62 protein-coding genes (1 of these 62 cut by a window edge) are annotated in these 54,325 nt (G+C 69.9%); 21 read left to right on the top strand and 41 right to left on the bottom strand.

The features are described from left to right. The 3 genes from secD to BM396_RS14780 form a co-directional block, all read right to left on the bottom strand. Positions 1–371, bottom strand: partial view of a protein translocase subunit SecD gene (secD, locus tag BM396_RS14790; protein WP_043350919.1) — the 5' portion only. It extends 1,234 nt beyond the left edge of the window; only the first 371 of its 1,605 coding nucleotides appear in the window; it begins with the start codon at positions 369–371; its stop codon lies beyond the left edge, outside the window. 57 nt (positions 372–428) lie between these two features. Further along, positions 429–761: a preprotein translocase subunit YajC gene (gene yajC / locus BM396_RS14785; RefSeq protein WP_012319243.1), complete on the bottom strand. Its 333-nt coding sequence runs from the start codon at positions 759–761 to the stop codon at positions 429–431. 131 nt (positions 762–892) lie between these two features. Further along, a complete protein-coding gene (locus BM396_RS14780; protein ID WP_043384955.1) occupies positions 893–1,774 on the bottom strand; it encodes an alpha/beta fold hydrolase in 882 nt (293 codons plus the stop codon). Positions 1,775–1,897: 123 nt separating this feature from the next. Between BM396_RS14780 and BM396_RS14775 the strand changes: the two genes are divergently transcribed. Continuing rightward, entirely contained in the window at positions 1,898–2,290 is a 393-nt protein-coding gene (locus BM396_RS14775) for a YidB family protein (protein WP_043350915.1), read from the top strand. Positions 2,291–2,301: 11 nt separating this feature from the next. Here BM396_RS14775 and BM396_RS14770 read toward each other — a convergent pair whose 3' ends face one another. Continuing rightward, positions 2,302–2,562 carry a hypothetical protein gene (locus BM396_RS14770; protein ID WP_043384952.1) on the bottom strand — a complete coding sequence of 87 codons (261 nt, stop codon included), beginning with the start codon at positions 2,560–2,562 and terminating at the stop codon, positions 2,302–2,304. Positions 2,563–2,726: 164 nt separating this feature from the next. Here BM396_RS14770 and BM396_RS14765 point away from each other — a divergent pair, with 164 nt between their 5' ends. Next, positions 2,727–3,068: a YidB family protein gene (locus tag BM396_RS14765; RefSeq protein WP_043350910.1), complete on the top strand. Its 342-nt coding sequence runs from the start codon at positions 2,727–2,729 to the stop codon at positions 3,066–3,068. A 118-nt stretch (positions 3,069–3,186) separates the two neighbouring features. Here the strand turns inward: BM396_RS14765 and BM396_RS14760 are convergent, their stop codons facing one another. Beyond that, a complete protein-coding gene (locus BM396_RS14760) occupies positions 3,187–4,698 on the bottom strand; it encodes a peptidoglycan DD-metalloendopeptidase family protein (RefSeq protein WP_043385035.1) in 1,512 nt (503 codons plus the stop codon). Between the two features lie 202 nt (positions 4,699–4,900). On the opposite strand from BM396_RS14760, the gene BM396_RS14755 reads away from it, so the two are divergent. Further along, complete coding sequence (locus tag BM396_RS14755; RefSeq protein WP_043384948.1) at positions 4,901–5,455, top strand: GNAT family N-acetyltransferase; 555 nt, start codon at positions 4,901–4,903, stop codon at positions 5,453–5,455. Positions 5,456–5,498: 43 nt separating this feature from the next. Here BM396_RS14755 and BM396_RS14750 read toward each other — a convergent pair whose 3' ends face one another. From BM396_RS14750 to BM396_RS14725, 6 genes are all read right to left on the bottom strand, one after another. Next, complete coding sequence (locus BM396_RS14750) at positions 5,499–5,777, bottom strand: hypothetical protein (protein WP_043350907.1); 279 nt, start codon at positions 5,775–5,777, stop codon at positions 5,499–5,501. Positions 5,778–6,043: 266 nt separating this feature from the next. Next, the gene (locus BM396_RS14745; protein ID WP_043350904.1) at positions 6,044–7,321 is read right to left on the bottom strand and encodes a porin; all 1,278 of its coding nucleotides are present in this window, start codon (positions 7,319–7,321) and stop codon (positions 6,044–6,046) included. Positions 7,322–7,543: 222 nt separating this feature from the next. Further along, positions 7,544–8,392: a 23S rRNA (adenine(2030)-N(6))-methyltransferase RlmJ gene (rlmJ, locus tag BM396_RS14740; protein ID WP_043384946.1), complete on the bottom strand. Its 849-nt coding sequence runs from the start codon at positions 8,390–8,392 to the stop codon at positions 7,544–7,546. A gap of 66 nt (positions 8,393–8,458) precedes the next feature. Continuing rightward, positions 8,459–9,121 carry a ribonuclease T2 family protein gene (locus BM396_RS14735; RefSeq protein ID WP_043350900.1) on the bottom strand — a complete coding sequence of 221 codons (663 nt, stop codon included), beginning with the start codon at positions 9,119–9,121 and terminating at the stop codon, positions 8,459–8,461. Positions 9,122–9,123: 2 nt separating this feature from the next. Continuing rightward, on the bottom strand, positions 9,124–9,585 hold the full coding sequence (locus tag BM396_RS14730) for a hypothetical protein (protein WP_043350928.1): 462 nt from the start codon (positions 9,583–9,585) through the stop codon (positions 9,124–9,126). Between the two features lie 196 nt (positions 9,586–9,781). Then, positions 9,782–10,768, bottom strand: a complete 987-nt coding sequence (locus BM396_RS14725; RefSeq protein ID WP_043384942.1) for an extensin-like domain-containing protein — start codon at positions 10,766–10,768, stop codon at positions 9,782–9,784. A gap of 111 nt (positions 10,769–10,879) precedes the next feature. Here BM396_RS14725 and BM396_RS14720 point away from each other — a divergent pair, with 111 nt between their 5' ends. Both BM396_RS14720 and BM396_RS14715 read left to right on the top strand, forming a co-directional pair. Beyond that, positions 10,880–12,112 carry an amidase gene (locus BM396_RS14720; RefSeq protein ID WP_043384939.1) on the top strand — a complete coding sequence of 411 codons (1,233 nt, stop codon included), beginning with the start codon at positions 10,880–10,882 and terminating at the stop codon, positions 12,110–12,112. Positions 12,113–12,486: 374 nt separating this feature from the next. Continuing rightward, positions 12,487–12,717 (top strand): DUF6894 family protein, encoded by a 231-nt coding sequence (locus BM396_RS14715; protein ID WP_043350926.1) that lies wholly within the window; start codon positions 12,487–12,489, stop codon positions 12,715–12,717. Positions 12,718–13,271: 554 nt separating this feature from the next. Here the strand turns inward: BM396_RS14715 and BM396_RS14710 are convergent. Next, the gene (locus tag BM396_RS14710) at positions 13,272–14,417 is read right to left on the bottom strand and encodes an AI-2E family transporter (RefSeq protein WP_043385032.1); all 1,146 of its coding nucleotides are present in this window, start codon (positions 14,415–14,417) and stop codon (positions 13,272–13,274) included. A 507-nt stretch (positions 14,418–14,924) separates the two neighbouring features. Next, on the bottom strand, positions 14,925–15,392 hold the full coding sequence (locus tag BM396_RS14705; protein ID WP_043384936.1) for a molybdenum cofactor biosynthesis protein MoaE: 468 nt from the start codon (positions 15,390–15,392) through the stop codon (positions 14,925–14,927). Positions 15,393–15,551: 159 nt separating this feature from the next. Here BM396_RS14705 and BM396_RS14700 point away from each other — a divergent pair, with 159 nt between their 5' ends. Further along, positions 15,552–16,571 carry a gamma carbonic anhydrase family protein gene (locus tag BM396_RS14700; RefSeq protein WP_043385030.1) on the top strand — a complete coding sequence of 340 codons (1,020 nt, stop codon included), beginning with the start codon at positions 15,552–15,554 and terminating at the stop codon, positions 16,569–16,571. Positions 16,572–16,582: 11 nt separating this feature from the next. On the opposite strand, the gene BM396_RS14695 is transcribed toward BM396_RS14700, so the two are convergent. The 10 genes from BM396_RS14695 to BM396_RS14650 all read right to left on the bottom strand — a co-directional run bounded on the left by BM396_RS14695 (position 16,583) and on the right by BM396_RS14650 (position 25,880). Beyond that, a complete protein-coding gene (locus tag BM396_RS14695; protein ID WP_043385028.1) occupies positions 16,583–17,311 on the bottom strand; it encodes an amino acid ABC transporter ATP-binding protein in 729 nt (242 codons plus the stop codon). A 152-nt stretch (positions 17,312–17,463) separates the two neighbouring features. Then, a complete protein-coding gene (locus BM396_RS14690) occupies positions 17,464–18,156 on the bottom strand; it encodes an amino acid ABC transporter permease (protein WP_043384934.1) in 693 nt (230 codons plus the stop codon). A 56-nt stretch (positions 18,157–18,212) separates the two neighbouring features. Then, a complete protein-coding gene (locus tag BM396_RS14685; RefSeq protein ID WP_043348617.1) occupies positions 18,213–18,935 on the bottom strand; it encodes an amino acid ABC transporter permease in 723 nt (240 codons plus the stop codon). 89 nt (positions 18,936–19,024) lie between these two features. Continuing rightward, positions 19,025–19,948, bottom strand: a complete 924-nt coding sequence (locus BM396_RS14680; RefSeq protein WP_043384931.1) for an amino acid ABC transporter substrate-binding protein — start codon at positions 19,946–19,948, stop codon at positions 19,025–19,027. A 391-nt stretch (positions 19,949–20,339) separates the two neighbouring features. Further along, the gene (locus BM396_RS14675; RefSeq protein ID WP_043348612.1) at positions 20,340–21,461 is read right to left on the bottom strand and encodes a branched-chain amino acid ABC transporter substrate-binding protein; all 1,122 of its coding nucleotides are present in this window, start codon (positions 21,459–21,461) and stop codon (positions 20,340–20,342) included. A 49-nt stretch (positions 21,462–21,510) separates the two neighbouring features. Then, positions 21,511–21,879, bottom strand: coding sequence for a DUF6867 family protein (locus tag BM396_RS14670; protein ID WP_043348619.1), 369 nt, complete (start codon positions 21,877–21,879; stop codon positions 21,511–21,513). Between the two features lie 5 nt (positions 21,880–21,884). After that, positions 21,885–22,682 (bottom strand): ABC transporter ATP-binding protein, encoded by a 798-nt coding sequence (locus BM396_RS14665; protein ID WP_043348611.1) that lies wholly within the window; start codon positions 22,680–22,682, stop codon positions 21,885–21,887. Further along, on the bottom strand, positions 22,679–23,569 hold the full coding sequence (locus BM396_RS14660) for an ABC transporter ATP-binding protein (RefSeq protein WP_043384928.1): 891 nt from the start codon (positions 23,567–23,569) through the stop codon (positions 22,679–22,681). Before BM396_RS14660 ends, BM396_RS14665 begins: the two co-directional genes overlap by 4 nt. Further along, positions 23,569–24,963, bottom strand: coding sequence for a high-affinity branched-chain amino acid ABC transporter permease LivM (livM, locus tag BM396_RS14655; protein ID WP_043384925.1), 1,395 nt, complete (start codon positions 24,961–24,963; stop codon positions 23,569–23,571). The genes BM396_RS14660 and livM overlap by 1 nt, the downstream gene beginning before the upstream one ends. Further along, the gene (locus BM396_RS14650) at positions 24,963–25,880 is read right to left on the bottom strand and encodes a branched-chain amino acid ABC transporter permease (RefSeq protein ID WP_020094234.1); all 918 of its coding nucleotides are present in this window, start codon (positions 25,878–25,880) and stop codon (positions 24,963–24,965) included. The genes livM and BM396_RS14650 overlap by 1 nt, the downstream gene beginning before the upstream one ends. 244 nt (positions 25,881–26,124) lie before the next feature. Here BM396_RS14650 and BM396_RS14645 point away from each other — a divergent pair, with 244 nt between their 5' ends. The 5 genes from BM396_RS14645 (at position 26,125) to BM396_RS14625 (ending at position 31,105) form a co-directional block, all read left to right on the top strand. Further along, positions 26,125–27,405: a dicarboxylate/amino acid:cation symporter gene (locus BM396_RS14645; protein ID WP_043356732.1), complete on the top strand. Its 1,281-nt coding sequence runs from the start codon at positions 26,125–26,127 to the stop codon at positions 27,403–27,405. A gap of 255 nt (positions 27,406–27,660) precedes the next feature. Further along, positions 27,661–28,569 (top strand): amino acid ABC transporter substrate-binding protein, encoded by a 909-nt coding sequence (locus BM396_RS14640; protein WP_043384922.1) that lies wholly within the window; start codon positions 27,661–27,663, stop codon positions 28,567–28,569. A 100-nt stretch (positions 28,570–28,669) separates the two neighbouring features. Next, positions 28,670–29,344, top strand: a complete 675-nt coding sequence (locus BM396_RS14635; protein WP_043384919.1) for a DUF1007 family protein — start codon at positions 28,670–28,672, stop codon at positions 29,342–29,344. Further along, on the top strand, positions 29,335–30,327 hold the full coding sequence (locus BM396_RS14630) for a nickel/cobalt transporter (protein WP_043384916.1): 993 nt from the start codon (positions 29,335–29,337) through the stop codon (positions 30,325–30,327). The genes BM396_RS14635 and BM396_RS14630 overlap by 10 nt, the downstream gene beginning before the upstream one ends. Positions 30,328–30,388: 61 nt before the next feature. Further along, positions 30,389–31,105: a hypothetical protein gene (locus BM396_RS14625; protein ID WP_043384913.1), complete on the top strand. Its 717-nt coding sequence runs from the start codon at positions 30,389–30,391 to the stop codon at positions 31,103–31,105. On the opposite strand, the gene BM396_RS14620 is transcribed toward BM396_RS14625, so the two are convergent. After that, positions 31,106–31,693, bottom strand: a complete 588-nt coding sequence (locus tag BM396_RS14620; RefSeq protein ID WP_043384910.1) for a histidine phosphatase family protein — start codon at positions 31,691–31,693, stop codon at positions 31,106–31,108. A 44-nt stretch (positions 31,694–31,737) separates the two neighbouring features. Beyond that, positions 31,738–32,133: a VOC family protein gene (locus BM396_RS14615; protein ID WP_043384907.1), complete on the bottom strand. Its 396-nt coding sequence runs from the start codon at positions 32,131–32,133 to the stop codon at positions 31,738–31,740. Positions 32,134–32,561: 428 nt separating this feature from the next. Here BM396_RS14615 and BM396_RS14610 point away from each other — a divergent pair, with 428 nt between their 5' ends. Continuing rightward, positions 32,562–34,253: a methyl-accepting chemotaxis protein gene (locus BM396_RS14610; protein ID WP_043384904.1), complete on the top strand. Its 1,692-nt coding sequence runs from the start codon at positions 32,562–32,564 to the stop codon at positions 34,251–34,253. 7 nt (positions 34,254–34,260) lie between these two features. Here the strand turns inward: BM396_RS14610 and recF are convergent, their stop codons facing one another. Together recF and dnaN are read right to left on the bottom strand one after the other, a co-directional pair. After that, positions 34,261–35,415: a DNA replication/repair protein RecF gene (gene recF, locus BM396_RS14605; protein ID WP_051045120.1), complete on the bottom strand. Its 1,155-nt coding sequence runs from the start codon at positions 35,413–35,415 to the stop codon at positions 34,261–34,263. Between the two features lie 209 nt (positions 35,416–35,624). Continuing rightward, entirely contained in the window at positions 35,625–36,746 is a 1,122-nt protein-coding gene (gene dnaN / locus BM396_RS14600) for a DNA polymerase III subunit beta (RefSeq protein ID WP_043384901.1), read from the bottom strand. 225 nt (positions 36,747–36,971) lie between these two features. On the opposite strand from dnaN, the gene BM396_RS14595 reads away from it, so the two are divergent. Further along, positions 36,972–38,276, top strand: a complete 1,305-nt coding sequence (locus BM396_RS14595; protein WP_051044800.1) for an MFS transporter — start codon at positions 36,972–36,974, stop codon at positions 38,274–38,276. A gap of 51 nt (positions 38,277–38,327) precedes the next feature. Here the strand turns inward: BM396_RS14595 and BM396_RS14590 are convergent, their stop codons facing one another. After that, on the bottom strand, positions 38,328–38,564 hold the full coding sequence (locus tag BM396_RS14590; RefSeq protein WP_043384899.1) for a hypothetical protein: 237 nt from the start codon (positions 38,562–38,564) through the stop codon (positions 38,328–38,330). Between the two features lie 200 nt (positions 38,565–38,764). Continuing rightward, entirely contained in the window at positions 38,765–39,964 is a 1,200-nt protein-coding gene (locus BM396_RS14585) for a hypothetical protein (protein WP_043384895.1), read from the bottom strand. Positions 39,965–40,317: 353 nt separating this feature from the next. Between BM396_RS14585 and flgB the strand changes: the two genes are divergently transcribed. The 8 genes from flgB (at position 40,318) to recA (ending at position 48,113) form a co-directional block, all read left to right on the top strand. Continuing rightward, on the top strand, positions 40,318–40,719 hold the full coding sequence (gene flgB, locus BM396_RS14580; RefSeq protein ID WP_043351493.1) for a flagellar basal body rod protein FlgB: 402 nt from the start codon (positions 40,318–40,320) through the stop codon (positions 40,717–40,719). 65 nt (positions 40,720–40,784) lie between these two features. Beyond that, positions 40,785–41,192, top strand: coding sequence for a flagellar basal body rod protein FlgC (flgC, locus tag BM396_RS14575; protein WP_043351491.1), 408 nt, complete (start codon positions 40,785–40,787; stop codon positions 41,190–41,192). 32 nt (positions 41,193–41,224) lie between these two features. Further along, complete coding sequence (fliE, locus tag BM396_RS14570) at positions 41,225–41,539, top strand: flagellar hook-basal body complex protein FliE (RefSeq protein WP_043351496.1); 315 nt, start codon at positions 41,225–41,227, stop codon at positions 41,537–41,539. 60 nt (positions 41,540–41,599) lie between these two features. Beyond that, complete coding sequence (gene fliQ, locus BM396_RS14565) at positions 41,600–41,866, top strand: flagellar biosynthesis protein FliQ (protein ID WP_043351489.1); 267 nt, start codon at positions 41,600–41,602, stop codon at positions 41,864–41,866. Positions 41,867–41,917: 51 nt separating this feature from the next. Continuing rightward, positions 41,918–42,679: a flagellar biosynthetic protein FliR gene (fliR, locus tag BM396_RS14560; protein ID WP_043351488.1), complete on the top strand. Its 762-nt coding sequence runs from the start codon at positions 41,918–41,920 to the stop codon at positions 42,677–42,679. Between the two features lie 53 nt (positions 42,680–42,732). Continuing rightward, entirely contained in the window at positions 42,733–43,800 is a 1,068-nt protein-coding gene (flhB, locus tag BM396_RS14555) for a flagellar biosynthesis protein FlhB (protein ID WP_043384892.1), read from the top strand. A 162-nt stretch (positions 43,801–43,962) separates the two neighbouring features. Continuing rightward, the gene (locus BM396_RS14550) at positions 43,963–46,725 is read left to right on the top strand and encodes a cell cycle histidine kinase CckA (protein ID WP_081948714.1); all 2,763 of its coding nucleotides are present in this window, start codon (positions 43,963–43,965) and stop codon (positions 46,723–46,725) included. Between the two features lie 296 nt (positions 46,726–47,021). Continuing rightward, positions 47,022–48,113, top strand: a complete 1,092-nt coding sequence (gene recA / locus BM396_RS14545; protein WP_043384890.1) for a recombinase RecA — start codon at positions 47,022–47,024, stop codon at positions 48,111–48,113. Positions 48,114–48,578: 465 nt separating this feature from the next. On the opposite strand, the gene rpsQ is transcribed toward recA, so the two are convergent. The 12 genes from rpsQ to BM396_RS14485 form a co-directional block, all read right to left on the bottom strand. Continuing rightward, positions 48,579–48,842, bottom strand: a complete 264-nt coding sequence (gene rpsQ / locus BM396_RS14540; RefSeq protein ID WP_043384887.1) for a 30S ribosomal protein S17 — start codon at positions 48,840–48,842, stop codon at positions 48,579–48,581. A gap of 22 nt (positions 48,843–48,864) precedes the next feature. Continuing rightward, positions 48,865–49,080 (bottom strand): 50S ribosomal protein L29, encoded by a 216-nt coding sequence (gene rpmC / locus BM396_RS14535; RefSeq protein ID WP_043346669.1) that lies wholly within the window; start codon positions 49,078–49,080, stop codon positions 48,865–48,867. A 12-nt stretch (positions 49,081–49,092) separates the two neighbouring features. Then, the gene (gene rplP / locus BM396_RS14530) at positions 49,093–49,506 is read right to left on the bottom strand and encodes a 50S ribosomal protein L16 (protein ID WP_043384884.1); all 414 of its coding nucleotides are present in this window, start codon (positions 49,504–49,506) and stop codon (positions 49,093–49,095) included. An 11-nt stretch (positions 49,507–49,517) separates the two neighbouring features. Next, positions 49,518–50,264, bottom strand: a complete 747-nt coding sequence (rpsC, locus tag BM396_RS14525; protein ID WP_012319192.1) for a 30S ribosomal protein S3 — start codon at positions 50,262–50,264, stop codon at positions 49,518–49,520. Between the two features lie 10 nt (positions 50,265–50,274). After that, on the bottom strand, positions 50,275–50,661 hold the full coding sequence (gene rplV / locus BM396_RS14520; protein ID WP_012319191.1) for a 50S ribosomal protein L22: 387 nt from the start codon (positions 50,659–50,661) through the stop codon (positions 50,275–50,277). A gap of 1 nt (position 50,662) precedes the next feature. Continuing rightward, the gene (gene rpsS, locus BM396_RS14515; protein ID WP_012319190.1) at positions 50,663–50,941 is read right to left on the bottom strand and encodes a 30S ribosomal protein S19; all 279 of its coding nucleotides are present in this window, start codon (positions 50,939–50,941) and stop codon (positions 50,663–50,665) included. A gap of 5 nt (positions 50,942–50,946) precedes the next feature. Beyond that, positions 50,947–51,783, bottom strand: coding sequence for a 50S ribosomal protein L2 (gene rplB, locus BM396_RS14510; protein ID WP_020094256.1), 837 nt, complete (start codon positions 51,781–51,783; stop codon positions 50,947–50,949). A gap of 25 nt (positions 51,784–51,808) precedes the next feature. Then, on the bottom strand, positions 51,809–52,105 hold the full coding sequence (locus BM396_RS14505) for a 50S ribosomal protein L23 (protein ID WP_012319188.1): 297 nt from the start codon (positions 52,103–52,105) through the stop codon (positions 51,809–51,811). Continuing rightward, a complete protein-coding gene (gene rplD, locus BM396_RS14500; RefSeq protein WP_043351248.1) occupies positions 52,102–52,722 on the bottom strand; it encodes a 50S ribosomal protein L4 in 621 nt (206 codons plus the stop codon). Before rplD ends, BM396_RS14505 begins: the two co-directional genes overlap by 4 nt. Further along, positions 52,722–53,447: a 50S ribosomal protein L3 gene (rplC, locus tag BM396_RS14495; RefSeq protein WP_043384879.1), complete on the bottom strand. Its 726-nt coding sequence runs from the start codon at positions 53,445–53,447 to the stop codon at positions 52,722–52,724. The genes rplD and rplC overlap by 1 nt, the downstream gene beginning before the upstream one ends. 51 nt (positions 53,448–53,498) lie before the next feature. Further along, positions 53,499–53,807: a 30S ribosomal protein S10 gene (gene rpsJ, locus BM396_RS14490; RefSeq protein ID WP_043351245.1), complete on the bottom strand. Its 309-nt coding sequence runs from the start codon at positions 53,805–53,807 to the stop codon at positions 53,499–53,501. Positions 53,808–53,887: 80 nt separating this feature from the next. Next, on the bottom strand, positions 53,888–54,325 hold a 438-nt coding region (locus BM396_RS14485; RefSeq protein WP_244538878.1), incomplete at its 5' end, for an EF-Tu C-terminal domain-related protein.

Raw genomic sequence — 54,325 nt, 5'->3', positions numbered from 1 at the left:
GGCAGGACCTTGGCCCGGGCGGCGGCGTCGTCGATCTTCACCTGGACGCCGCGCGGCAGGAGACCGATGCCGCCGTCGGCGCGGACATTCTCCTGCTGGAGCACGCGGCGCACGTCGTCGCGCAGGGCCTTGGCCTGGGAGGCGACCAGCTCGTTCTGGTCGACCTCAAGCAGGAGCTGCGAGCCGCCCTGCAGGTCGAGGCCGAGCACGATGGCGCGGGTCGGCACGATCCAGCTCGGGAACCACGTGGGCAGGCTGGCGACGAAGCCCTTGCGCTGCTCGGGCGAGAAGAAGCTCGGCACGGCGAGCATCAGCCCCACCAGGATCAAGCCCAGTGTCGCGATGATCTTCGCACGGGAGAAGCGCAGCATCGGCCGTCTTTTTCTCTTTTGGGCCGGCGCACGACGCCGGCCGGTTCAACCGGGAACTCAGGCGGCTTTCACCGTGCCCTTGGCGCGGACCTCGGAGATCATCGACCGGACCACCCGAACGCGCACGTTCGGGGCGATCTCGACCTCGATCTCGGGCTGGTCGTCCGACGCCTTGGTCACGCGTCCGACGAGGCCGCCGTTGGTGACGACCGTATCGTCCCGGCGCACGGACTTCAGCAGCGCCTGGTGGTCCTTGACCCGCTTCTGCTGCGGCCGCAGGATCAGGAAGTACATGATCACGAAGATCAGAACGAACGGGACCACCTGAAAGGCGATCTCCGCTCCGCCAGCGGCCGCACCGGCCCCTTGCGCGAAGGCGGGGGTGATCAACGAGCGTCTCCTGCGAATGGCGTGCAGGTCTGCCGCCGGATGAGGCGCCCGCAGACCTGTCGAAAAGCGCGCGGACTATAGCCAGGGGCTACCCGAAAGCAACGTCGAAGCGACAGGCCGATGCGGCGCGCTCACAGCAGGGCGCGGATCGCCGCCGCGAACGCCTCCGGCGCCTCCTGGGGAAAGTTGTGCCCGACCCCCGCGACGATCTCACGCCGGTACGGTCCCGTGAAGTGGCGGGCGTCCGTGTCGGTGGCGGGCGGCGGCCCGACGCCGTCATCGGCCCCGAGCAGCACGATCGTCGGCACGGCGATCGCCGGCTGGGCGGCGAGCCGCGCCTCGATCTCCACCAGCGCCGGATCGCTCGGCACGAGCCCGAAGCGGTGGCGGTAGGAATGCACCACCACGTCGACGAAGTCGGGATTGTCGAAGGCGCGGGCGGTCTGCGCGAAGGTCTCCGCGTCGAACGCCCAGGTCGGCGACCAGAGCCGCCAGAGCAGGCGGCAGAAGGCGTCCCGGTTCTCGGCGAGGCCGGCGCGGCCGCGCTCGCCGTGGAGGTAGTACTGGTACCAGAGACGGTGCTCGGTCTCCGGCGCGACCGGCCGCTCGGCGGCCGGGACGTTCTGGATGTTGTAGCCGACGCCGCAGCTCACGAGGCCCCGGGCCCGGTCCGGCCAGAGTGCCGCCACCACGCAGGCGGCCCGGCCGCCCCAATCGTAGCCGGCGAGCACGGCGCGCCCGATGCCGAGGGCGTCGAGGAAGGCGAGCAGGTCGGCCCCGAGGGCCGCCTGCTCGCCCGAGCGCGGCGTGGCGGGGTCCAGGAACCGGGTCGGCCCGTAGCCGCGCAGGTACGGGACGAGGCAGCGCACCCCGTCGGCGGCGAGACGCAGGGCCGCCGCCTCGCAGGCCTGGATATCGTAGGGGAAGCCGTGGAGCAGCACGGCGGGCGGCCCGTCCGGCGGACCGAATTCCCGATAGGCGATGTCCAGCACGCCGGCCCGCACGCGTTCCATGAACGACTCCCCCTCGCCACGGGGCGATCCTAGCGGGTTCGCCGCGCAATTGCCGCACGCGCTTGCCGCCGCCGCGTCGCGCCCGACTTCTCCTGCGACGAAGAAGCGCGACGGTGGAGAACGATGGGACTGCTCGACGGTGCGAAGAACCTGATCGGCGACGTGGTCGCGGCGGCCGACCGGGCCTTTGAGGAGACCGGCAGCGGCAAGCTCGCCTTGGCGCTCGCGAAATTCTATCCCGGCGGCCTCGCGGCCTTCCTCGACCGCCTGAGGGAGACCGGACACGGCGCGGCCGTCGATTCGTGGCTCTCGCCGGGCACGCGGCAGGCGGTTCCGGCCTCCGCGCTGGCGGCCTGCCTGCCGGAGGCGGTGACCGAGCGCCTTGCCTACGATCTCGGCGTGCCGGCCGCGCGCGTTCCCACCGTGCTCGCGGAGTTCCTGCCCGCCGCCGTCGCGGATCAGAGCGAGAACGGGAGCCTGAAGCCCCAGCCGAATTTCAGCACGCAGGTCCGCTGATCATCGGGGCCTCATGGGGCCGCGCATTTCATCAGAGGCGGGGCGGTCGCGCAGCTCAGATGGCAGCTCTGCTTCGCGAAGCAGAACCACGAGAGCGCGCCGCTCTTCAGGCAGGATCCGCCGCAATGCCGGTACGTGCCGTAGAGCGGCCGAACGAAGACGCCATCGGCGAGGGGGCGCGCCTCCGACGACCGCGCCGTCTCCGCGGCCGGCAGCGCCACCGCCGCACCGGCCGCGACCACGAGCACGAAAGACGGTGCCAGGACTCTCATTCGCGTCGACCGTGGAACCGTGTCCGGGCCGGCATACCGGGCCAAAGTCCGGGTCCTGTCGACTAAATTGCGGTTCACGCGGGCCGGGGGCAGCCGCCGGCCTCTCCCGCTTTCCGGACGACGCCCTAGACTCCCGTCGACCGATCCTTCGACGCGAGGCCCACATGAGTCTGCTCAATTCCCTCGGCGGCTCGCTGGGGCAGATCGCCCTCAAGGCGTTGCCGGGCGTGATCCAGCAGGTCCTGCCCGGCGGGCTCAACGCCCTGCTCGATCAGCTCCGGCGATCCGGCTACGAGAGCCAGGTCAATTCCTGGCTCGGCCGCGGGCCCAACGAGCCGATCACCGCCGACGACCTGCGCAAGGTCCTCGACAACGATCAGGTGCGCCAGATGGCGGGAAAGCTCGGAATCCCGATGGACCAGCTGTTCCCGACCCTCGCGCAGGCCCTTCCCGAGACCGTGGACCACCACAGCCCCGACGGGACCCTGCAGGTGCCCAAGGCCTAGGCAGCCACGGCGCGGGCGCGGGGAAGGCCGGCGCGGCGCGGCCGGACCGGCGGTCCGCAACGCGAAACGGCGGCCCCGTCCGGGACCGCCGCCGCGTGCCGCCGTCTTGCCGGTCGGCTCAGTTGCTGGCGAGCTGGGACATGGGATCCACGGGCGCGCCGCCCTTGCGGATCTCGAAATGGAGCTGCGGCGAGGTCACGTTGCCCGACGCGCCGGACTTCGCGATGGTCTGACCGCGCTTGACCTTCTCGCCGGGCTTCACGTCGATCTCGCCGTTATGGGCGTAGGCCGAGACGTAGCCGTTGGCGTGACGCACGAGGACCAGCTTGCCGTAGCCCTTCACGTCGGAGCCGGCATAGGCGACCGTGCCCTCTTCGGCGGCCTTGACGGGGGTGCCCTCCGGGACGGCGATGTTGATGCCCTCGTTGCCGGAGCTGCCATAGCCGGAGATCACCCGGCCCTTGGCGGGCCAGCGGAAGTTCTCCGTCGCCTCGGCCACGGAGCCGGTGGCGGCGGGCTCGGACTTGGCCTGGGCAGGAGCCGCGGCGGCCACCGGCTTCGGCGTCTCCTTGGCGGCGACCTTATCGGCGGCGGCGGGCTTCTGCGCCGCCTCCTTGGCGGCCTCCTTGGTGGCCTGCTTGGCCGCCTCCTTGGAGGCCTCCTTGGCGGCCTTCGCCTCGGCGAGCTTCTGGGCGGCCTCCGCCTTCGCGGCGGCCTTCGCCTCGGCGCGGGCTTCCTGGGCCTTGGCTTCGGCCTTCGCCTTCGCCTCGAGCTTCGGATCCGCCTTCTTGTCGTCGGCCTTCTTCTCCTCGGCCTTGGCGACCTGTCCGGGACGCACGTGCTTCGGCTTCTCGCCGTCCTTCGCGGTGCCGTCCTTGCGGGTCTTGGCGTCGGCGACCTTGCGGGCGGCGGCGTCGCGGGCGAGCGCCTCCTTGCGCTCCGCCTCCTTCTCGGCGGCGGCGGCCTTCTGCGCCGCCTCCTTGGCGGCCTTCGCCTCGGCGAGCTTCTGGGCGGCCTCCTTGGCCTCCTCGCGCTTCGCGGCGATCTTGTTCTCGACCTGCTTGGCGTCCTCGCGCTTCTCCTCGGCAGCCCGGGCGGGCCGGGCGGACATCGGGGCCGCGGCGGGATTCAGCCCGGAGGCGTTGTAGACCGGGATCACGATCTGACGACCGGGCGTGATCTGGCTCGCGTTGCTCAGGCCGTTGGCGGCCAGGATCGCCGAAGCGGGCACGCCGAAGCGGGTGGACATCTGGTTCAGGCTGTCGTTGCGCGAGACGGTGATCTGCGTGCCGCCCTCGGCGCTCCAGCCGACGCCGCCGGTGGAGGCGACTCGGGTCGCGGGGGCGGCAGCAGGGGTCTGGGCCGGACTCGCGGCGGCGGCCGGACGCGCGGCGCCGGGCGCGCTCAGCGCCTCCGATTGGATGCGGCCGGTCCGGACCGGCGGCACCGACTTCAGGGATCCGTCCGGCAGGCTGCCGGTGGCGGAAGGCTCCGAGTCGAACGGATTCGAGAATGGGTTGCCCAGCCGCGATGCGTCCGAGGAACAGGCGGCGGCCGCCCCGCCGATCATGCCGATGAGCGCGACGCGCGACAGCGTCCGCAACATCTGACCCGTACCGCGCACCCGCATCGACACACCCGTTTGCCTGACGCAACCTGATGCCCCAATGAAGACGGATTCAGGTTAAGCAACCGTTCCCGTTCCGCATACCTGCGACCCAGAAGCGAAGGAGCGCGCAGGGTTTCGCGCAGGGTTTCGCACCGTGCCGGGGATGAAACCCAGGGGCGAGACCGTCCCTTTTCCTACCTGGGCGGCTCCCCACATCGTGGACATGTTTACCATCCGCGGCGCGCGCGACAGCTTGGCCGATCTGCCGGCGATCGAGACCGCGCGCCTCTCGGTCGCCGCCCTTCAGCCCGCGGACGCAGCGGCCCTGCGCCGGCTCACCGACGATCCGGCGATCACCGCCGCGGTGGACTTCCTGCCGACCCCGTTCACGCTCCAGGATGCCGAGGATCTGATTCGCAGCGGCCGGCGGGGCCGGGACTGCTTCCTCGGGGCCTGGACCCGCGGCGGCGCCGATCCCGGTGTCGCCCCCGATCCGGCGGGACGCGACCTGGTTGGGGTGGTCGGGACGCATCTGCGCGGCACCGGCACGATCGAGATCGGATACTGGATCGGGGGCGCCGCCCGCGGGCGCGGCTTCGCCTACGAGGCCGTATCGGCGATCCTCGGCCTTCTCGGCGCGCGCTTCCCGGCGCGCCTCGTGGTGGCGGAATGCCGCCCGGCCAACGTCGCGTCCTGGGGCCTGCTGCAGAAGCTGGGTTTTCGCGACACCGGCGAGGAGGGGCACCGCCCGGGCCGCCGCCTGCTCAGACGGGATTGAGCCCCATGGCCGGCGGGCGGACCCCGACCGCTGGTCTCAGGTCTCAGGCTCCACGCCGCCGCACCTTCGTGCGCCGCGGGCCGAGCGCGAAGGACGCCTCGTCGTCCGGCGAGCGCTCCGCCAGGGCGAAGCTGTGCAGTTCGTTCAGCCCGCCCCCGTCCCGGGGCTGCACCGCGACCAGGGCGTAGAAGGCCGCCCGCACCACATCCTTCCTGGACGCGTCGGGATGCGTCTCGCGGACGGCGACGCGCAGCGCCTTCGGCGTCATGCCAAGTGCGGCCAGGCTCCAGAGCGTCGCCGCGAGCGCCTCGATCGAAGCCATCCGAAACGCCCCCGTCGGTCGAGTCCCATCGTCTTTATACGGATCGGCCCAGCAACGACGCAAGTCTCGTTCAGACGACCGCTAGATCGGCGGCTCATCGAGCACATATCGTCACAAGAATACGACGACATACGAAATCGATTACTACAAATGTCGCAATCGATTTGCCAGAACACCTTCAATTTCAGCAGACAACAAAAAGCCCCCGGACCTGAGGCCGGGGGCTTGCTGGTGACCGGTTCCGTGAACCGGTCCGGGTCATCCGATCAGAAGGTGATGCCGGTCTCGACCATGTAGCGGTCCTGGGAGGTTTTGTTGCCGGTGCGGCCGAAGCCGGTGCCGAGCGTCCCCTCCGCGAGGTTGCCACGGGTGATCCCGCCGAGTTCGACGTGGGCGTATTCCACCCGGAAGAAGTACCGGTCGAAGGTGAAGGTCGGCGTGACGGTGACCGAGAAGGCGTTGCTGCCCGCACCGAAGCCCAGCAGGTTGGTCCCGCCGGATCCGCGGACGCCGGTCTGCTCGGTGTACTCGACGCGGCCGGCCAGGGAGAAATTATCGGTGAACGAGTAGGCCGCCAGCAGCGCGCCGCCGTAGGTCGACGCCGAGTTGGCGATGCCGACGCGCAGGTCCCGCTCGACATTGGTGAACTGGAAGTAAGGCGAGATGATCCACGGGCCGTTCGCGTAGGTGTAGTTGATGTTGAAGATGCCGCTGTTCTGCTGGAGGTTCGGCGTCGCGAACTGGTAGCGCGGGCTGCGGTCGAGGGCGTTGGTCCGGCCGACGTTCAGGCCGCCGTTGACGCCGATCGTGTTGTAGTCGTCGAGCTTGTAGGCGACGTTGCCGGTGAACCACGTGATCTCGTTGGAGAAGAAGCCGTCCGTGCCCGCGAGGGACACCGAGAGCGGGCCGCTGCTGTAATTGACCTGCACGCCCTGGTTGATGAAGTTCTCCTGCACGAACAGGAGGCCGCGGTTGATGTTCAGGTTCTGGTAGGTGAACAGCAGCTCGGTGCCGATCAGGGTGAACATCCGGCCGCCCTGGACCGACCATTCATCGTTGATCTGGATCTTGCCGAAGGCGACCGGGACCGGGCCGAACAGGAGATCGGTCTGGGTGAAGGTGCCGAGCGTGGGGAAGCCGAGCTGCGGGATCGAGTAGCCGCCGGCCTGGATGTAGAACTGGAACGCGCCCTCGGGCTTCTGGATGATGCCCTGCACGTTCGAGAAGTCGAACCGGGCCGACCGGTCGCGGTCGTTGGGCGCCGCCGGGGTCGAGAACGAGGCGAACGGGTTCGACTGCGTGTAGCCGTAGCCGGTGATGGCGCCGCCCACGTAGAGGTCCCCGAGCGGACCCGCGGAGAAGCAGCTCGGATTCGGGTTGGCCTTGATCACGCCGCTATAGGCCGGACCGATCAGCGTGGCCTTGCACGGCTCGGCGGGGGGCGCGACGGGAACCGGCGCCGGGGCCGACAGATCGGCCGCGAGGATGCTGGTCGAGGACAGCAGCACGGTGGCCAGGCCGGCCAGGGCGGATCGCTTCAGCATGGTTCGGAGCTCGTTCGGATTCGTCTACGGCCAAGCTGACATCGCGCTGCGAATGACACAAAATCAAACATAGAGCAGTTGCATATTTTTTGGGCAGATCCCTATCGCTGAACGCGTTCGACGCGGAAATGTGACTTTGCCGCCACAATCGTCCGGGCGGACCGGCGTTTTCCTTTGCGGGCGTCCGGAACAGCTTTCCCGGCACGGCCCAAGTCTACCGTGTCAGGCCGCGGGACCGATCGGATCGCAGCGAAATCCTCCGAACTCATGCCGGGCCAGCCGTTCGGCCAGGGCCGGCAGGAACAGCATCGCCTCCTCGGCGAGGCGCCACGGCGGGTTGACCACGATCAGGCCGCTCCCGGTGAGCCGCGTCGGGTCGCCCGGCCGCTCGATCAGGAGATCGAGCCGCAGGGCCGGGCGGGGCAGGGCGGCATCGAGATCGCGGACCATCCGGTCGAGGGCCTCGGTGTCCTTGATCGGATACCAGGCCAGGAACACCCCGGTGGGCCATTTCGCCACCGCCCGGGCGAGGTGGGCGCCGAGGCGCTCGATCTCGCCGGGCACCTCGTAGGGGGGATCGATCAGCACGAGGCCGCGACGCTCCGGCGGCGGGATCTGGGCGTTGATCGCAGTCCAGCCGTCGAGGCTCATCACCTTGGCTCGGGGATCGCGGGCGTAGCGGTCCTGCAGCGTGGCGGCATCCGCCGGATGGAGTTCCACGAACACGCCCTTGTCGCCGGGGCGCAGCGCCTCGCGGATCAGGGCGGGCGAGCCGGGATAGGCGGTGGCGCCGTCGCGCGCCTGCACCGCCGCCACCGCGGCCCGGTAGGGCGCAAGCAGCGCCTCGACATCCGGCGCGAAGGGCGCGGCCATCCGGCCCCACCCCTCCCGCCACTCGCCGGTGCGGGCCGCCTCGTCGGCCTCGAGATCGTAGACGCCGAGTCCCGCGAAGGCGTCCAGCGCCCGGAACGGCTTGTCCTTGAGCCGGAGGTGGTCGAGCACCCGCGCCAGAACGAGGTGCTTGAGGACGTCGGCGTGGTTGCCGGCGTGGAAGGCGTGCCGATAGTTCATGGCCGCGCGCTCAAGCCGATCCGGCGCCCCAGGTCCAGCACCCGGCGCGCAAAACGCCGAAAAAACCTAGCGGGCGGCGTCGAGACGCACCTCGGGCGCCCGGCAATTGCCGCGGGCGACCTCGGGGCAGGGGGCGAAGCCGCGCAGGTCCTTGCCGAAGCAGATCCGGACCTCCTGCAGTTGCCCGCGGGTGCAGGTGACCGCCATCATGTCGGGGCGCAGGCCGCGATTGGCCGCCACGAATTGCCGCGCGATCTCGATGGGGGCGAGGGATTGCGGCGGGGAGCCGCCCGTCAGGCCGTCGGGGATCGTCACCGCCTGCCGCGCCGTGCGAGCGGCCGCGAAATAGGCGGCGGGATCGAGGCCCGAGCAGGTGCCGTGCTTGCGCCACTCGTACCGGGCGAGCCCCTCGCTCGGATAGACTTGTCCGGCCACCTCCATGGCCTGCCGGGTGGGCGCACGGTTCACCGCCGAGCAGTTCTCCGGATAGCCGCGGGCATATTGCGGCCACAGGCCGTGGACGACGAAGCCGAGGCCGCGACCGGGGGCGCACTGGACGTCGTCCCGGCGTGCGCCCGGCCCCGCGCAGTAGGTCGGCGACCACGACAGGGCGAGGACGTAGAAGTCGAACGCGCCCGGCGTGCCGCCACGGGCGAAGCCGCCGTAATCCTGGGCGGCGGCCGGCCCGGCGAGGAGCAGGCCCGCGAGGCCGGCGGCGAGCCTGCGCATGGTCAGGGACGCGCCATCCGGCAGGCGGTGGCGTAGGCGTAGGCGAGGTCCCGGTCGAGCCCGTGGACGCAGAACTCGACGCCCCAGGTCGCCCCGATGATCCCGAGGCTCTCGCGCACCGAGTAGTCGACCTTGCGGCGGACGCCGTCCGACGTGGTGATGGTCGCGGTGCAGAAGCGGCGGGGATAGGTGTCGAGGCCCCAGGGCCGCCAGGCGGTGCGCTCGATCGTGTCGAAGGACAGGATCGTCATCGACGAATTCCAGAACTTCGCCTCCTTCTCGGCGAAGTTGGTCGAGACCCGCTCCAGCACCGACGGGTCCTGGCAGCCGGGGATCTGCGCGTCGAAGGGGAAGATCCGCTCCTCGGCGGGCTCGATGTCCTCTCGGGCCGAGCGGGCCAGCGCCGGCTGGGCCAGGGCGAGAAGGGCCAGCCCGAGGGCGAAGCCGTGAAAGAGCGGGCGCATGGCGCGTGCCTCGACGGATGTGCGATCCTGCATCCGCGAACGATGGCCCGGCCGCGCCGCCAGTCAAGCTCCGGCGGCCCCGCGCCGGTGCTTTGGCGGCCTGTGCGGCGCGGCCGCTACACTCGCCGGCCGATGCCCCCGGAGCGGGACCGGCCCGCGGCCCGATCCCGTCAACCCGCGTTCCGGCGTCGCCCGGTCAGTAGATCGGCCCCGTGCTCGGCGGCGCGCCGAGCTGCAGCGGCTCGTCGTAGTCCTGCGCGGGCTCCTCGGGGGCGGCCGCGGCGATCCGTGGCGCCGGCCGCACCGGCGGCGCGGCGGTGTAGGCCGATGCCGCGGTCGGGCGGGCCGGCGCCCTGGCGACCTGCGTCGCGCCGCCGGCCTTCGACATCGGCGACACGCCGTAGGGATCGTCCTGCTCCACATCCACCGGCGCCTGCGGGGCGGCGGGCTGGCGCTGCGGCGGGACCGGACGGCTCAGCGGCCGCTCGACGCCGGTGCCGAGCTGCGGCGTGAACTTGATCATCGGCTGGCAGATCCGCCTCAGACCGCGCGGGTCGTGCCGGGCGAGATCGACGTGGATGTGGTCGTAGTGGAACACGTTCGAGCCGGGGGCCAGCACCGTGGTGAAGCGCTGGCAGGCGCCGAGGAAGATCTCGCGCAGGAAGCCCTGCTCGGCCTCCGTGCCGCGCCAGCCGCCCTTCACGGTGATCACGTGGCCGTCGGCGAGCTTGATCGACATGACGTCGATGGCGTTGCCGAAACCGTGCTCGGAGAGCTTGGCGCCGGGCTGGTTGTTGCGGCCGCGGCAGGAATAGGAACCCGCGTTGATCTCGGCGACCGGCACGCCGAAATAGAGGTTGGCGGCCGGCTGGATCGTGTCGGCGAGCCACGCCTCGGCCTCGGCCAGCGCCGGGCAGCCCAGGGTCATCCGCTGCTTCAGCAGGACGGAGCCGCCGCCGAGCCGCGTCACCCGGAAGGGCTGCTGCATGCCGCACGGCCCCGGGCCGTCCATGGCCGCGATCGGCGTGACGAACTCCGAGGGCTCGACGAGCTTCTTGGCCAGGCAGACCTGCTCCGCCTGATCGCGCCACGGTTCGCGCCGCTCGAAATGATTGATCGAGCACGCGGTGAGGCCCGCGCCGAACAGCGCCAGAGCCGAGAACAGGGATACGCCACGCCACATGACCCGGACGATGCGCACGGTCGCGTAAAGCGTTCGTCAACGGCGTTTCGGGAATGACGCGACCTGTGGCGTCTCGGTTGACAGCGCCGCGGACCGCAGACTGAATGCATTATGCTTTCACTTCTCGACCTCCGCGCCCGCATCGCCGCCGGCACCCTGACCCCCGCGGGGGCGATCGATCTGTGCCGCGCCGCGATCGCCGCGCGGGAGCCGGACCTGCACGCGCTGGTCACCCTCGACCCGGCGCCGGCGATCCCGGAGACCGGGCCGCTCGCCGGCATCGCGGTGGGCGTGAAGGACATCATCGACAGCGCCGGCCTGCCGAGCCAGATGGGCTCGTCGATCTACGCGGGCTGGACGCCCCGGGGTGACGCCGCCGTGGTGAGCCGGCTGAAGCAGCTCGGCGCCGTCGCCCTCGCCAAGACCACCACCACGGCCTTCGCCAGCAGCGACCCGACCGAGACGGTCAACCCGCACGATCCCGGCCACACGCCGGGCGGCTCATCGGCGGGCTCGGCCTCCGCCGTGGGCGCCGGGATGCTGCCCCTGGCCCTCGGCACGCAGACGGCGGGGTCGGTGATCCGGCCCGCGAGCTATTGCGGCTGCGCGGCGGTGAAGCCGTCGTTCCGGCTGATCCCCACGGTCGGCGTGAAGACCTATTCCTGGGCCCTCGACACGGTCGGGCTGTTCGCCGCCGGGGTCGCGGACGTCGCCCATGCCCTCGCCCTGGTCACCGGACGCCCGGAGATCGACGGCGCGGATTCGGGCTCGGCCCCCCGCATCGCCGTGGTGCGGCAGGACTTCGCCGAGGCCCCGGAACCGGAGGCCGAAGCCGCATTGATGCGCGCCCGGCAGGCGGCCGAGCGGGCCGGGGCGCGGGTGAGCGACGTCGCCCTGCCGCCGGAGCTGGCGCAGGCCTGGGAGCGCCACCGCATCATCCAGAACTACGAGGGGCGGCTGGCGCTCGCCTGGGAGTACGACACGCAGGCCGACGCGCTCCCGCCCCGCGTCCGCGAGCATCTCGACGCCGGCGCGGCGATCGAGCCGGCCCAGTACGACGATGCCCGCCGCCACGGCCATCACGCCCGGCGGGTGCTGAAGGGCCTCTTCGCCGATTACGACGCGATCCTGACCTTCTCGGCGCCGGGATCCGCACCCGCGACCCTGGATTCGACGGGCGACCCGCGCTTCAACCAGCTGTGGACGCTGATGGGCGTGCCCTGCGTGAACGTGCCGGTGCCCGGCCAGAGCCTGCCGGTGGGCGTCCAGGTGATCGGCCGCTTCGGCGACGACGGCCGGACCCTGGCGGTGGCCCGGATGATCGAGGCCGCGCTGCGCGGCTGACCGGCCGTCAGGGCGACCCGCACCGGCACGCTCTCGGGCGACGCCGCCGGGTGCCCATCCCGTCCGCCGTTCCGGGGCCGCGCAGCGCCCGGGATCCAGAGCCGCCGACTCGCCCGATCCCGGCGCCAGCGGCGTTCAGGGCGTGCGGGTTCGCCGGCGGCGCGCAGGACAAGCAGCGCGGGCGGCCGCCCGGAAGGGGCGACTTCGGGGCCGCGATGATGACGGCCGCGCAAAATGTCGCGTTATGTCCCCTAGCGTACATTTGTGATTGTGAGCTCATTGACGCGACACTAGACACGGTTCATCGCTGGCAACGTTCCCCGGGCGCTAGCGGCCGGAAGACGCGCACTCCCGCCCAAATGGTGGAGCGTCTTTTGGCACGCTACTTCATCAGCACGACCAACCACGTCACGGTCATGGACGAGGAGGGCGTCGAGCTCCCGAGCCACGGCGCGCTCCGCGAGCTCCTGCGCAGAGTCCTGACGGAACTCCTGCGCGACGAAGGCGACCTGACCGGGGTCAATGAGTATTCCGCTCACGCCTATGACGAGGCGGGCAGACTGGTCATGGTCGCGCGGGCCAGCTTCTCCGTCACGGACCAATAGGCCGGCTCCCTCAAGGACCCGGAGGTCGCGCTCCGCTTCGGCACGGAAGCGGACTTGGCTTCGTCCTCACTTGCCCCTGCCGCGCGCGGCGTCGATGAACCGGCGACGCTCTTCCTCGGGGCGCGCTTATCGGCGCCGCACCTGACGGGTTTCGGCTCGGCGGGTTCGGCTCGGCGGGTTTCGGCTCGGCGCATGTGTCGGCCGGCATCGTCGCGGCCCTCGGATCACCCGCGGTGTCGGCCTTCGCGCCGCCGACAGTCGGACATCGCCGGAGGACACCGCGGCGGCCGGAGCCTGATCGGCGCTCTCCTTCGGGACGCCGGGCAGGCCGTCGATGCCGCCCCTGGAGACCGGCGCGCCGTCGCCCCCGACCTCGCGCGGGCGGCAAGCCCTCGAACCGCGCCGTCCTTCGGTCAGGCCGGGCATGCGCGGTGCGGCGGCCCCTCCCGGGGAAGGCTGGAGGATCGGGCCGGCTCCCCGACGCGGAAGCTCGGCCGGCAGGCCCTCTGCGGCGGCGATCCGATCGCCGGCCGCCCTGGAGCAAGTCCCTCCGCTCAATTGCTCGGCTGCTCGTGGAGCGTATCCTCCACGTAGAGCTGCTCCAGCAGGACCTTGATGACCGCCATCAAGGGCAGGGCGAGGGCGATGCCCCACAGCCCGAAGATCACGCCGAGGATCAGCTGGCCGGCGAAGATCGTGGCCGGGGGGATGTCCAGCGCCCGCTTCTGGATGAACGGCGTCAGGCCGTAGCTCTCCAGGCACTGGACCGCCAGATACACGCCGATCGCGCCGATCACCGCCTTCGTGCCCGAGGCGAGCGCGGCGAGGATGATGACGAGGCCCGCGACCAGCGGCCCGACCGTCGGCACGAAGGCGAGCACGCCCGCCTGGAGCCCCAGGATCAGCGCACCGCCGATCCCCAGGAAGGCGAGGCCGGCCCAGGTGCACAGGAAGATCACCGCCATGATGATCAGCTGGCCGAACAGCCAGTGGCGCAGGGTCTCGCCGGCCCCGTCGAGGACCTGGCTGGCGCGCCAGCGCTTCGCCGGAGGCACGAACCGGACGACCCCGTCCCGGTAGGCCTTCGGGTCGGCCGCGAAGGCGAGGCCCAGAAAGGCGATCACCAGGACGTTGCCGAGAGCGTCGAACAGGCCCAGGACCACCGCCGCGGCCGGTCCGAGGACGCTGCCGGCATCCGACACGAAGGAGCCGCTGCCCTTCATCAGGCCGGAGGCGAGGCCGGCGAGGCCGCCCTCCTTCTGGCCCGAATCCGTCGAGCCGTCCTTGCCGCTGCCCTGCGGGGCGAGGCTCGGCACGTCGATGCCGCGCTCCGAGAGCCAGCCCGACACCGTGGCCGCCTGATCCTTGATCGTGGTGCCGAGTTCGCGGCCCTGCTGGACGATGGTGGCGCCGCCGTAGCTCGCGAAGCCGACCACCGCGATCGCCACCACGAGGCTGACGACGGACAATCGCAGGGCCCGCGGCAGGGGCAGGACGCGGCCGAGCCCGCGGGTCAGGCCGTCGAGGAACACGCCGAGGAGGACGCCCGCGAAGATCAGCAGGAGCGTGCCGGCGGACATCCAGGCCAGCGCCAGCGCCGCCACGAAGCACACCACGGCGATCCCGGAGGCTGCGAGCGGCGCCGTTCCGCGCCAGGGCCCGACCGGGCCGTCCAAGTCCTGTAGCTTGCTGTCCGACATCATCACTCCTGCACCGCGGGTTCACGAACGCCCTGGGCCCTCAGGGGTCAAGGGCGAGACCGCGGGTTCTCAGGGTGAAGCGAGCCCGAAACCATGGTCCGGGTTCGCCGGCGACGTCCCCGGCTTGTTCGACCCTCCGACTGCGACGGATGCCCCGATCGGCCTTCCCGTCAGTCCGGGCACCGAAGGCGGGACCGGGATGGCAGGGGGGACACGCAGGCGTCCGCCCGATGGCGGCGGGCGTTCGGGACGGCGATGTCCTGAACCGCCGGCTCTCTCCGGCCTTTGCGGGCGGCTGCGGGGCGGGGATGCCCGTCCGCCGGTTGTCCGCGCGCGCCGCCGGACCGCAGGCTTCGGCCCATCGGGCGCCCCCGCAGGAGCACTTGCGGCGCCAGCCGGATCCGCGCCCTCGGCCCGGGCCGGACATCGATACCGGCGATCAATCCAGCCGCCTCGTCCTCTTCGGGACGCGGATCGTGTCGCGCGGCGCGGCCCGGGACTCGACCCTCAGCGCCAGCGCCCGGCCGCGGCGTCATCCTGAGCCGTCGCCTCGACCCAACCGCCGGTGGTGCCGTCGGCGAGGTGCTCGCGCTTCCAGAACGGGGCGCGGGTCTTGAGGTAATCCATCAGAAAATCCGCGGCCACGAAGGCCGCGACCCGGTGGCTCGCGGCGGTCACCACCAGCACGATGCCGTCGCCCGGGCGCACCAGCCCATGGCGGTGGATCACCCGCAGGGCCTGGAGCGGCCAGCGGGCCATCGCCTCGTCGGCGACCCGCCGGATCTCGGCCTCGGCCATGCCGGGGTAGTGCTCCAGCTCCAGGGCGGTCAGCCGCCCGCCCTCGTCGCGGCACAGGCCGGTGAAGGTGACGACGGCGCCCGCCCGGCCGCCCAGCGCCGCGCTCACGCTGGCGATCTCGGCCGCGGTGTCGAAGGGCTCGGCCTGGATGGCGATGCTCGGAACGGGGGCGCTCATGGCCCGATCCATAGGAGTCCGCGGCTTTGCGGGCCAGTCCCGTCCCTGTCACACCCGGCCCCGCCTCTATATGAGACGGTCCGTCGCGCCCTGCCGGCCCGGCGCGCGGTCCTCGGATGAGCCCGCGTGCTCCGGACGGCGCTGGAGAAGGATACCCGCGTGACCCCCGACCTGATCCTGCCCTACGACGGCGTGCACCCGGATTTCGTCAGCCGCCCGGTCTGGTGCGGTCGCGGCAGCACGGTGATCGGCGCCGCGCGGATCGGCGCGCAGGCCTGGATCGGCGACGAGGCGGTGATTCGCGCCGACGGCCAGACCGTCATCCTCGGCGACCGCTTCTGGCTCGGCCACCGCTCGACGGTGCACATCGCCACCCGGACGCACGGCACCCGGGTCGGCGACCGCGTCACGGTCGGGCGCAACAGCGTCGTGCACGCCTGCACGCTCGGCTCCGACGTGGTCGTCGAGGACGACGTGGTGATCCTCGACGGCGCCGAGGTCGGCGACGGTGCGGTGATCGAGGCGGGCTCGACCGTATTCCCTCGGGCGTCGCTGCCCGGCGGCTACGCCTATGCCGGCAGTCCCGCCCGTCCGAGCCGAGCGATCGGAGCCGATGAGATCGCCGAGCGCGCCGAGCGGCTGCGTGAGCGCATGGGCGACGGATCCGCTCTCCCGCCCGGGGAAGTATCGGAGGTCGACGACAGCGTGTTCGTGGCGCGCAACGCCCGTCTGCGCGGGCGGGTGAGCCTCGGAGCCGGGGCGAGCGTGCTGTTCTGCTGCGACCTCAACGCCGAGGTCGGCCCGATCGTCGTCGGCGCCGATACCAATATTCAGGACAACACGGTCATCCGCACCCGGGCGGACGGCGTAGTGATCGGGCGGGACACCACCATCGCCCACAACGTCCGGATCTCGGATTGCCGGATCGGGGCACGTTCGTTGATCGGCATCGGCGCGACGATTGCGTCAGGAACCCTGATCGCCGACGACGTCATGCTGGCGGCGGGCGCCACCACGGATCCCGGCCAGATCCTGGAGGCCGGTTATCTGTGGGGCGGCCGCCCGGCCAGGATCCTGGGCCCCCTCGACGCCGAGAAACGCGCCATGATGATCCGCATCGTCGAGGGCTATTGCCAGCACGGGCGGGAATATCGGGCCGCGCAGGAGGCGTCGGAGTAGAGCGCTCCCACTCAGTGTTGCAGGATCTTCGACAGGAAGGTCTGGGCCCGCTCTGAGCGGGGGCTGCCGAAGAACTCCTCCTTCTTGGCGTCCTCGACGATCTCGCCGCGATCCATGAAGATCACCCGGTCGGCGACCTTGCGGGCGAAGCCCATCTCGTGGGTCACGACCATCATGGTCATGCCTTCCTTGGCGAGTTCGACCATCACGTCGAGCACCTCGCCGACCATCTCGGGGTCGAGCGCCGAGGTCGGCTCGTCGAACAGCATCACCACCGGGTTCATGGCGAGCGCCCGCGCGATGGCCACGCGCTGCTGCTGGCCGCCGGAGAGCTGGCCGGGGAACTTGTTCGCGTGGGCGCCGAGGCCGACCCGGGCGAGAAGGTCGAGCCCGCGCTTCTTGGCATCCTCGGCGCTGCGGCCGAGCACCTTGCGCTGGGCGATGGTGAGGTTGTCGGTGATCGACAGGTGCGGGAACAGCTCGAAATGCTGGAACACCATGCCGACCCGCGAGCGGAGCTTGGGCAGATTGGTCGCCTTGTCGGCGACCTTGGTGCCGGCCACCGTAATCTGGCCCTTCTGGAAGGGCTCCAGGGCGTTGACGCATTTGATCAGGGTCGACTTGCCCGAGCCCGAAGGACCGCAGACGACCACCACCTCGCCCTTGGCGACTTTGGTGGTGCAGTTCGTCAGCACCTGGAAGTCGCCGTACCATTTGCTGATGTTGTCGATGGCGATCATCGTCTCGCCGGGCGCGACGACGGGCGCGCCGGCGATGAGGCCGCCCGACTGCAGGCCGGCATCCTTGGGCGCGTGGCTGGCATCGGCGACAGGTTCGGCGGCGGTGGGAGCCGGCATCGGGGACGAGGTCATGGCACGGTCTCCAGTGTCGGTCAGCGGATAATGGCCACGCGGCGCTGCAGGCGGCGCACCAGGAACGAGGCCGAGAAGCAGATCACGAAATAAACCACCGCCGCGAAGATATACATCTCGACGAGGCGTCCGTCGCGCTGGGCGACCTTCGAGGCGGCGCCCATGAAGTCGGTGAGCGACAGCACGTAGACCAGCGACGTGTCCTGGAAGAGGATGATGGTCTGGGTCAGCAGCAGCGGCAGCATGTTGCGGAAGGCCTGGGGCAGGATCACGTTGCCCATGGTCTGCCAGTAATTCATCCCGAGCGCCTGGGCGGCCGCCGTCTGGCCCTTCGGGATCGACTGGATGCCGGCCCGCATGATCTCCGAGAAGTAGGCCGCCTCGAAGGCCATGAAGGTGATCAGGGCGGACGGGAAGGCGCCGACCTGGATCGGCGTCGAGGCCCCCGTCACGTAGGCGCCGATATACGGCACCAGGAAGTAGAACCAGAAGATCACCAGCACCAGCGGGAGCGAGCGGCACAGCTCGACATAACCCTTGGCGAGGTGCCACAGGCCGGGAATGCCCGACAGGCGCGCCATCGCCAGCAGCGTGCCGATGATCACCCCGCCCACGGCGGCCATGGCGGTGAGCGTCACGGTGAAGACCATGCCCTGACCGAACAGGTAGGGCAGGGACGAGACGATGACGGAAAAGTCGAAATTCGAGAGCATCGGGGCCTGTTACCGGTGGCCGTCGGGCGGGGTGGCGGAACGGAAGCGGGCGGCCCTCAGCGCTGGCCGGGGATGGCGACCGCCTTCTCCAGGAAGGTCGCCGCCGTGACCACCACGAGGTTGATGATCACGTAGAGGATCGTCGCCGCCGTGAACGCCTCGAACACCTGGAACGAGAATTCCTGCATCGAGCGGGCCCGGGCGGTCAGCTCCAGCAGGCCGATGGTCAGCGCCACCGACGTGTTCTTGAGATTGTTGAGGAATTCCGAGGTCATCGGCGGCAGGATGATCCGGTAGGCGTTGGGCAGCAGCACGTAGCGGTAGGTCTGATAGGTCGTGAAGCCCATGGCGGTGCCGGCCATGCGCTGGCCCCGCGGCAGCGCCTGGATGCCGGCGCGGACCTGCTCGGCGACGCGCGAAGCGGTGAAGAAGCCGAGGCACACCACCGCCGTGTAGAACGGCGCGTCGGGCAATTGCTTGATCGCGTCGCCGATCCGGGTCGGGACCACTTCGGGCAGCACGAAGTACCAGAGGAACATCTGCACCAGCAGCGGCACGTTGCGGAACAATTCCACGTAGGCGGTACCGACGGTGTTCGCGGTCTTCGACGGCAGGGTCCGCAGCACGCCGATCAGGGAGCCCAGGAAGAAGGCGATCACCCAGGAGCAGAGCGCGGTCGTGATCGTCCACATGAGCCCCGAGAGCAGCATGTCGAGATACGTGCCGGTGCCCTCCGGCGAGGCGTCGAAGAAGATCCGCCAGTTCCAGTTGTAGTTCATCGCGCCGCTTCTACTGTGAACTTACAGAGACGCACCGCGGGCGGGAGCCCGCGGTGCGCATCATGGCATGAAAGCGAACCGAACGGATCTCAGTAGGCCGCCGGGTCGGGGCTCGAGATCGGGGTCGTGAACTGCTTCTTCATCTCCGCGCTCATCGGCAGGTTGAGGTTGATGTTGCGCGGCGGGATCGGCTTCGTGAACCACTTGTCGTAGAGCGCCTTGCCCTCGGGGCTCGTGTAGAGCTTGGCGGTGGCGTCGTCCGCGACCTTCTTGAACTCCGTGTCGTCCTTGCGGAGCATGATGCCGTAGGGCTCAGGCTTCGACAGGGCTTCGGTGGAGATCTCGTAGGCGGACGGGTCCTTCGAGGAGGCGGCGAGCGAGGCGAGCAGCACGTCGTCCATCACGAAGGCGGCGGCGCGGCCGGTCTCGACCATCAGGAACGCCTCGGCGTGGTCCTTGGCCGGCAGGATCGTCAGGCCGAGCTTCCGCTCCGTGTTGGCCTCGTTGATCTGCTTGATGTTCGTGGTGCCCGAGGTCGACACGACGGTCTTGCCCTTCAGGTCCTCGATCGTGTGCAGGTTGGCCGACTTCTTCGAGACGTAGCGGGTCGCGGTCAGGAAGTGCGAGTTGGTGAACCACACCTGCTTCTCGCGCTCGGCGTTGTTGGTCGTCGAGCCGCACTCGAGATCGATCGTGCCGTTCGCCATCAGCGGGATGCGGGTGGCGGAGGTCACCGGGTTGAGCTTCACCTCGAGGTTCGGGAGGTTGAGCTTGGCCTTCACGGCGTCGGCGATCTTGTAGCAGATGTCCATCGCGTAGCCGACCGGCTTCTGGTCGCCGCCGAGATAGGAGAACGGGACGGAGGCATCGCGATAGCCGATGACGATGGCGTTGGCGTCCTTCACCTTCTTGAGGGTGCCGGTCAGCTCCTCCGCCCGCAGGCTCATCGGAGCAAGGGCGAGGGTCAGGCCCAGCGCCGCGGCAAGGCCGCGGCGAGCGATATCAGACTGCATCGGTACGGAACTCCTGGATCGGGCCGAATCGTGTCGGCCGGCGGCGGGGTACGCGGGCCCGCCCGCTCGGGCGACGCCTTTGCAATGATGGTGCCGGGAGAAGGGCTGCCGTGCCGCACAGGCCTGCGGCTGAGTACGGACACGTCGCGGCCAAGCTGCTGCGCACGTCTGCAGACGCGGTCCCTGCCGTCCCCATGGCCTCCTCCCAAGCGCTGAGCCGGCCTCACGCTCGCGCCGGCGGCATCATGCACACTTCTTAGGCGTACGCACGCGGTGCGGAGGACGGATCCGCCCGGAAAGCTGACGAATCCACGGCATAGAAAACGACGACGCCGCCCCCCGCGGTATCGGGAGACGGCGTCGGACTGGAAACCCGGTTCGTGGCCGCGGCTTACTTCGTCAGCTCATTGCCGCTGTAGTCGATCTTGCCGTCCGGCCCCTTCTTCCACTCGTACATGACGTAGTCGGGCCGGGTGATGTCGCCCTTCTTGTCGTAGGCGATCGGCCCGACCACCGTGTCCACCGGCTTGCCCTGGTGCAGCCAGTCGGCCAGCTTCTTGCCGTCGCTGGAGCCGGTCTCGGCCATCGCCTTGGCCAGGACCTGCACGGCCGCGTACGAGTAGAGCGTGTAGCCCTCCGGATCGATGTTCTTGGCCTTGAACGCGGCCAGCGCCGCCTTGGCGTTCGGGTTCTTGCGGGCGTCCGGCGGGAAGGTGGTCAGCGTGCCCTCGGCCGCGGGACCGGCGATCGCCACGAGCTCGCGATCGACCATGCCGTCGCCGCCCATCATCGGCGCCTTCAGGCCCTGATCGCGCATCTGGCGCAGGATCAGGCCGGCCTCGGTGTAGTAGCCGCCGAAATAGACCACGTCGACATTGGCCGACTTCAGCTTGGAGACGAGCGCAGAGTAGTCCTTCTCACCCGGGTTGATGCCCTCGTACATGACCTCCTTGCCGCCCTTGGCCTTGAGCGCCTTCAGGGTCTCGTCGGCCAGCCCCTTGCCGTAGGGCGTCTTGTCGTGGACGAAGGCGATCTTCTTGCCCTTGAACTTCTCGGCCAGGTAATTGCCCGCCACCGCGCCCTGCTGATCGTCGCGGCCGCAGGTGCGGAACGTGTTCCACATGCCGCGCTCGGTGAACTTCACGTTCGTGGAGGCCGGCGTGACCTGGATGATGCCGGCGTCGAGGTAGACGTCGGAGGCCGGGATCGACACGCCGGAATTGTAGTCGCCGACGACCATCTTCACGCCTTCACTGGCGAACTTGTTGGCCACCGAGACGCCCTGCTTCGGGTCGGAGGCGTCGTCGCCCACCGTGACGGTGAGCGTCGTGCCCTTGAGGGTACCGGCCTTGTTCAGGTCCTCGACCGCCTGGCTCGCGCCGTTCTTGAGCTGCGCGCCGATGGCGGCGCTGTTGCCGGTGATCGGCGCGGCGACGCCGAGCTTGACCTCGGCGGCCTGGGCGGCCGCCACCATCGCGCCGAGGGCGAGCCCGGCCAGCAGAATCGATCTCATCGCGTACTACCCCTAAGTGTCAGGACCGCACGTGCGGATCCGGCCGCACTCATCGGACCTCGTCCGCTTCGGGCGCCCGTGCGCGCCATGTCAGCGGTGAGGTCTTCTCGTAGAGCCAGCGGTACTGGCTCGTCATCTGGCGCGTCCGTGTGTAGCGGAAGCCCGCCGCGCCGATGATCATGACGACGACCGCGTCGACCGCATAGTAGTGCAGCGAGAGCAGCGTGCCCGAAAACAGGGCGTAGTGGATGAAGCGCACGGCAGCCGCCACCAGAAGCAGCGCCAGGGCGCAGTGCCAGAACGGCCGCCAACCCCGGGCGATGCCGCGGGCCGCCATCCAGCCGGCCCAGCCGCCCATCACCACGGTGACGAGCAGGAACAGCCAGGCCGACGGCTCCTCGTAGAGGATTCCCTGCAGCGCGCTCATGCCCCGACCGGGCCGGCATGGCCCCCTTCCAGATAGGCGGCCTTGACGTTCGGGTCGTCGAGCAGCGCGCGGCCGGTGCCGCTCATGGTGACCCGACCGTTGACCAGCACGTAGCCGCGATGGGCGAGCTTGAGGGCGTGGTAGGCATTCTGCTCGACGAGGAAGATCGTCATGCCCTCGGTCCGGTTGAGTTCACGGATCGCGTCGAAGATGCCCTTCACCACCAGCGGCGCGAGGCCCAGCGACGGCTCGTCGAGGAGCAGCAGGCGCGGGCGGCTCATCAGCGCCCGGGCGATGGCCAGCATCTGCTGCTCGCCGCCCGACATGGTGCCGGCACGCTGGTTCAGGCGCTCCTTGACCCGCGGGAACAGGGTGCAGACCTTCTCCAGATCCTCGGCGAAGAAGCGCCCGTCATGGAGGGCGGCGCCCATCTGGAGATTCTCGTAGACCGTCATGCGCGGGAAGACCCGGCGGCCCTCCGGCGACTGGGCGATGCCGAGCCGGGCGATGGCGTGCGTCGGCATCCGGGTGATGTCGCGCCCGTCATAGGTGATCGTCCCCGAGCGCGCCTGGGGGCTGCCGAAGATCGTCATCATCAGGGTCGACTTGCCGGCGCCGTTGGCGCCGATCAGCGTGACGATCTCGCCCTCGGCGACGTCGAGATCGACGCCGCGCAGGGCGGCGACGCTGCCGTAATAGGTCGAGACGTCGCGCACCGCGAGGAGCGGCGGCTTGCGGCCCGCCTGGATCGCCCGCGTCTCCTCGACCAGGACGTTGATGCCGGCGACGCTCATGCCGAGGCTCCCGTATGGGTCTCGTCCGCGTGCGGCACGGTGATCCCGACCTCGGCCTCCACGGCCTCCACCTCTTCGTCCTCCACACCCAGATAGGCGGCGATCACCTTCGGGTCGGCCCGCACCTCGGCGGGAGAGCCATCGGCGATCTTCACGCCGTAATCCAGCACGACCACGTGGTCGGAGATCTCCATCACCACCGACATGTCGTGCTCGATCAGCAGCACCGAGGTGTCGTGCTCGTCCCGGATGTGGCGCAGGAGGCCGTTCAGCTCGGCCGATTCCCGGGGGTTGAGGCCGGCAGCCGGCTCGTCGAGGCAGAGCAGGACCGGGTCCGTACACATCGCCCGGGCGATCTCCAGGCGCCGCTGCGCGCCATAAGGCAGGGCGCCCGCCGGATCGTCGGCCCGCGCCATCAGGTCGATGCGCGTCAGCCACGCCTTGGCGCGCTCGATCGCGGCCTCCTGCGCGTCCCGGTAGGTCTTGAGGCCGAGCAAGCCCAGGATGGTGTAGCCCGACGCGCGCATCAACGGGGCGTGCTGGGCGACCAGAAGGTTTTCCAGCACCGTCATGCCCTGGAACAGGCGGATGTTCTGGAAGGTGCGGGCCACCCGGGCGGTGCGGTTGACCTTGTGGTTGGGCAGCCGCTCCAGCAGGTGCGCGGTGCCGTCGGCATGCGCCAGCGTCAGCATGCCTTCGGTGGGCTTGTAGAAGCCGGTGATGCAGTTGAACACCGTGGTCTTGCCGGCCCCGTTCGGGCCGATCAGCGCGGTGATGTCGCCGCGCTGCGCCGCGAAGGACAGGTCGGAGACGGCGGTGAGGCCGCCGAACCGCATGGTCAGGTGCTCGACCGTGAGCACCGGGGGGGCGAGGGGTGAGGCCGCCATCAGCCGTGCCCCTCGCTCACATGGGCGCCCGAGACCGCGCGGCGCTCGCCGAGCGACACCGACGGCATGCGCTCCGAGATCAGGCCGCGCGGGCGCCAGACCATCATGGCCACCATGGCCAGCCCGAACAGGAGCAGGCGGTACTCGCTGGGATCGAACCCCTCGCCGAACACGGCCTTCAGGAAGCCGAGGTTGCGCAGCATCTCCGGCCCGCCGACCATCGCCACCGCGGCGATCGCGACGCCGACCTGACTGCCCATGCCGCCCAGCACCACGATCGCCAGGATGATGGCGCTCTCGAGGAAGTTGAAGCTCTCCGGGCTGATGAAGCCCTGGCGCACGGCGAAGAACGAGCCGGCGACGCCCCCAAAGGCCGCCCCCAGCGCGAAGGCCGTGAGCTTCGTGGCGGTGGTGTCGATGCCGAGGGAGCGGCAGGCGATCTCGTCCTCGCGCAGCGCCTCCCAGGCCCTCCCGATCGGCAGGCGGCGCAGGCGCAGGGTGACGAAGTTCGTGATCAGGGCGAGGCCGAGGATCAGGTAGTACAGGAAGACCAGCCGGTGCATCGAATCGTACGGGATGCCGAAGGTCGCCGCGAACCCGTCGTCGCCCGCCGTGAACGGGATCCCGAAGAAGGTCGCCCGCGGGATCGACGAGATGCCCGCCCCGCCGCCGGTCACGTCGGTCCAGTTGATCAGGACGAGGCGGATGATCTCGCCGAAGGCCAGGGTGACGATGGCCAGATAGTCGCCGCGCAGGCGCAGCACGGGAAAGCCGAGGATCATCCCCCACAGGCCGGCGAACAGGCCCGCCAGCGGCAGGCAGACCCAGAACGACAGGCCGAAGGTGGTCGAGAGCAGGGCGTAGGAATAGGCACCGACCGCGTAGAAGGCGACGTAGCCGAGATCGAGGAGACCGGCGAGGCCGACCACGATGTTCAGGCCCCAGCCGAGCATCACGTAGGTGAGGATCAGGATGCCGAGGTCGATCCAGTAGCGCGCCGAGGACAGGCCGCCGGTGGCCGCCGCCGCGATCATCGGCAGCGTCAGGGCGATGCCGATGAACAGATAGAGCCCGACCTTCGAGGTCTTCTGGCCCGCATCCGGCTCGCCGTGGACCGCCTCGGTGGCCTGGGACGGGGAGGGGGTCAGCGCCCGCCGGGCGTCACGGCGCAGCAGCACGAGGCGCTGGACGAGCCGCGCCACGAAGATCGCTGCGCAGAGCGCCGCCACCAGTCCCCAGCGCGGAACGAGCACCAGCTCGGTCCCGGGCCCGGGATCGGTGCGGTAGGCGATGATCGGCACGCAGAGGCCGAAGGTGACGAGGGCGTACAGGGCGGCGTCGCGCAGGATGCCGGCCATCGCGGAGTCGGGAAGCGCAGCCTGAGAACGGGCCATCAGACTTTCTCGACCTCGGGCCGGCCCAGGATGCCCGAGGGCATGAAGATCAGGACGATCGCCAGGATCGAGAAGGCGGCGACGTCCTTGTACTCGATGGAGAAGTAGGCGGACCAGAAGGTCTCGATCAGGCCGATGATCAGGCCGCCGAGAACCGCGCCGGGCAGGGAGCCGATGCCGCCGAGCACCGCCGCCGTGAAGGCTTTCACGCCGGGCACGAACCCGTCCGAGAACGACACGACGCCGTAATACATGAGGTAGAGGACGCCGGCGACGGCCGCCAGCGCGGCGCCGAGCACGAAGGTCAGGGAGATCGTGCGGTCGACGTCGATGCCCAGCAACGCCGCCATCTTGCGGTCCTGCTCACAGGCGCGCTGCGCCCGGCCGAAGGGCGTGCGCTGGACGAGATACCAGAAGCCCGTGAGCAGCACGGCGGTGACCGCCATGATCAGAACCTGCTTCCAGGCCAGGAACACCGCGTAGCCGTCCCGCTCGAACAGGGTGATGCCCCCCGACAGCATCGGCGGCGTCGGCTTGTTGCGCGCGCCCTGCACCACCTGAACGAAGTTCGACAGGAAGATCGAGACGCCGATCGCCGAGATCAGCGGCGCCAGCCGGAACGAGCCGCGCAACGGCCGGTAGGCGACGCGCTCGATCGCCCAGCCCCACAGGGCGGTGAGCACCATGGCGACCACCAGCACCACCAGGAAGGCCAGGGCGATGGAGCTGACCCCGAGCCACACGGTCAACAGCAGGAAGGTGATCAGCGCGATGAAGCAGGAGACCATGAAGACGTCGCCGTGAGCGAAGTTCACCATGCCGATGATGCCGAACACCATCGTGTAGCCGATGGCGATCAGGCCATAGATCGAGCCGAGCGTCAGCCCGTTGATCAACTGCTGTACGAAGACGTCCATGAACTCTCGCGCGCGCAGGTTTCTCGTGCCGCCTACGGGAACCGCAGGTGGCGCGGCGGGGCAAGTCTCGTACCGCAGCCGTAGCACACCGGCCACAGGTTTCATCGCCGCCCGAGCGTCGCGCGAAAACAGTCGACCACGCCAGTAACGCGCCCCGGCCGGGCTTGCGTGCGGCGCAGTTCCTGCGACACGTTAACGAATTGAAATGCTCGATCATCCCGGGCTCAGGCGAGGAGCAGTACCGATGGCAGGGTCGAGACTCACGACGATGATCTTCGTCGGCATGCTCCTCGGAATCGCCGTCGGCTACGCCTGCAGCATCACTTGGCCCGATCCGCAGACCGCCAAGGAGATCGCCGGCTACATCGCGCTGGTCTCCGACGTGTTCCTGCGGCTGATCAAGATGATCATCGCGCCGCTGGTCTTCTCCACGCTCGTGGTCGGCATCGCGCATCTCGGGGACACCGCTGCGGTCGGCCGGGTCGGCGGCAAGGCGCTGCTCTGGTTCGTGGGCGCCTCGTTCTGCTCGCTGATGCTCGGCCTGATCATGGTCAACCTGATGCAGCCCGGCCAGAACCTGAACCTGCCGCTGCCCGATGCCGGCGCCGGGACGGGGCTCAAGGCGGCCTCGCTGTCGCTCAAGGAATTCGTGACGCACCTCGTGCCGAAGAGCGCCGTCGAGGCGATGGCCAACAACGAGATCCTGCAGATCGTGGTCTTCTCGATCTTCTTCGGCGTCGGCCTGGCATCCCTCGGCGAGAAGGGGCGCCTCCTCGCGCAGGGCATCGAGGGCCTGGCCGACGTGATGCTCAAGGTCACGGGCTACGTGATGATGTTCGCCCCCGTGGCGGTGTTCGCCGCCATCGCGGCGACGATCACCACGCAGGGCATCGGCGTGCTCGTGACCTACGGCAAGTTCCTCGTGGAGTTCTACATCGGGCTCGCCGTGCTCTGGGCGCTGCTGATGGGCGTCGGCTTCCTGATGCTCGGGGGCGGCGGCATCATGCGGCTGTTCAACCTGATCAAGGAGCCCTTCGTGCTCGCCTTCTCGACCGCGTCGAGCGAGGCGGCCTACCCGAAGATGCTGACGAACCTCGAGAAGTTCGGGGTGCCGAACCGCATCACGTCGTTCGTGCTGCCCATGGGCTACTCGTTCAACCTCGACGGCTCGATGATGTACTGTACCTTCGCGGTGATGTTCATCGCGCAGGCCTACAACATCCCGTTGAGCTGGGGTCAGCAGCTCACGATGCTGCTGCTGCTGATGGTGACGTCGAAGGGCATGGCCGGCGTGCCGCGCGCCTCGCTGGTGGTCATCTCGGCGACGCTGGCGCACTTCAACATCCCGGAGGCCGGGCTGCTGCTGATCATCGGCATCGACCAGTTCCTGGACATGGGGCGCTCGGCCACCAACGTGCTGGGCAACAGCGTCGCCACCGTGGCGGTCGCCAAGTGGGAGGGGCAGCTCACCACCACCGACCAGCGCCTCGACCATGTCGGCACCGTGGCCTCGCCGGCAGAGTAGGGGCCGGTTTTACGGGATCTGCACCCGCCGGGATGTCGGGTGCAGGGCGGCTGTCGAACCCATCCTCCTCATCCTGAGGCGACCGCGTCTGCGGGCCTCGGGGGAGGACGCCAGGGATCGCGGCGCTGACCGGAAGGCTCTGTCGAGGCTTCCGCTGCGCTTCGGCACCTCTGGATGGGGGATGGATGGGAGGGGCCGGGCGCTGGCACTCTCCCGTGCGGTGTAGCTTGTGCGGTGCGCCTGGGAGGCTCTGTGATGACGATGCGGCTCATCGCGGTTCTGGCGCTGGCGCTGGCGGGCGTGTCGCCCGCAGCCGCCGTCGAAGTGCTCACCGGCACGCTCAGGAGCGTCGCCGAGCGCGGGGAGATCGTGCTCGGCTACCGGGAGAGTTCGGTGCCGTTCTCCTTCGTGGAAGGCAAGCGGCCGGACGGCAGCCCCCGGGCGATCGGCTATGCCATCGACCTCTGCGGCGAGATCGCCGACGACGTCCAGGCGGCGATCGGCCGGCCGGTGAGGATCCGCTACGAGCCCGTCACCGCCGAGACGCGCATCCCGGCACTGACCTCCGGCAAGATCGACCTCGAATGCGGCTCGACCACCGCCAATGCCGAGCGCCGCAGGCAGGTCGCCTTCTCGCCGGTGGATTACATCAGCGCGACGCAGCTGCTGGTGAAGCGGGGCTCGGGCGTCGCCTCCTACCGGGATCTCGGCGGCAAGACCGTGGTGGTGACGGCCGGCACAACCAACGAGAAGGCCGTGCGCGACCTGCTCGCCCGGCTGAAGATCGACGCGCAGGTGGTGACGGCGCCCGACCATGCCGCGTCCTACGCCATGGTGAAGGCCGGAAAGGCCGACGCCTTCGCCACCGACGACGTGCTGCTCTACGGGCTGATCGCCACGGACGCGCGGGACGGGGCGAACTACACGGTGCTCCCCGACAAGCTCTCCTACGAGCCCTACGGCATCATGTTCCGCAAGGACGACCCGGAGTTCGCCGGCATCGTACAGCAGACCTTCACGCGCCTCGCCGAAAGCCGGGCGCTGCGCTGGACCTACGAGCGCTGGTTCCTCAAGCGCCTGCCCAACGGCGAGCGCCTCGACATCCCGATGTCGAACGACCTGCGGGTGAGCTTCCAATTGATGGGGCTCGACGGGGGCGAGTGAGCGTCGCACGCGACGGGGCGGCGCCTCGCTTTCGCCCAACCGGCACGCGAGGAAGATCCGGCCTGACCGTGTTCCTCCCGCCGCGAGCGTGCCTCCTTCCATGCTGATCGCCGCGCACTGCCCGAAACCGCTCGCCCTGGTGCTGGCCGCCGCCCTCGGTTGCGCCGCCTCGGCGGCCTGCGCCCACCCCCACGTCTGGGTCACCGCCAAGGCGCAGCTCGTCTACGAGGGCGGAAAGCTCGTGGGCGTCCGCGACACGTGGAGCTTCGACCCCGAATACACGGCCTTCGTGACCCAGGGCCTCGACACCAACAAGGACGGCAAGCTCAGCCCGGAGGAGCTTGCCGGGCTCGCAGCCGAGAACACCGCCAACCTCGCCGAGTTCGGCTACTTCACGAAGCTGAAGGTCGGCGGCAAGGAGCAGGCCTTCAGCGATCCGAAGGAGCCGGCGGCCCATATGGAGGACAAGGCGCTGGTCATGACCTTCCTGCTGCCCCTGAAGACGCCGGTCCAGCAGGGGCGGGGCGTGGCTGCGCTGGAGGTCTACGACCCGACCTATTTCGTCGCCTTCTCGTTCGCCGAGGGGACCGACGCCGCGACCCTCGCGGGAGCGCCGCAGGGCTGCGCCGCCACGGTGACCCGCCCGAAGACCGAGCAGCCGAAGACGGCCGATGCCGGATCCCCGGGGATGACCGAGGCCTTCTTCGAGGCGCTCACCGCCGCCTCGACCTACGGGGTGCAGTTCGCCAGCCGGGTTCTCGTGGCATGTCCGTAGGGATCGGGATCGTCGCCCCCGCCGGGGCGGGACGGCTGGGGCTGAGGCTCGGCCTCATGGCCCTGGCGATCGGGCTGGCCGCGCTCCTGGCGGCCGGGATCGCGTGGCTCGTCGCGCCCGGCCTCTCCGCGCCGCCGCCGCGCTCGCCCTTCGGGATCGGCTTCCGGGAGGCCGCCCCGTCCGCCACGGGGATCGGCGGGGTGATCCTGGCGCTGCAGGCGAGCTTTTCCCGCAGCCTGAACGCGGCGGTCGGCGCGCTGCGGGGCGGCGGCAGCTGGGGCCCGCTGGTCGGCCTCGCCTTCGCCTACGGCGTGTTCCATGCCGCCGGTCCCGGCCACGGCAAGGCGGTGATCGCCGGCTACATCCTGGCGGGGGAGCGGGCGCTCCGGCGCGGCGCCGCGCTGAGCCTCTGCGCCGCGCTGCTCCAGGCCTGCATGGCCGGGGCGATCGTCGGCCTCGGCACCCTGGTCCTCAACGCCACGGCGGCGAGCATCACCCGGGCCGGCACCCTGATCGAGACCGTGAGCTTCGCCCTCGTCGCCCTGATCGGGCTGGTGCTGACGTGGCGCAAGGCCGGACGCCTCGCGACCCTCGGTGCGGGCTGCGGTCCGGGCTGCAACCACCTGCCCGGGCCGCAGGCCCTCGACACCCTCGACACGTGGCGCGAGCGGGCCGGGGTGGTGCTGGCGGCGGGCACGCGCCCCTGCGCCGGCGCGGTTCTGGTCCTGGTCTTCGCGGTGTCGCAGGGCGTGCCCGGGGCGGGCGTGCTGGCGGTTCTGGCGATGGCCCTCGGCACCGCCCTGACCACGACGGCGCTGGCCTGCCTCGCGGTCTTCGCCAAGCGCGCGGCCCTGCGCCTCGCCGGCGGCCGGGGACAGGCGGGCCTCCTGGCGCTCGGCGGCCTCGAACTCGTCGCCGCCGCCTTCGTGCTGGTTCTGGGAGCCGCCATGCTCTCCGGCCTCGCGCCCGGGCTCGGCGGCTGAAGGTTCTCGCCATCCGGGGCGCGGCGTGCCACGCTGCGCACCCGAGACGGAGCGCGCGCTGATGCATCCCGATTTCGAGACGATCCTGAACTGGCGTCTGCTCGCCGGATCGCATCCCTTCCCCGGCCCGGACGGCGGGACCTGCATCAACGAGGCCGCGATCGTGGCCGCGGGCCTGCCCTACCGGGCGATCCGCTCCAGCGCCGATTGCCCGCCCTGCTTCTCCAGGCCGGTCGCCGCCTACGCCCTCGGGCTCAACGACACCATGCCGGACGAGGCGCGCCCCCAGCTGATGGCCTTCGTGCTGCGGCTGTCGGGCAGCGCCGACGCTCCGGAGATCGAGGCCGCCCGCACCCGGACGCTGGCGCTGGAGAGTGTCCGCCGCATCCTGGCGCCGCTCTGCGCCGTCGCCGGCATGGTCGAGGACGCGAAGGCCTGCATCGGCGCGCCGGACTGGCCCGCGGCCCTGGCGGCGGCGAACGCGGCCGCGTGGCGGGGCGGGGCGCGTTCGCAGGCGGCGGCCGAGGCGCGGCGCTGGCGCGAGGGCGCGCTCACCGCGGCGGTGTCCCGCACCGCGACGGCGGCACAACGCGCGGGCACGGATGCACGCTGCGCCGCGGAGGTGGCCGAAGGCGCCGCGCCCTTCGTGGCCGGGACCTGGAGCCAGGCCTGCGCGATCCTCGACGAGGCGCTCGCCATCGGCCGACAGGCTCCGGAGATCGCGCTCGACGGCGCCCGTCAGCGCATGGACGCCGCGCGGACCGGGGCGCTGGCCTGATCAGGCCGCCGCGGGCGCCGCCTCGAGATCCAGCTCGATGGAGCCGCAATTCTCCAGGAACGTGCCGGTGAGGTGGTAGAAGAACGTGCCGTGCCCGACCACCGCGATGGTGGCTTCCGGCCGGGCCCGCAGCCAGTCGCGGAACGCCGCGACCCGGGCGTCGAACAGGGGGCGCGGCTCCACCGGGTAGCCGCCGACCTCGCAGCCCGGCTCCGCATGCCACCAGACCTCGGGCAGGTGCCCGACATCGAGGTGCGGGAACTCCGCGGCGATCTCCGAGGCCGCCCGGCCGACGTCGCAGCTGCTCTCCTGGCATTCCCGGTGCAGCACCTCGACGAGGACGCGCGGCCGGCGCGGATGGTCGCCGAACAGGATCGCGGCGGTCTCGATCGCCCGGGTCAGGGGCGAGACCACCACCAGATCGAAGGGGACCGACCGGAGCCGGTCCCGCGCGGCCCGGGCCTGGGCGTGGCCCAGCTCGGTCAGGCGCGCGTCGAGGAGGCCGGGATCGCCGCCCCCATGCCTGTGCGCGGCGTTGAACGTGGATTGCCCGTGGCGGATGCAGACGATGCGGGTCTTGTCCTGCATGGATCTCGGATGCGTGTCGGGGAGGGCGGGGTGCACGGGACCGGTCAGAGGAAGCGGCCGCCGCGCTGGATGACCTCGATCTTGTAGCCGTCCGGATCGGTGGCGAAGAAGAACCGCGCCAGCACGTCATCCCCGTGTTTGAGCGTCTTGACGTCGGTGGCCGTGAAGCCTTCGCGCCGGTGCCGGGCGTGCTCGGCCTCCACGTCGTCGACCACGAAGGCGATGTGCCCGTAGCCGTCGCCGAGATCGTAGGGCTTGTCGCGGCCCTTGTTCACCGTGAGCTCCAGTTCGAACGGCGAGGCCGGATCCCGCATGTAGACGAGGGTGAAGTCCGGGAAGTCGAACCGGTCGGAGACCTCCAGGCCGAAGGCGCGGGCATAGTAGTCGCGCGCGCGCTCCTCCTCGAGGACGCGGATCATGGCGTGGACGGGCTTGGACATATGCTGTGGGTTCCGTGAGCGGGCGGGCGGCGCGCCGGGCCTCCTATGTGGCGCCCGACCCACGTGCCGAAAAGGGCCGGCCCCGACTGCAGATCCGCGGCCCCGATGGTGTCCGGCGCCGCACCCTCGGAGGGTCGGCGTCACCGGACGCGGGGAAACCGGCAGGACATCATCCGGGCTTTTCAACCGCCAATTCGCGCGATTGGCCAGCCAATTCGCTTTGGATTTGTCTTTCTCGATGTCCTATTCGAGAAAAGATTAGTGATATTCGACAACATCGCCATCTATAAAGTTTCAATCTCAAATCTGCCGATGTTTGTATCTTGATAACACCATCGTATTAATAGATTTTTTACGTATGATGCTTACAAATGCTCCGGGATCGATTATTTCACAGACCAACCAGTCCGATCGGGTGCACGACCGCCATGTTACGCTTGTCCAACATTAAGGTTCTGCCGAAACTGGTGGCCGTGATTACCCTGATCATCACGATCGTCGGCGGATGCATCTGGTATGCACAGTCACAGATGACCAAGATCGACGACGGGTACAGCCACTTCATCGTCAACGAGGCGGCCGCCGTCGCCGAGGCGCGCCGGCTCAACCGCCTGATGATCGAGCTCAATTACTACGTGTACCGGGTCATAGCGGAGACCGAGCCGTCCCAGATGCAGAATGCCAACAAGGGCTTCGAGGCCGTCCTGCCTGAGGTGAAGGCACTGCTGCCGGTCTTCCGGTCGCACGCACCGAGCTTCGCGGCGCGCATCGACGAGCAGGCGGCACGCATGGAGCGCTACATCCGGGACGTCAGCGAGGTTCGCCGGCTCGGCACTTCCAACCAGAACGACCAAGCCATCGCGCTGGTCCACTCGGCGATCGACCCGGTCTTTTCCGGCATGCTCGCGGACGGCAACAGGCTCGCCGAAGACATCAGCGCTTACATGGCGAAGGGCTCGGACGACCTGACCGACCAGACCAACGACACCCGCCGCGCCCTGATGACCGTCAGCGCCCTCGGGTTGCTCGCCGGACTGATCGCGGCCGTGTTCGTCGCGACGGTCGGCATCACTCGCCCGCTCGATCGTTTGGTCATGGTCCTGCAGCGCATGGCGCAGGGCGAGATCGACGCCGAGATCAAGGAGGCGGCGCGCAAGGACGAGGTCGGCGCCGTCGGCAAGGCGGTGGAGGGCATCAAGGCCATGGTCGCCCGCAAGGCCGCCGAGGAGGCCGAGGTCAAGCGGCTTGCCGACGAGGCCGCGGCCGCCGAGCGCAGGCGCACCATGCTGGAGCTGGCGGACGGGTTCGAGCGGGCGGTCGGCAGCATCGTCGGGATGGTCTCGTCCTCGGCCACCGAACTCCAGGCCACCGCCCAGACCATGACGGCCAGCGCCACCGAGACGGCCAGCCAGTCCACCACCGTGGCCGCCGCCGCCGAGGAAGCTTCCGCCAATGTCCAGACCGTGGCGGCCGCCGCGGAGGAACTGGGCTCGTCGGTGCAGGAGATCGGCCGGCAGGTTTCCGGCTCGGCCCAGCTCGCCCAGTCGGCGGTGGGCGAGGCCGATCAGACGCAGCATCTCGTCCAGGCGCTGAGCCAAGCCTCGGCCCGCATCGGCGACATGGTCGGGCTGATCTCGACCATCGCCGGGCAGACCAACCTGCTCGCGCTCAACGCGACGATCGAGGCGGCCCGCGCGGGGGATGCCGGCCGCGGCTTTGCGGTGGTCGCCGCCGAGGTCAAGGAACTCGCCGCCCAGACCGCACGGGCCACCGAGGAGATCAGCCAGCAGATCGGACAGATCCAGGGCGTCACCGGCCAGGCGGTCACGGCCATCGAGACGATCGCCAGCCGCATCCGCGAGATCGACGGGGTGGCCACCACCATCGCGGCGGCCGTCGAGGAGCAGGGTGCGGCGACGCAGGAGATCGTCCGCAACGTCTCTCAGGCCGCGGCCGGAACCGACGAGGTGACCAGCAACATCACCGGCGTCGCCAGAGCCTCCGAGGAAACCGGCGCGGCCGCCGCCCAGGTGCTGGGCGCGGCGGGCGAGCTGTCGCGCCAGTCCGAGCATCTCGGGGCGGAGGTCGCCCGCTTCCTGAGCACGGTGCGGGCGGCCTGAGGCCGCCTCAGGCCCCGATCCGCAACACCTCGGTCCGTGCGCCGGCCTGGGCGAAGGCGTCCGGGTCGGCACCGGTCATCCAGACCTGCCCCGGGAGTGCCTCCAGGGCCTCGAACAGGCCGGCCCGGCGGCGGGGGTCGAGATGGGCCGCAACCTCGTCGAGGAGGATCAGCGGGGCGATGCCGCTCATGGCGCGCACGAGCCGCGCATGGGCGAGGACGAGCCCGATCAGGAGCGCCTTCTGCTCCCCCGTGGACGCCGTGCCCGCGGGCACGTCCTTGGGACCGTGGCGGACCACGAGGTCGCTGCTCTGCGGCCCGATCAGGGTGCGCCCGGCGGCCCGGTCCCGGTGGCGACCGTTGCGCAGGGCGAGGCGGTAGCGGTCCTCCGCCTCGATGGCCGGCCAGACCGCGACGAGATCGTCCAGATCGCCTTCGAGCCGGATGGAGGCCCAGGGGAAGGGCTGCGCGTCGTCCCGGGTCTCGGCGATCAGCCGGTCGAGGCGCTCGGCGGTCTCGCGCCGGGCAAGGGCCACGGCGACGCCCAACTCGGCGACCTCCCGCTCCACCGCATCGAGCCAGCGGTCGTCGTCGGGGCGCTCGTCCAGCAGGCGGTTGCGCGAGCGCAGGGCCCTCTCCATCGCGGAGACCCGGGCGCCGTGCGCGGCATCGACGGCCAGCACGAGACGGTCGAGGAACCGCCGCCGGTCCCCGGCCGCGCCGCGGAACAGCCCGTCGAGGTCGGGGGTCAGCCAGACCACCCGCAGGAACTCGCTGAACGCCACCGGCGAGGCGGCGGTGGCGCCGTCGATCCGGCAGAGCCGGCTCGTCCGCCCGTCGGGGCCCGGCGGCTCCAGCCCCGTGCCGAGCCGGTGCTCGGAGCCCTCTCGATCGAGGGTGAGGGACACGGCGAAGCCCCCCGGACCGCCGTTGCGCGCCATCGCGGCGAATTCCGCCCGGCGCAGACCCCTTCCCGGCACGAACAGCGAGATCGCCTCGAGCAGGTTGGTCTTGCCCGCGCCGTTCTCCCCGACCAGCGCCACGAACCGCGCCCCGGGGGTGAGCTCGAGATCGGCGTGGTTGCGGAAATCACGGGCGATCAGGCGTGTGACGCGCAGATCCGACCCGTTGGGCTCGACCCGCGGATCGAGGACATCGCTCATCGGGAAACCCGGAGGTCGAGCCGCACCGCGCTCAACCGTCCCTTCTTGTCTGACATCCCATCCAACTACCGCATCCCGAGGTGCCCGCGTCGGCGGGCCTCGAAGGAGTGCTCCAGAACCCGTGTCGCCATCTGGAGACCTCCTGCGAGGCCTCCGCTACGCTCCGGCACCTCAGGACGAGGGCAGGACCAGGACGTGCCGCGGCAGACTCACACCCGCATCGGCATCAGCACGTACAGCGCCGGCGCACCCTCGCGATCCTGGATCAGGGTCGGGGAGCCCGGGTCGGCGAGCTTGAACAGTGCGGTGTCGCCCTCGAGCTGCGCGGTGATGTCGAGCAGGTAGCGGGCGTTGAAGCCGATATCGAGGTTGGCGGCCTCGTAGTCGACATCGAGCTCCTCGGTGGCGCTGCCCGAATCCGGGTTGTTCACCGAGAGCGCGAGGCGCCCCTCGGCGAGCCCGAGCTTCACCGCGCGCCCGCGCTCCGACGAGATCGTCGAGACCCGGTCCACCGCCTTGGCGAAGGCGTCGCGCTCCACGGTCAGCCGCTTGTCGTTGTTGGCCGGGATCACCCGCTGGTAATCCGGGAAGGTGCCGTCGATCAGCTTGGAGATGAGGGTCAGGCCACCCGCGAAGCGCAGGCGGATCTTGGCGGGCGACAGGTCGACCGCGACGGTCTCGCCGCCGTCGTCGAGGAGCTTCTGGATCTCGGCGACCGCCTTGCGGGGCACGATCACGCCGGGCATGCCGACACTGCCCTGCGGGGCCGGGATCTCGACGCGGGCGAGCCGGTGGCCGTCGGTGGCCACGGCCCGCATCACAGGTCCGCCCTCGGTCTCTAGCGTGTGCAGGTAGATGCCGTTGAGGTAGTAGCGGGTCTCCTCGGTGGAGATCGCGAACTGGGTCTTCTCGATCAGCCGCTTCAGGTCGGCGGCGGCGATCTCGAAGCCGTGCGGCATCTCGCCGGCGGCGAGATCCGGGAAGTCGCCCTCCGGCAGGGCGCCGAGGGCGAAGCGCGAGCGTCCGGACCGGATCGTCATCTGGCCGGACTCGCCGCCGGTCTCCAGGGAGACCTGCGCGCCGTCGGGGAGCTTGCGCACGATGTCGTAGATCACGTGCGCCGGCACCGTGGTGGCGCCGGCATCCGCCACGTCGGCCGGCACGCTCTCGGTCACCTCGATGTCGAGATCCGTCGCCCGCAGCTGGAGCCCCGAGCCTTCCGCCCGCAGAAGCACGTTCGACAGGATCGGGATCGTGTTGCGGCGCTCGACGACCCGGTGCACGTGGCCGAGCGACCTGAGTAGGGCCGCGCGCTCGACAGTGACTCTCATCGCAATACTCAAGTGATGTGGACGGCGCCGCGGCCGGCAGCCGTCGCGGAATATGGCCGTTCAGCTTGGCGAACGGGACCGGGGAACGCAAGGCCGCCGCTGGTGCGCCGCACAGCGACCTCCGCGCCCATGTCGGGTGCCCATGCCGAAACCGGGGTATCCGCTCGCGCCGCCCCGTGCGAAAGCGCCGCAACCGACCCGGATTCCTCCTCTCCCATCCCGATCATGTTGCAGACCATCGACACCGCGGGCTCGACGCACGCCACGCCGAGCGCCGGCCGGATTCTCGCCGCGAGTTTCGTCGGCACCGCCATCGAGTTCTTCGACTTCTACATCTACGCCACCGCCACCGCCCTCGTGATCGGGCCGGTCTTCTTCCCCGCCGGCGCCCCGGGCGTGCAGCAGCTCAGCGCCTTCGCGACCTTCGCGATCGCGTTCCTCGCGCGGCCGGTGGGCGCGGCCCTGTTCGGGCATTTCGGCGACCGCGTCGGCCGCAAGGCGACCCTGGTGGCCTCCCTGTTGATCATGGGCCTCTCCACGGTCCTGATCGGCTGCCTGCCGACCTATGCGGTCGCCGGCTGGTGGGCGCCGGCGGCGCTCTGCATCCTGCGCTGCGGCCAGGGCATCGGGTTCGGCGGCGAATGGGGCGGCGCCGCCCTGCTGGCGGTCGAGAACGCGCCGCCGGGCCGGCGCGCGTGGTACGGCATCTTTCCGCAGCTCGGCGCGCCGGTCGGCTTCATCCTGGCCAATCTCGGCTTCCTCGCCCTCAGCTTCGGCCTGTCCCCCGAAAGCTTCCAGGCCTGGGGCTGGCGTCTGCCTTTCCTGGCCTCGGCCGTCCTGGTCGGAGTGGGTCTCTACGTCCGTCTGAAGCTGACCGAGACGCCGGCCTTCAAGGCGGCGCTCAGCGAGGCGCGGCCGGAGCGCGTACCCTTCGCCACCATGCTGACCCAGCATGGGCGCGCCGTCCTGGTCGGCACCTTCGCGATGGTGGCGGTCTACGCGGTGTTCTACCTCTCCACCGTATTCGCCCTCGGCTTCGGCACCGGCACGCTCGGGTACAGCCGGCCGACCTTCCTGCTGTTCGAGTGCATCGCGGTCTGCTTCATGGCGCTCGGCACCGTGGTGTCGGGTGCCGCGGCCGACCGCTTCGGACGCAGGCCGGTGCTGCTCTCCGGCATGGCCGTGACGTTCCTGCTGGGCTTCCTCATGGGGCCGATGCTGGGCCACGCCGCCGGCAGCGGCACGTGGCCGCCCGTCCTGGGCTTCCTCTGCCTCAGCCTCCTGACGATGGGCTGGGTGTTCGGGCCGATGGGCGCCGTGCTGCCCGAACTGTTCCCGACGCGGGTGCGCTACACCGGCGCCTCGGTCACCTACAATCTCGCGGGGATCCTGGGCGCCTCGGGCGCGCCCTACATCGCGCAGGAACTCGCGGCCTATGGCGGGATCGGATTCGTCGGGTTCTATCTGTCGGGCGCCGCGATCCTCAGCTTCCTGGCCGTCCTCGCGATGCCGGAAACCGCCGATCGCTGACCGGTCACGCCGCCGCGGAGACTCCGCCGCGCGGTCCGGCCGAGGCCGGCCTCAGGGCGCCGGACGATCGGCGCCCCCCTGCACGACCGGCTCGAAGCGCCCGAGAAACCGGGTCCGCTCCCACAGCTCGATCGGGTCGCGCTGAACCATCGCCCGGGCGCGGCGGCGCGCCTGCGTGTCGTCCTCGGCGGACAGGATCTCGGCCGCGCGGACGCGCCCGGCCCGGTCGAGCCTGAATGTCCGGTACGCGCGGCTCCGGTGAGCCGTTTCAGCATCCAGCGCGAGCATTGCGATCTCCTCGGAGGCCGAGCGTCCGGGAAGACGGTTAACCAAACGTCAATCGCCGCGTCTGCCGCCCTCGAAAACCGGCTGGGAAAGTTCGGTCGGAACCGTGCCGGGCAGCGCCGAGACCGACGGATCGTTACGTCGGCCTGCGACCTGCGACCTGCGACCCCGGCCGCGCGACGGCTCGGCCGAAACGGGTACGTTCAGCTCCTTTTGTCGAGGGGACGACCCAGGAGGCGCGCGAACTCGGCCTCGATCTCCTCCACGGAGAACGGATTGCCGGCAGACTTCGCTTCGGGCGGCGCGGAAGAAGGCGGCGGCGGGACGGGGGCGGCCTTGGGCATCGCGGGCGGCAGCACGGGTTTGGGCGGGACCGGCGCCGGCGGCGGCGGGGCCTCCTGCGGAACAACCGGCGGCGACACCGGCGGCGACGCTGGATCGAGCGGCGCGCTCGCCATCGCGGCGGCGAGCGGATCGACGCCCTCCGGCACGGCGGGCGATGGCACGGGCGGCGGCGGCGTCACGGCCGAAGACGACCGAGACAGGGCGGCCTGGAGCTGCCGCGCCATGTCGGACAGGACCCCCGGATCGACGGACTTGCGCTCGGACGGGACCGCGAGGCTCGGCGCCGGACGGGCGGGCTCCGCCTCGACCGCGGACCCGTCGGGTTTGCGCTCGGAGGCCGGACCGGGCCGCGGCTCGACCAGCGGCGGCGCGGTCCGGCTGAGGATCCGCCGCGGCGTCGTCGGCTCGCGCGCCGGCGGCGCGGGCAGTTCCACCGGCGGCGGCACCAGCAGGTCGGGTGAGGGCGGGGGCGGGGCGGCCGTCAGGGGGGCGGAAACATCCTGACCGGGCTCGTCGCCGCCGAGCAACGCCGCATCGAGGGGCAGCGTGATGGGCGGAGCGGCGGCGGAGCGCGGGACCGGCGGCGGCACGACCACCGGCATCTCGAAGCCCGGATCGAACAGCGGTTCCGCGCGGCGCCCGCCGGATTCGGGCAGGACCCGGGGCGGTTCGGGCAGGCGACCGCCCTGGACGAGGGGATCCGGGAGCGGCTCGTCCAGCGGCTCGGAGGCCGACTCCGGCCGGATGGACGCTTCGGGCAACGGCCGCTGGCCGCGCTGGATGTTGCGCTCGACCACGACGTCGTTGGGGCCGCCCACGAGCAGCAGGTGCTCGACATTGTCCCGGCGCAGCAGGATCAGCTGCCGGGCGCGGTCGAGTTCGTACACGTCGACGATCCCCAGCCGCGGCTGGCGCCCACGGCCTCCGGAACGCCCCGGCAGCGCCAGGCTCCGGCCGGTGAGCCGACGCACCGTGAACACGATAGCCGCGAGCGCCGTGAAGATGACGGCGAAGATCACGATGTACTGGATGATAGGGGAGCCGTCAGAGCCGAACACGGATTGTAGCCATCGCAAGGTTACGCACTCGCAGGTTCCGACCGCCGCGGGTGCGCGCCGGCACGGACTTGTCCATACCACGCCGGGGGGGCGGCAAGGCAAACGACGTTAAGAGTTCGTTAACAGACCTTTTAATTGAGCGCGATCAAGACAGTAGGTCGGGGATAAGCCGCCGGGTCAGCGGATCCGAGGCCGGACGGTCCTTCGTCCGCCGCAAAGGCTGCCGCGATCCCGCGGCCGATCCGCAGACCGGTCGTCCCCGATCGCGGGCTTAACGCACCGTTAACCATGCGCACGGCAGATTTTGCCGAGCCCGCTCGTTCCGGCGCGGCCACGCCATCCCGGAGGCGACCTTGGCTCTCACCGATCTGCCCGTGCTGAGCATGCTGCGCACGCGGATGCAATGGGCGCAGGCGCGCCAGGGCGTGATCGCCGAGAACGTGGCCAATGCCGACATGCCGGGGTTCAAGCCCCGCGACCTCGTGGAGCCGCGCTTCGACCGGGCGACCGGTACGCTGGCCGCCACCGCGACCGGCCTGACGCTGACGAGCCCGGGCCACATGGCGCCCGCCGGTCAGACGGTCGGGGCCGATTCAAAGCGCGCCAAGGGCTTCGAGGTCCGCCCGAGCGGCAACGGCGTCAACCTCGAGGACGAGATGATGAAGGCCGGCGAGAACCAGTCGGACTACCAACTCGCCGCCTCGCTCTATCAGCACAGCCTGACCACCCTGAAGATCGCGATCGGCAAGAGCTGATGCGCGACGACCGAGGGGGGAGCGCCGACGGCCGCACGGTCACGGCAGCAGGAGGGGCCTGAGCCATGGAATTCACCAAGTCACTGGCGGTGGCGGCGGCGGGCCTCAAGGCCCAGTCCGGCCGGATGCGCATCATCGCCGAGAACATCGCCAACGCCGATTCCGCGCCGGCCTCCGCCGGGGCGCAGCCCTACCGGCGCAAGATCCCGACCTTCACCAGCCATCTCGACGACGAGACCGGCGCCCGGCTCGTCGAGGCCGGGCGCGTCAGGCGCGACCCGTCGGCCTTCCGGACGAAGTACGAGCCGGGCAATCCCGCAGCCGACGCCCAGGGCGTGGTGCAGATGCCCAACGTCAATGCGCAGATCGAGAACATGGACCTGCGCGAGGCCCAGCGCTCCTACGAGGCGAACCTCAACATGATCAGCGCCACCCGCAAGATGCTGGCACAGACCCTCGGCATCCTGAAGTGAGCCTGCAGGACGCATAGCAAGGACGCATGGCGATGGCTTCGAGCAACTTCGCGGCGGGTGCCTACGCGGCCGTTCAGGGCCTCGCCGGCGGCCGGCCCGCGCCCCGGGTCCAGCCGACGACCGGGACCGGCAGCGACTTCATGCAGCTCCTCGGGCAGACCCTGGACAGCGTCGGCGATGCCGGCCGGCGGGCCGACACGCAGGCCGTCTCGGCCGCCGCCGGCAAGGCCAATGTCGTGGACGTGGTCACCGCGGTGGCCGAGAGCGAGACCGCCCTGCAGACCATGGTGGCGGTGCGCGACCGCATGATCTCCGCCTACGAGGAGATCATGCGCATGCAGATCTGAACGGCGGCCCGGTCCCTCGCCGATCCCGCCGCCCGCGCCCTCCGTACAGATCGCATCCCCATGACCGGCCTCGCCATCCTCGACGTCGCCCGCGACGGCATCTTCGTGTTCCTCAAGGTGGCCGGGCCCCTGATGCTGGTCGCCCTGGCGGTCGGGCTCGCGGTCTCCCTGGTCCAGGCCCTGACCCAGATCCAGGAACAGACGCTGATCTACGTGCCCAAGATCGTGGCGGTATTCGCCGCGCTCCTGCTGATGCTGCCCTTCATCGGCGATGCCATGGCCGGCTACATGACCCGCATCGCCGCCCGCATCGCGGCCGGCGGCTGATGCCTGTCCCGGCCGGGACAGGCGCGGCCCACGCGTGCCATAGAGGCCGCGATGAACCTGCTCCTGCCCGGCATCGCCTCGGCCTACCTGATCACCTTCGCGCGCATCGGCACGCTGATCATGCTGATGCCGGGGATCGGCGAGCAGACGGTGCCGCCGCGCCTGCGCCTCGCCTTCGCGCTGCTCACCGCACTGGTGCTGTTCCCGACCGTGCGTCCGCTGCTGGGCGGGACCGAGGGCGTGGCCGGCCCGCGGCTGATCGGGCTCCTGTTCGGGGAGACGATCATCGGGCTGGTGCTCGGCCTGACGGTGCGCATGATCCTCGCGGCCCTTCAGACCGCCGGTGTGATCATTGCGGCACAGGTCGGCCTGTCCTACGCCATGACGGTGGATCCGAACCAGGGCGGCCAGCAGGTGGCGATCGGCAACTTCCTGTCGCTGCTCGGGATCACGCTGATCTTCGCCGCGGATCTGCATCATCTCGCCATCGAGGGCGTGGCCCGCAGCTACGAGGTTCTGCCCCCCGACGGCGTGCCGTCCTTCTCGGACGCGCTGATGCTGGCCACGAAGGCGCTGGCCCGGGGCTTCACCCTGGCGGTCCAGATCTCCGGCCCGTTCATCGCCTTCGGGATCCTGTTCAATCTGGGTCTCGGGGTGCTGTCGCGGCTGATGCCGCAATTGCAGGTGTTCTTCCTGGCGGTCCCGGCCTCGGTGCTGATCGGCATGCTGCTGCTGATGGGCTGCCTCGGCGTCATGATGGGCGTCTTCCTGGACGATCTGGGCCGGTATCTCGGGGATTACGTCGGCCGCTGAGCGGCCGGACCGCCCGCGCCCCGATCACCCGTCCGCGCTGAGAGCGAAGCGAGATGGCCGACGATACCGACGACGAGGACAAGACCGAGGAGCCGTCCCAACGGCGGCTCGATCAGGCCATCGAGCGCGGCGACGTCGCGACCAGCACCGAGATCAATACCTTCGCGATGCTGGGGGCGTTCACCCTGACCCTGCTGGTCGCGGCCCCGAGCATCGCCACGAACCTCCTGCACGGCCTCAAGGCCTACCTCGCCAACGCCCATGCCCTGCCGGACGACGCCACGGCGATGAAGGCGGCCATGACGCGCGGCCTGTGGCTGTGGCTCCAGGCGGTGGCCGTGCCGGTGGGTCTGGCCGTCGTGGCCGGACTGGCCGCGGGACTCCTGCAGCACCCGCTGGTCTTCTCCACCGAGACGCTGATGCCGAAATTCTCGCGCCTGTCGCCGATGGCGGGCGTGAAGCGGCTCCTCGGCGTCGAGGCCCTGTTCCAGTTCGGCAAGGGCTTGGCCAAGATCGGCGCCGTGGGCGTCGTCGGCGCGGTGCTGCTGTGGAACGACCGCGACCGGCTGGAGGTGTTCGCCCGCCTGGACCCGGCCGCCTCCCTGCCGGCGATCCTGACCCTCAGCCTGAAGCTGCTCGCCGGCATGCTGTGCATGCATCTCGCGATCACCCTGGGTGATGCCCTCTACGCGCGGTTCCGCTGGCGCAAGCGTCACCGGATGTCGAAGGAAGAGCTCAAGCAGGAGATGAAGGAGTCCGAGGGCAACCCGGAGGTCAAGGGCCGCCTGAGGCAGTTGCGGATGGCCCGCGTGAAGAAGCGCATGATGGCCGCGGTACCGACCGCCACCGTGGTGGTGACGAACCCGACCCACTACGCGGTGGCGCTGCGCTACGAGACCGGCATGGCGGCGCCGATCTGCGTCGCCAAGGGCGTCGACGCCCTGGCCCTGCGCATCCGCGCGGTGGCGGCCGAGCACGGCGTCGCGGTGATCGAGAATCCGCCCCTCGCCCGGGCGCTCCACGCCACTGTGGAGATCGACGGGGAGATCCCGGCCGAGCACTACCGCGCGGTGGCGGAGGTCATCGGGTTCGTGCTGCGCCTGCGGAGGCGGGCGGCCTAGCAACCGCGCGATGCCGCGGGCCGGAGCCGACGGAAAGCCACGCTTCCTCCACCTTTTTTCGCGAGGTTGTATCAAGGCTTGTCGCGACGAGAGTGGTGCCGCGCCCCGCATGTCCTGATATGGCCGGCTGACCAACCGGGTGACTGTTCTGGAATGAAGCCGATGGCCGACGTCACTGGACCTCCGGCGCCTGCCGCGGGCCCGCAGAATTCGGGGCCTCCGGTCTCGCAGGCGTCCGCCCTGCTGGGCACCGGCTCGATCGACCGGTCGGAGCAGCCGGGCCGGGTCGGCCTGCTCCTCGTGCTCGCCGGGCTGCTGGTCGGCGCCGCCATCGGCCTGTCCTTCGTGGCCAACGAGCAGGCCCAGTCGCTGATCGTCTGGCTGCTGGCCCTGCTGGCCATGGCGGGCGTGTTCTTCCTGTTCGCCCTCGCCATCGGGGCGCTCCAGCTCAGCGGCAGCGCGGCCCGGGACGACATCACCAAGGGGATCGTCGACGCCTCCCCGGACGGCAAGCTGGTCGTCGAGGAGGGGGGCCGGCTGATCTACGCCAACGAGGCCTATCTGCGGATCGCCAGCGGCGACACGTTCTCGAACCTCGTGCCGGTGGAGCGCATCCTCGTCGGCTCTCCGGAGGTCTCCGAGGCGGTCTATCGCCTGTCGCAGGCCTCGCGCGATGCCAGGGCCCATACCGAGGAGGTCCGGATGTCGCCGCCCCTCGGGCCGACGGTCGGCGAGCGCGGCTTCGGGTGGTACCGCGTCTCGGTGCGGCCCCTCGCGCGTCCGCGCCGGGCGGCCTCGCTCTGGACGGTGGCCGACATCACCGCCGAGCGCGAGCGGCAGGAGAACGTCTTCCAGGAACTCCAGCACGCCATCGACTACCTCGACCACGCCCCGGCGGGCTTCCTGTCGATCGATCCGGCCGGCGCCATCGTCTACATGAACGCGACGCTCGCCGCCTGGCTGGGTTACGATCTCGCCAGCGTCGGCCCCGGCGGGCCGCATCTCACCGAGATCGCCCCGGAGGCGGATGTTCTCGTGCGCACCGCCGGCCTGCCGGGCGAGGTCCGCACCGACCGCTTCGACCTCGACCTGCGCCGCCGCAACGGCCACACCCTGCCGGTGCGGCTCTACCACCGGGTCGCCTTCGGCAAGGACGGCAAGCCCGGCTCGTCGCGGACCTTCGTGATCAACCGCTCGGCCGGGGCCGAGACCGACGAGCCGCAGCGCGCCGCCGAGGTGCGCCTCGCCCGCTTCCTCAACAACTCGCCGATCGCGATCGCGACCCTCGACCGGACCGGCTGCATCGCCCGGGCCAACGCCTCGTTCACCCGGCTGTTCGGCACGGTGCCGCGCCAGGCCGATGACGGCGCCTTCGACGGTGACGGCGCGACCCGGGTCGAGCCGAACGTCGCCGATTCCGTGGCCGACCGGACCGCCCTGGAGGCCGGGCTCGCCCGGGCGGCGAGCGGTCGGACCGATCCGGAACCCATCGAGGTCCAGCTGACCGGGCCCGGCGGCCGCTCGGCCCGGGTCTGGCTCAGCCCCGCCGACGGCGGCGATCCGGGGCAGCAGACCGACGAGGCCGAGCGGGTGATCCTGTACGCCCTCGACACGACGGCGCAGCGGCAACTGGAGCAGCAGGTCGCCCAGGCCCAGAAGATGAACGCGGTCGGCCAGCTCGCGGGCGGCATCGCGCACGACTTCAACAACGTGCTGCAGGCGATCATCGGGTACTCGGACCTGCTGCTGGCGAGCCATCGGCCGACCGACCCGGCCTTCCAGGACATCATGCAGATCAAGCAGAACGCCAACCGGGCGGCGGGCCTCGTCCGCCAGCTCCTGGCGTTCTCCCGGCGGCAGACCCTGCGTCCGGAGGTGATGAATGTCGGGGAGGCGCTCTCCGAACTCACTCTCCTGCTCAAGCGCCTGCTCGGCGAGCGGGTCGCCCTGGAGCTGAAGCACGGCCGCGAGGTCTGGCCCGTGAAGGCCGACGTCAACCAGTTCGAGCAGGTGATCGTCAATCTCGCGGTCAACGCCCGCGACGCCATGCCGGAGGGCGGCAAGCTGATGATCCGGACGGAGAACGTCTTGGATCCGGGGGCGGCCTCCGATGCGGAGGGACGCGGCGGGGCGCCGGCCGGCGACCACGTGCTGATCGAGGTGCGCGACACCGGCCAGGGCATCCCCCCCGAGCTGATGGAGAAGATCTTCGAGCCGTTCTTCACCACCAAGGAGATCGGCAAGGGCACCGGACTCGGCCTGTCGACGGTGTTCGGCATCGTCAAGCAATCGGGCGGCACCATCGACGTGCAGTCGACGATCGGGGAGGGGACCGCCTTCCGCATCTACCTGCCGCGGCATGTGCCCGTGGCCGAACCGGAGGAGGTTCCGGCCCCGACTGCGGTGCCGGCGCTCCCGCGCGCGGAGCCGCTCGCGCCGGTCTCCGGGTCGCCGCGGCCGGCTGCCGAGCCGGGCGATGCCGGCGCGCCGCGGAGTGCACCGGCTCCGGCCACGGCCGACAAGCCGGCGCCGCGCAAGCCCGCCGCGGATCATACGGGGCAGGGCACCATCCTGCTCGTGGAGGACGAGGATCCCGTCCGGGCGGTCAACAGTCGCGCCCTCTCGGCCCGCGGCTACACGGTCCTGGAGGCGGCCTCCGGCCTCGAGGCCCTGGCGATCGTCCGCGAGGGCACCCAGCCGATCGACCTCGTCGTCTCCGACGTCGTCATGCCCGAGATGGACGGCCCGACCCTGCTGCGAGAGGTGCGCAAGCATCAGCCCGACCTGAAGGTGATCTTCGTCTCCGGCTACGCCGAGGACGCCTTCCGCAAGAACCTGCCGGAGGGGGAGACCTTCAACTTCCTGCCGAAGCCCTTCAGTCTGAAGCAGCTCGTCGAGACCGTGAAGAAGACGATGGCCGATTGAACGGCGTCGATGGCGTCGTCGATGGCAGCGTCCCGGCCCTTCCCTGCGAAATCCGGCATCCGGTGCCGCCCACCGTGTTCAGACCCTGAACGGAGTGCGGCACCGGATCCCGGGCATGCCCCCGACGGATCGGTGCGCCGGAGGCCGCGGTTCGCCCTGAACCGCATCGGTGGCGCCGGCAGGCTATGCACAACCCACGGTACCGCCCTTGTCGAAATAGAACAAAACAGGTACATGAAGGCGGTGGGGACGCGCGTTGTGAACTGCGTCCAACCCCTTCATAAGGAGCCCGCCAGATGGCCCAGCCCGCATTGAAAGTGGTCGACATGCCCCCCGTGGACAAGGACAAGTCCAAGGCCATTGACGCCGCCCTGGCTCAGATCGAGCGCGCCTTCGGCAAGGGCTCGATCATGCGGCTCGGCAAGAACGACAAGGTTCAGGAGGTCGAGACCGTCTCGACCGGATCGCTGGGCCTCGACATCGCCCTCGGCGTCGGCGGCCTCCCGCGCGGCCGGGTGATCGAGATCTACGGCCCCGAATCGTCCGGCAAGACGACGCTGGCGCTCCACACCATCGCCGAGGCCCAGAAGAAGGGCGGCGTCTGCGCCTTCGTGGATGCCGAGCACGCCCTCGATCCGGTCTATGCCCGCAAGCTCGGCGTCAACCTCGACGACCTGCTGATCTCGCAGCCCGATACGGGCGAGCAGGCCCTGGAGATCACCGACACGCTGGTGCGCTCCGGCGCCATCGACGTGCTGGTGGTCGACTCGGTGGCCGCGCTGACCCCGCGCGCCGAGATCGAGGGCGAGATGGGCGAGAGCCAGCCGGGCCTTCAGGCCCGTTTGATGAGCCAGGCCCTGCGCAAGTTGACCGGCTCGATCTCACGCTCGAACTGCATGGTCATCTTCATCAACCAGATCCGGATGAAGATCGGCGTGATGTACGGCAGCCCCGAGACCACCACGGGCGGCAACGCCCTGAAGTTCTACGCCTCGGTGCGCCTCGACATCCGCCGCATCTCGACCCTGAAGGATCGCGACGAGGCGATCGGCAACCAGGTCCGCGTCAAGGTGGTGAAGAACAAGGTCGCGCCGCCGTTCAAGCAGGTCGAGTTCGACATCATGTTCGGCGAGGGCGTGTCGAAGGTCGGTGAGCTGATCGACCTCGGCGTGAAGGCCGGCATCGTCGAGAAGTCCGGCGCGTGGTTCTCGTATAACAGCCAGCGCCTCGGCCAGGGCCGCGAGAACGCGAAGGGCTTCCTGCGCGACAACCCGAAGATCGCCGCCGAGATCGAGGGCTCCATCCGGCAGAATTCCGGCTTGGTCGCCGAGAAAATCCTGGAGAACGCGACCCCGACCGCCGACGATCTCGACGAAGGCGAAGCCTGATCCGAAGACCGGGCGATGGACCAAGTCCGGCGCCCGATCCCTGAAGACCGAGCCCCATGGCGATCCCAGGATCGCCATGGGGTTTTGTTTTGGGCCCGAGGCACCGATCCGATAGCGGAATAGAAAGAAGCGGGCGTCCCGTCTCGGCCGCAGCCTCAGAGATCCTCGACGCAGAGTTGGGGCACCGCCGAACAGGCAAGCCCCCGTCCCGGATGCCACGTGACCGCGCCGATCGGCCGTCCCGGCAGAGACGGCCACTCGGCACCTGCACACGCATTCAGATCGCAGGATGCCGAAACGACGAAGCCCGGCACGAATCCGGCTCTTGCGAGTCGAATTGCGTCCGGGCGTTCGTCGAACCGGTCATGCCGCGACCCAGGAATGGACCCGTCTCGGGGGCCATCCCACAGCGTCGCGGGCCGGGATCAGGCGGATGCGGAGACCGCAGCCGCCGGGATCCCAGGATCAGGCAGCCTCGCCGGCCTCGGCCTGGGCGGCGTCGCCCTCGACCAGCTTCCAGGTCTTGGTCTTCGAGAAGGGACGGCACTCCTCGATGAACACCGTCTGCCCGACCTTGGCGACATTCGCCTCGTCGTGCGCGTGGTAGTTCTTCGAGCGGCGGACGGTCTTCTTCATCACCGGGTGGGTGAAGCGGCGCTCCACCTTGACCACGATGGTCTTCTGACCCTTGTCGCTAACGACGGTGCCCTGCAGGATGCGCTTCGGCATGGTGTTCTCCTAGCGGCCCGTATCAGCTCTTGGCCGCCTGCAGCGTCTTCGCGCGCTGCAGCGTCCGGACACGGGCGATGTCGCGACGGACCTCACGGACGCGGGCGACGTTCTCGAGCTGACCGGTGGCCCCCTGGAAGCGCAGGTTGAACTGCTCCTTCTTGAGGTTGATCAACTCGTCATTCAGCTGATCCGGCGACAGGGCCTTGAGATCAGACACTCTCTGGGTCGACTTCACGATATCCTCCGTTCAGTCGGCGATGCGCTGGACGACCCGCGTGCGGATCGGAAGCTTCGCGGCGCCGAGGCGGAGCGCCTCCTTGGCGATGTTCTCGGCAACGCCGTCGACCTCGAACATGATCCGGCCGGGATGGACCCGGGCCGCCCAATAGTCCGGGGCGCCCTTACCGGAGCCCATGCGGACCTCGGTCGGCTTCGACGAGACCGGCACATCCGGGAACACCCGGATCCAGACGCGGCCCTGGCGCTTCATCTCGCGGGTGATCGCGCGGCGGGCCGCCTCGATCTGGCGGGCGGTGATGCGCTCGGGCTCCACCGCCTTCAGGCCGAACTGGCCGAAGTTCAGCTCGAAGCCGCCCTTGGCCGCACCGTGGATGCGGCCCTTGAACTGCTTGCGGAAGCGGGTCTTTTTCGGTTGCAGCATGGCTTCCTACCTTACGCGTGCTCGCGCTCGCGGCGTCCGCGCTCGCGGCCGCCCTCGCCATCGCGCTCACGGCGTCCGCCGGAGCGGCCGCCCTCTTCCTGGGCCTTCTTATCCTGAGCCATCGGATCGTGCTCAAGGATCTCGCCCTTGAACACCCACACCTTGATGCCGCAGGTGCCGTAGGTCGTGAACGCCGTGGCCGTGCCGTAATCCACGTCCGCACGCAGCGTGTGCAGCGGGACCCGGCCCTCGCGGTACCATTCCTGGCGGGCGATCTCGGCGCCGCCGAGACGACCCGAGCAGTTGATCCGGATGCCCTCGGCGCCGAGACGCATGGCCGACTGAACGGCCCGCTTCATGGCGCGCCGGAAGGCGACGCGGCGCTCGAGCTGCTGGGCGATCGAGTCGGCCACCAGGGTGGCGTCGATCTCGGGCTTGCGCACCTCGACGATGTTGATGGTCACGTCGGCCTTGGTCATCGTGCCGACGAGCTTGCGCAGCTTCTCAATATCCGCGCCCTTCTTGCCGATCACCACGCCCGGACGGCCCGAGTGGATGGTGACGCGGCACTTCCGGTGCGGACGCTCGATGACGATCTTGGAGACCGCCGCCTGCTTGAGCTGCTTCATGAGGGCGGCGCGGATCGCGACGTCCTCGTGCATGAGCTTCGCATAGTCGCCCTTGTTGGCGAACCAGCGGGAGTCCCAGGTCCGGTTGATGCCGAGCCGGAGACCGATCGGATTGACTTTCTGGCCCATCAGATCCTCCTCAGGCCGCTTCGGCCTGGCGGACTTCGCGAACCACGATGGTGAGGTTCGAGAAGGGCTTCAGGATGCGCGCACCGCGGCCGCGGGCGCGGGCGTGGAAACGCTTGAGAACCAGCGCCTTGCCCACGAAGGCCTGGGAGACGACGAGGTCGTCCACGTCCAGGTCGTGGTTGTTCTCGGCGTTGGCGATGGCGCTCTCGAGGCACTTCTTGACCTCGGTGGAGATCCGCTTGCGCGAGAACTGCAGCTCGGCGAGCGCCGTGTCGACCTTCTTGCCGCGGATCATCTGCGCCACGAGGTTGAGCTTCTGCGGGCTGACGCGCAGCATGCGCGCGACGGCCTTCGCCTCGTTCTCGGGGAGCGCGCGGGGGGTGGCTTGCTTGCCCATCTCAGCGCCTCTTCGCCTTCTTGTCGGCCGCGTGGCCCGGGAAGGTGCGGGTCGGCGAGAACTCGCCGAACTTGTGACCGACCATCTCCTCGGTGACGTAGACCGGGATGTGCTTCTGCCCGTTGTGCACACCGAAGGTGAGCCCGACGAACTGCGGAAGGATCGTGGAGCGGCGGCTCCAGATCTTGATGACCTCGGAACGCGAGGAGCCCCGCGCCGCCTCGGCCTTCTTGAAGAGGTAGCCGTCGACGAACGGCCCCTTCCAGAGAGAGCGTGCCATAGCGATTACTTCTTGCGGTTGTGGCGGCTGGACAGGATGAACACGTCGGTCCGCTTGTTGGACCGGGTCTTCTTCCCCTTGGTGGGCACGCCCCAGGGCGTGACCGGGTTGCGGCCGCCCGAGGTGCGACCCTCGCCGCCGCCGTGCGGATGGTCGACCGGGTTCATCGCCACACCGCGGTTGTGCGGGCGCTTGCCGAGCCAACGGTTGCGCCCGGCCTTGCCGAGCGAGATGTTCATGTGGTCCGGGTTCGAGACCGCGCCGACGCTGGCGAAGCACTGGCCATGGACCAGGCGCTGCTCGCCGGAGTTCAGGCGCAGGGTCACGTAGCCCTGGTCGCGGCCCACGATCTGCGCGTAGTTGCCGGCCGAGCGGGCGATCGCGCCGCCCTTGCCGATCTTCAGCTCGACATTGTGGACGATCGTGCCCACCGGCATCGAGCCGACCGGAGCAGCGTTGCCCGGCTTGATGTCGACGCTCTCGCCGGCCACCACCTTGTCGCCCGGCTGCAGACGCTGCGGGGCCAGGATGTAGCTCTGCTTCCCGTCGGGGAAGTTGATCAGCGCGATGAACGCCGTGCGGTTCGGATCGTACTCGATCCGCTCCACGGTTGCGGCGACGCCGAGCTGCTCGCGCCGCTTGAAGTCGACGTTGCGCAGCACGCGCTTGTGGCCGCCGCCGCGGAAGCGGACGGTGATGCGGCCGAGGTTGTTCCGGCCGCCGGAGGACGACTTGCCCTCCGTCAGCGCCTTCACCGGCTTGCCCTTGTAGAGCTCACGGCGGTCGACGAGCACGAGCTGGCGCAGGCTCGGCGTGACCGGTTTGAATGTCTTCAAGGCCATCGGCTTGGATCCCTAAAACCCGTCCTCAGAGCCCGGTCGTGACGTCGATCGTGTGGCCCTCGGCCAGGGTCACGATCGCCTTCTTCACGTCGGAGCGCTGTCCGCGGAGGCCGCGGAAAATCTTCTTCTTTCCCTTGGTGACAAGGGTGTTCACGGCCGTGACCTTGACGTCGAACAGCTTCTCCACGGCCTCCTTGATCTGAGGCTTGGTCGCCTTGGGGGCGACCCGGAACACGACCTTGTTCTGCTCGGTCAGGTTCGTCGCCTTCTCGGTGATGACCGGGGAGACGACGATGTCGTAGTGGCGCGGATCGGCACTCATTTGAAACGCTCCTCCAGCGCGTCGACGGCGGCCTTCGTCAGGACGAGCGTGTCGCGGCGCAGGATGTCGTAGACGTTGATGCCCTGCACGGGCAGCACGTCGATCTGCGGGATGGCGCGGGCGGCCCGGCCGAAATTCACGTCGACCTCGGCCCCGCCGATGATCAGCGCGTTCGAGAGGCCCATCTTGCCGAAGCGCTCGACGAGACCCTTGGTCTTGTGATCCTCGATCTTGATGTCGTCGACGACGATCAGGGTCGAGGCCTTGGCCTTGGCCGACAGGGCATGACGCAGAGCCAGCGCACGGACCTTCTTGGGCAGGTCGTGGCTGTGGTCACGCGGCACGGGGCCGAAGGCCCGGCCGCCGCCGCGGAACTGCGGCGCCGAGGCCGCGCCGTGACGGGCGTTGCCGGTGCCCTTCTGCTTGTACAGCTTCTTGCGGGTCCGGTTCACGTCCGAGCGGTTCTGCACGGCATGGGTACCGGCGCGCCGCTTGGCGAGCTGCCAGCGGACCATGCGCTGCAGCAGGTCGGCGCGCGGCTCGAGCCCGAAGATCTCTTCGTTGAGCTCGACCGAGCCGGCACCGGCACCGTCGAGGGTTTTGATATCGAGCTTCATCACGCGGTCTCCTCAGCCGCAGCGGCCTCGGGAGCCGGGGCGGACGCGCCGTTCTCACGGAACTTGCCCGGCAGCGGAACGTCGGCGGGGAGCTTGCGCTTCACCGCGTCGCGGATCTGGATCCAGCCGCCGGCCACGCCCGGAACCGCACCCTCGACGAGGATGAGGCCACGCTCGGGATCGGTGCGCACGACGCGCAGGTTCTGGGTCGTGACCCGCTCGACGCCGAGGTGACCCGGCATCTTCTTGTTCTTGAAGGTCTTGCCGGGATCCTGACGGCCGCCGGTCGAACCGATCGAACGGTGCGAGATCGACACGCCGTGGGTGGCGCGCAGACCGCCGAAGTTCCAGCGCTTGATACCGCCCGCGAAGCCCTTACCGGTCGTGGTGCCGGTGACATCCACGAACTGGCCGGGGATGAAGTGGTCCGCGGTGATCTCGGCGCCGACCGGGATCAGCGCGTCCTCGGACACGCGGAACTCGGCGAGCTTCTTCTTCGGCTCGACCTTGGCGACCGCGAAGCGGCCGCGCTCGGCGCGAGACACGTTCTTGACCTTGGCCTTGCCGACGCCGACCTGCAGCGCGACGTAGCCGTTCTTCTCGACGGTGCGGTGGGCCACCACCTGGCACTGATCGATCTTGAGCACGGTGACGGGGACATGCTCCCCCGCGTCCGTAAAGACGCGGGTCATGCCGACCTTCTGTGCGATGACGCCTGAGCGCATAGGTTCTCTCCCTCGCGCGATGAAACGGTAAGCTCTAAGTCCTCAGCGGACTCAGAGCTTGATCTCCACGTCCACGCCGGCGGCGAGGTCGAGCTTCATCAGCGCGTCCACGGTCTGCGGCGTCGGATCGACGATATCGAGCACACGCTTGTGCGTGCGCATCTCGAACTGCTCGCGCGACTTCTTGTCGATGTGCGGCGAGCGGTTCACGGTGAACTTCTCGATATGCGTCGGGAGCGGGATCGGACCCCGGATGGTCGCGCCGGTGCGCCGGGCCGTGGAGACGATCTCCTTGGTCGACGCATCGAGGATGCGGTGATCGAACGCCTTCAGGCGGATACGGATGTTCTGACCGTTCATGATCCTGGAACCTTGAGAGGGACGGCGGGGTGTGCGGGGCCTTGACCCCGCCGCGCCCTGCTAAGGATGCTTGCTCGAGCTCAATCGTTGATGGCGGCGACGACGCCGGCACCGACGGTGCGGCCGCCCTCGCGGATGGCGAAGCGCAGCTTCTCCTCCATGGCCACCGGCACGATCAGCGCCACGTCCATGGTCACGTTGTCGCCCGGCATCACCATCTCGGTGCCCTCGGGCAGCGTCACGATCCCGGTCACGTCGGTGGTGCGGAAGTAGAACTGCGGCCGGTAGTTGGTGAAGAACGGCGTGTGGCGGCCGCCCTCTTCCTTGGTCAGGATGTAGGCCTCGGCCTTGAACTTGGCGTGCGGCTTCACCGAACCCGGCTTGCACACGACCTGGCCGCGCTCCACGTCCTCGCGCTTCGTGCCGCGCAGCAGCACGCCGACGTTGTCGCCCGCCTGGCCCTGGTCGAGCAGCTTGCGGAACATCTCCACGCCCGTGACCGTCGTGGTCTGCGTGTC

This window comes from Methylobacterium sp. UNCCL125, from assembly GCF_900116795.1.
Lineage (GTDB): Bacteria > Pseudomonadota > Alphaproteobacteria > Rhizobiales > Beijerinckiaceae > Methylobacterium > Methylobacterium fujisawaense.
The sequence above is the reverse complement of the archived record's forward strand: the minus strand, read 5'-3'. Positions and strand labels throughout refer to the sequence as shown.

Coding starts and splice junctions, on each gene's coding strand:
- BM396_RS14780 (WP_043384955.1), bottom strand. CDS start 1,774: ATGGAACGCGTGCGGGCCGGCGTGCTGGACATCGCCTATCGGGAATTC.
- BM396_RS14775 (WP_043350915.1), top strand. CDS start 1,898: ATGGGACTGCTCGACGGTGCGAAGAACCTGATCGGCGACGTGGTCGCG.
- BM396_RS14770 (WP_043384952.1), bottom strand. CDS start 2,562: ATGAGAGTCCTGGCACCGTCTTTCGTGCTCGTGGTCGCGGCCGGTGCG.
- BM396_RS14765 (WP_043350910.1), top strand. CDS start 2,727: ATGAGTCTGCTCAATTCCCTCGGCGGCTCGCTGGGGCAGATCGCCCTC.
- BM396_RS14760 (WP_043385035.1), bottom strand. CDS start 4,698: ATGCGGGTGCGCGGTACGGGTCAGATGTTGCGGACGCTGTCGCGCGTC.
- BM396_RS14755 (WP_043384948.1), top strand. CDS start 4,901: ATGTTTACCATCCGCGGCGCGCGCGACAGCTTGGCCGATCTGCCGGCG.
- BM396_RS14750 (WP_043350907.1), bottom strand. CDS start 5,777: ATGGCTTCGATCGAGGCGCTCGCGGCGACGCTCTGGAGCCTGGCCGCA.
- BM396_RS14745 (WP_043350904.1), bottom strand. CDS start 7,321: ATGCTGAAGCGATCCGCCCTGGCCGGCCTGGCCACCGTGCTGCTGTCC.
- rlmJ (WP_043384946.1), bottom strand. CDS start 8,392: ATGAACTATCGGCACGCCTTCCACGCCGGCAACCACGCCGACGTCCTC.
- BM396_RS14735 (WP_043350900.1), bottom strand. CDS start 9,121: ATGCGCAGGCTCGCCGCCGGCCTCGCGGGCCTGCTCCTCGCCGGGCCG.
- BM396_RS14730 (WP_043350928.1), bottom strand. CDS start 9,585: ATGCGCCCGCTCTTTCACGGCTTCGCCCTCGGGCTGGCCCTTCTCGCC.
- BM396_RS14725 (WP_043384942.1), bottom strand. CDS start 10,768: ATGTGGCGTGGCGTATCCCTGTTCTCGGCTCTGGCGCTGTTCGGCGCG.
- BM396_RS14720 (WP_043384939.1), top strand. CDS start 10,880: ATGCTTTCACTTCTCGACCTCCGCGCCCGCATCGCCGCCGGCACCCTG.
- BM396_RS14710 (WP_043385032.1), bottom strand. CDS start 14,417: ATGTCGGACAGCAAGCTACAGGACTTGGACGGCCCGGTCGGGCCCTGG.
- BM396_RS14705 (WP_043384936.1), bottom strand. CDS start 15,392: ATGAGCGCCCCCGTTCCGAGCATCGCCATCCAGGCCGAGCCCTTCGAC.
- BM396_RS14695 (WP_043385028.1), bottom strand. CDS start 17,311: ATGATCGCCATCGACAACATCAGCAAATGGTACGGCGACTTCCAGGTG.
- BM396_RS14690 (WP_043384934.1), bottom strand. CDS start 18,156: ATGCTCTCGAATTTCGACTTTTCCGTCATCGTCTCGTCCCTGCCCTAC.
- BM396_RS14685 (WP_043348617.1), bottom strand. CDS start 18,935: ATGAACTACAACTGGAACTGGCGGATCTTCTTCGACGCCTCGCCGGAG.
- BM396_RS14680 (WP_043384931.1), bottom strand. CDS start 19,948: ATGCAGTCTGATATCGCTCGCCGCGGCCTTGCCGCGGCGCTGGGCCTG.
- BM396_RS14675 (WP_043348612.1), bottom strand. CDS start 21,461: ATGAGATCGATTCTGCTGGCCGGGCTCGCCCTCGGCGCGATGGTGGCG.
- BM396_RS14665 (WP_043348611.1), bottom strand. CDS start 22,682: ATGAGCGTCGCCGGCATCAACGTCCTGGTCGAGGAGACGCGGGCGATC.
- BM396_RS14660 (WP_043384928.1), bottom strand. CDS start 23,569: ATGGCGGCCTCACCCCTCGCCCCCCCGGTGCTCACGGTCGAGCACCTG.
- livM (WP_043384925.1), bottom strand. CDS start 24,963: ATGGCCCGTTCTCAGGCTGCGCTTCCCGACTCCGCGATGGCCGGCATC.
- BM396_RS14650 (WP_020094234.1), bottom strand. CDS start 25,880: ATGGACGTCTTCGTACAGCAGTTGATCAACGGGCTGACGCTCGGCTCG.
- BM396_RS14645 (WP_043356732.1), top strand. CDS start 26,125: ATGGCAGGGTCGAGACTCACGACGATGATCTTCGTCGGCATGCTCCTC.
- BM396_RS14640 (WP_043384922.1), top strand. CDS start 27,661: ATGACGATGCGGCTCATCGCGGTTCTGGCGCTGGCGCTGGCGGGCGTG.
- BM396_RS14635 (WP_043384919.1), top strand. CDS start 28,670: ATGCTGATCGCCGCGCACTGCCCGAAACCGCTCGCCCTGGTGCTGGCC.
- BM396_RS14630 (WP_043384916.1), top strand. CDS start 29,335: ATGTCCGTAGGGATCGGGATCGTCGCCCCCGCCGGGGCGGGACGGCTG.
- BM396_RS14625 (WP_043384913.1), top strand. CDS start 30,389: ATGCATCCCGATTTCGAGACGATCCTGAACTGGCGTCTGCTCGCCGGA.
- BM396_RS14620 (WP_043384910.1), bottom strand. CDS start 31,693: ATGCAGGACAAGACCCGCATCGTCTGCATCCGCCACGGGCAATCCACG.
- BM396_RS14615 (WP_043384907.1), bottom strand. CDS start 32,133: ATGTCCAAGCCCGTCCACGCCATGATCCGCGTCCTCGAGGAGGAGCGC.
- BM396_RS14610 (WP_043384904.1), top strand. CDS start 32,562: ATGTTACGCTTGTCCAACATTAAGGTTCTGCCGAAACTGGTGGCCGTG.
- recF (WP_051045120.1), bottom strand. CDS start 35,415: ATGAGCGATGTCCTCGATCCGCGGGTCGAGCCCAACGGGTCGGATCTG.
- dnaN (WP_043384901.1), bottom strand. CDS start 36,746: ATGAGAGTCACTGTCGAGCGCGCGGCCCTACTCAGGTCGCTCGGCCAC.
- BM396_RS14595 (WP_051044800.1), top strand. CDS start 36,972: ATGTTGCAGACCATCGACACCGCGGGCTCGACGCACGCCACGCCGAGC.
- BM396_RS14590 (WP_043384899.1), bottom strand. CDS start 38,564: ATGCTCGCGCTGGATGCTGAAACGGCTCACCGGAGCCGCGCGTACCGG.
- flgC (WP_043351491.1), top strand. CDS start 40,785: ATGGAATTCACCAAGTCACTGGCGGTGGCGGCGGCGGGCCTCAAGGCC.
- fliE (WP_043351496.1), top strand. CDS start 41,225: ATGGCTTCGAGCAACTTCGCGGCGGGTGCCTACGCGGCCGTTCAGGGC.
- fliQ (WP_043351489.1), top strand. CDS start 41,600: ATGACCGGCCTCGCCATCCTCGACGTCGCCCGCGACGGCATCTTCGTG.
- fliR (WP_043351488.1), top strand. CDS start 41,918: ATGAACCTGCTCCTGCCCGGCATCGCCTCGGCCTACCTGATCACCTTC.
- flhB (WP_043384892.1), top strand. CDS start 42,733: ATGGCCGACGATACCGACGACGAGGACAAGACCGAGGAGCCGTCCCAA.
- BM396_RS14550 (WP_081948714.1), top strand. CDS start 43,963: ATGGCCGACGTCACTGGACCTCCGGCGCCTGCCGCGGGCCCGCAGAAT.
- recA (WP_043384890.1), top strand. CDS start 47,022: ATGGCCCAGCCCGCATTGAAAGTGGTCGACATGCCCCCCGTGGACAAG.
- rpsQ (WP_043384887.1), bottom strand. CDS start 48,842: ATGCCGAAGCGCATCCTGCAGGGCACCGTCGTTAGCGACAAGGGTCAG.
- rplP (WP_043384884.1), bottom strand. CDS start 49,506: ATGCTGCAACCGAAAAAGACCCGCTTCCGCAAGCAGTTCAAGGGCCGC.
- rpsC (WP_012319192.1), bottom strand. CDS start 50,264: ATGGGCCAGAAAGTCAATCCGATCGGTCTCCGGCTCGGCATCAACCGG.
- rplV (WP_012319191.1), bottom strand. CDS start 50,661: ATGGGCAAGCAAGCCACCCCCCGCGCGCTCCCCGAGAACGAGGCGAAG.
- rpsS (WP_012319190.1), bottom strand. CDS start 50,941: ATGGCACGCTCTCTCTGGAAGGGGCCGTTCGTCGACGGCTACCTCTTC.
- rplB (WP_020094256.1), bottom strand. CDS start 51,783: ATGGCCTTGAAGACATTCAAACCGGTCACGCCGAGCCTGCGCCAGCTC.
- BM396_RS14505 (WP_012319188.1), bottom strand. CDS start 52,105: ATGAGTGCCGATCCGCGCCACTACGACATCGTCGTCTCCCCGGTCATC.
- rplD (WP_043351248.1), bottom strand. CDS start 52,722: ATGAAGCTCGATATCAAAACCCTCGACGGTGCCGGTGCCGGCTCGGTC.
- rplC (WP_043384879.1), bottom strand. CDS start 53,447: ATGCGCTCAGGCGTCATCGCACAGAAGGTCGGCATGACCCGCGTCTTT.
- rpsJ (WP_043351245.1), bottom strand. CDS start 53,807: ATGAACGGTCAGAACATCCGTATCCGCCTGAAGGCGTTCGATCACCGC.